This window comes from Enterococcus sp. AZ126 (assembly GCF_051714545.1).
GTDB lineage: Bacteria > Bacillota > Bacilli > Lactobacillales > Enterococcaceae > Enterococcus_L.
Genome location: NZ_JBIOSB010000001.1, coordinates 922,741 through 980,411 on the forward strand (window position 1 = coordinate 922,741; position 57,671 = coordinate 980,411).

Below are 57,671 nucleotides of genomic sequence, written 5' to 3' on the forward strand. Positions count from 1 at the left end.
ACACAAGCTCGTCCAGTCTTGACAGAAAAACAGGAAGTAAGTCACTAGTTGTAACATTACTTCCCCTTTTCAACATTTATAATTATAAATAATCACAAACGTTACTTAGCATTTGATTCTGCAATTTTTACAATGACATCTGTTGCTTTTTCCATTGATTGTAATGAAACAAATTCAAAACGCCCATGCATATTTTCGCCACCAGCAAAAATATTAGGTGTTGGAATACCTAGATAAGAAATCTTAGAACCATCTGTCCCGCCACGTACAGGTTCAATCACTGGTTCAATTTCAAGCTCAATCATTGCATTCTTTGCTAATTCAATAATGCTCATATCTTTTTCAATGACTTCACCCATATTGTAGTATTGATCAAATAAATCGATTTGCACACGTTCTTGGTCAAATGGTTGATTGATGATTTCTTGAATTTTGAGAATCAGTGCTTTTCTAGCTTCAAATCGTTCATGATCGTGATCACGAATAATATAAGTCATATGAGCCTCTTCTGGTGTTCCGCTCATTTGAGCTAAATGGAAAAATCCTTCATACCCATCTGTCTTCTCTGGTACTTCATCTTGTGGCAGTTGATTATGAAAATCGTTTGCCAATTGTACAGCATTGATCATTGTGTTTTTCGCTGTTCCAGGATGTACATTTTTCCCTTGGATCGTCACTTCTGCCTGTGCTGCGTTAAACGTCTCATATTGTAATTCACCTACTGGACCGCCATCCATCGTGTAAGCAAAATCAACGTTGAATTGTTCTACGTCAAATTTATCCGCACCAACACCGATTTCTTCGTCAGGACCAAAAGCGACACGAATCGTACCATGTTTGATAGATGGCGTTTTGATCAAAATTTCCATAGCTGTCATGATTTCAGCAATTCCGGATTTATCATCTGCACCTAAAAGCGTTGTACCATCTGTCGTGATCAACGTTTGATCGGCATAGTTTTTCAGATTAGGAAAATCTGTTGTATTTAGGGTGAATTTGCCTTCTTTATCTAATTTGATTGTTGATTCACCATCATAGTTTTCGATAATTTGCGGATTGACATTCACTGCATTGAAATCAGCTGTATCCATATGAGCGATAAATCCGATCGAGCGAACCTCTTTATCTACGTTACTTGGCAAAGTAGCGATAACAAAACCATTTGTTTCATTATAGATTACATCACTCATGCCAATTTCTTCCAACTCTTTTTTCAATGTTTGTGCAAACGCAACCTGTGTTTGCGTTGAAGGTGTCGTTTCACTTTTAGGATTTGAGCGTGTTTCTGTTTTTACGTAACGTAAAAAACGTGGCAATAAATTTTCATACATCATTAAATTCCTTCTTTCTGCTTTATCTGAATTTAAATGGATTCGTATTTACCTCTGATTCGATAAATTCTATAGTCCAATTATAATCTTTTTTCCATTGATTGAATAGCTCGACCAACTTGGGTTTACATAATTGTTCGATATAATGCCCTGGATCGATCACTGGTAAGCCTTCTGTCAGCATATCATGTCCGGTATGATAATAGACATCCCCTGTGATATAAACATCTGCTTGTGCTTTGATGGCATCACGGAAAAATTTTTCGCCACTACCGCCACAGATTGCAACGCGTTGAATCGGTTTTGTCTCGTCTGCGGCTACGATTCGCAAACCATCCAAATCAAATGTTTCTTTGATTTGAGACACAAAATCGTTTAAAGGAAGTGCTTTATTTAAGTGACCAACCCTTCCCAAACCATATTCTTTCGTGATATTTTCTATTCGATAGACATCATAGGCTGGTTCTTCATAAGGATGTGCTGAAAGCATTGCTTGAATGACTTTTTCTTGGATTGTTTCTGGAAAAATCACTTCGATTTTTGCTTCTTGGACAACTTCTTCTTTACCAATGGTCCCTATTGTAGGATCAGCATTCGCTCCTGGAGTAAATCTGCCTGTCCCAATCAATGAATAACTTGTATTCGTATAATCTCCTTGGTGGCCTGCGCCTGCTTGTCCAAGTACTTTGCGCATAGTTGCTGCATCATCTACAGGGACAAAAACAGCTAGTTTCTTATAAGTAATCGTATGCGTTTTTGTCAGATAAGTTGTATCTTGAATCCCTAACAGTTCACAAAACCAATCGTTTAGACCATTCTCAATAATATCCATGTTGGTATGGGCTGCAAAAACGGCGATATCATGCTTTAATAAATCAGCGTACATTTTTGTTTGTAAATCATCCGTGTCTAAGCGTCTCAATGGTCGAAAAATTGGTGGATGTTTGGCAATAATCAAGTCAACTTGCTTTTCGATTGCTTCTGCCACAACTTCTGGACGGACATCTAATGTTACTAACACTCTATTTAACTTTTTATTCAATGTACCGACATGTAACCCTACAGGGTCCCCTTCTTCAGCTAACCACTGAGGACAATAAGCTTCAAAGCGTTCAATAAATACGTTGCCGTCAAGACTCATTTGACAAGACCTCCTTGATTTCAGTGATTTCTTTTTCGATTTGTTGGATTCTACCTTGTTGATCACCAGTAGCTTTGGCTAATTGAGCTAAAATAGTTTCACGTTGTTTCAATTCGCCTTGCCATTTTTCACGAAAAATCGGTGATTGTTGTTTCATTAGAATTGGACCGAAAAGCCTTTCTTTTTCTGAATAAGCAATTCGACTTTCAATCCTTGAAGCTACAATGATTTCATAAATTTTATTATTTTCTTCTAAAATATCTTCTTCAACAATAGTATAACCATGAACGGTCAACCAATCACGCAATGGTTTTTCACCAATATTTGGTTGTAAAACTAAGCGTTCATTACCTTGAAGACGCTGATTGTTCCATCCAGCATCTAAAATATCACGTATCAAGACACCACCCATCCCACAAATCGTGATGGCCGTGATCTTATCTGTTTCTTCTACGGCATCTAAGCCATCCGCCAAACGGACAATGATTTGATCCGTCAAACCATTTTTTTTCACTTGTTTTTTTGCTGCTTCATAAGGACCCTTTACGACTTCTCCTGCTATCGCAAAATCAAGTTTCTTTTGTAAAACTAATGCTACAGGTAAATAGGCATGGTCAGAACCGATATCCGCTAAACGGCTTTGTTCAGGGACTAATTCTCCCACGCGTGCTAGACGTTTTGATAATTGAGTTTCATTCATTCGACATATTCCTCCATCATTATTATACCATTGAAAAATCGGGATGAACACTTTGAAAGAATGAATTTTTTTCTATTTATAAAATGATAATAGCGAACTAAAAACAAATAGTCTGTCTTTTACAGGAAAAATGATTGCCTGTTAGTAATCCACTATACAAAATTTCCCTTTAAAAGTTAGCTTTTCATTCTGACTCTAATAGAATGAGGCTGGTACAGAAGCGTTTAAGCTTGAAAATAAGCAGAAAAATTGCTTTTGTTTCGCACCCATATACATGACTATTCGATAAAAAAAGGGTATGCTCATCAAAACTACTCAACTCTTATTCTATGACTTTTCTTTAGCTTGTCTTTCTTGACTTTCTTTTTTCAATTTCTTATGCGCTTTTTTGATCCTCGTTCAAGATCACGATTTCTTTTACGGTCATGATAGTCTTCAAATAAAGAATTCAGATCATAATTTGGCGGATATAGCTCAGTTGCACTACGTTCTAGTTTTATTTGACGTTTATGAACGGTTATTTTTTCTTTTTCGACATAGATCACTACATCGTCGGTCATTTCCATCGTTTCATAGATTAAGCCAGTTTTCTTTTTCTCCGTCCAAAAGACTCGATCCCCTTTTTCATAATTTGGAAAAATGATTTGCTCTTTTTGTTTTTTGACTTTGTGAAGAGAAGTTTCTTTTTTAGTTGAATAGTTGCGCTCGTGTAAATAGTTTTGGGCCTGTTTAACGACATGCTGGTCTAAGTTCATTTTGTTTGCAATCCAAAAGGCATTACTTTCGCCAGTTTCACCTAATATTAGTTGATATTTTGGTGATAAATTTACGGTATCAAATGCCATTGCTGCGGTCAGAAAGTCTTCATGTTCCTCAGAAAAACGTTTGATTTCTCCATAATGAGTCGTTGTCATAATGATGCTGCCCTTTTTATAGAAAGCTTCCATAATCGCGATTGCTAATGCTGCTCCTTCATTTGGTTCTGTTCCACTGCCGATTTCATCGAGTAAAATCAAACTGTTTTGTTTCGTTTTAGCAAGAATCTCAGAAATATTATGCATGTGGCCTGAAAAGGTACTTAGCGCATTCTCAATACTTTGCTGATCCCCAATATCAACAAAAATCTGGTCAAAAATGGCAATGTTTGTGCCTTGATCAGCAATGATTTGGACTCCGATCATCGTTTGCAACGAAATCAGGGCAACGGTTTTTAGCACAACCGTTTTTCCTCCCGCATTTGGTCCAGTGATGGTCAAACCACGGTAATCTTTTCCTAATGATAGATTCAATGGAATAGCCGACTCACCTAACAAAGTATGTTTCACATTGACAAATTCAACGATTCCTTCTTGATTGATTCCTGGTTCGATCCCATTGATTTCTCGACTAAATTTCGCTTTAGCAACTATCATATCGTATTGTGCAATGACTTCCACATTTGAGTGGATCGAAGTCATTTGTTCTGAAATCAAACCAGTCAATGTCGCTAAAATCTGATAAACTTCTGTCGCTTCTTCCATTCTCAGCTGATATAATTTATCATTCAATTTCGTAACTGTTGTGGGTTCAACAAAAACAGTCGTTCCTTTTGATGAAGTATCTATGATCATTCCTGCAATTTGATTTTTATACGCTGCTTTGATCGGTATTGTATAACGATCATTTTTCTTAACAACCATTGCTTCTTGAATTTTTGGTTTATTTTGTCCATTTCTAAGAAATGCGTTCAATTTCAATTCAATTTCTTTTTCGCACTCTTGAATAGCCCGACGAATTTTGCGAAGTTCACGGCTGGCATCATTTTCTACTTGATTATTGCGAATGACATGATAGATTTCGTCTTCAATAGTGGAAAATATTTGTAATGAATCACTGTATCTAGCTAAAAGTGGGGCAATAAATTGATTTTTTTGCATAAATGACTGAATCAGACGGCTACTTCTTAGGAAATCAGCATAGCTGACTAACTCATTTGGCTCTAAAATAAATCCTTTTTCTACTTGTTTTGTCAGATGCTCGATAGCATTCAAGCCCATAAAGGGGACATGTAAGTTCGCTTGGAGCAGCGCTTTTGCTTCTGAGGTTTCTTGTAAACGTTTCTTGACCACTTCTAGTTGGCTACTTGGCTGTAATGCTTTGATTCGCTCTTTTCCATAGTAACTGATCGCGTAAGTCATCAGTTTTTCTTTGATAGTATTAAATTGCGTTTTATTATATGTTTCTTGATTCATTAGTATCTCCTTCTCTTTTAAGAGATACCTATCTTTTTTGAATAGGCCAAAGAATTTCCTTTTAACTGAATATAGTTTTATCGATTAAATGAACACAAAAAAGGGATGAAGCATCCCTTCATCCCTCAATAATCAATCAATAAAGATAGATATACTACAGTCTATCAGGTGATTTTATATGAGTTAAGATAGGTATCAACATAGGTACGCTAAAGAAGCCATCGAAAAATGGTTGTTTATTCTTCAGCTATTCATTTCCTTTAGTTAGATACTTACACTCACAAAAACACCTCTATGGCTTTCTTTGGCTATTCATTTCTCGTTAAGAGTATACTTCATTTTTTTTAATCGGTCAATAAATGCAGTTACAATCGTACCAACTCTTGATATAGATGCAAGTATAACTGACTTGATTTTTCCCAGCTAAAATCCTGTGTCATGGCGGTTTTCATCAAATGCTCCCAGGTTTTAGGTTCCTTAAAATATAGATCGATCGCCATATTAGTACTATAGAGTAAATAATATGAACTAAACTCAGAAAAACCAAAGCCCGTTCCTTCTTTTGTGACTGGGTTGAATGGCGTTACAGTATCTTTGAGTCCACCAATTTCATGGACGATCGGCAACGTCCCATAACGCATCGCAATCATTTGTGACAATCCACATGGTTCGGTTGCAGACGGCATCAGGAACAAATCTGAGCCGGCATAAATCAATTGCGCCAAATCAACGTCAAACGTAATATTCGCTTTAAATTTAGTCTCGTACTGTTGAGAAAAATGGTTGAAGGAATTCTCGATTCCAGGATCACCAGTTCCAAGTAATACTAATTGAACATCTTTTTCCAGTAATTTAGCTAATTCTTCTAGCATCAGAGGAAATCCTTTTTGAACCGTCAAACGACTAACGACTCCTATCAACGGTACATCTTCACGAATTGGCAAGCCCATTTTTTCTTGCAAGACCTGTTTGTTTTTCTTTTTTCCTGATAGCTCATTTATCGAAAAATTGACTGGAATCGATTGATCTGTCTCCGGATTATTCATATCGTAATCAATTCCATTTATAATCCCACTTAATTTATCTTGCTCAGTTCGTAAAATAGCATCTAGACCAAAACCAAAATCGGGTGTTTTTATTTCTTCAGAGTAGGATGGACTAACTGTATTTACCCGATCAGCATACAAGATACCCATCTTTAAATAATTGAGATCCTCTCTAAAATAAGCAGCACTATAATTATCCAAAGCTATTCCAAAATAATCTGGCAACAATTCTCGACTATATATCCCTTGAAATTCAATATTATGAATGGTCAAAACCGTATTGATCGTTTGGTATGCTTCAATCCACTGGTATTTTTCCTTCAATAAAAACGGAATCATCGCTGTATGAAAATCATTGATATGGATAAGATCAGGTATATAGTTTATCTTCTCTAACATTTCAACGATCGCACTTGAAAAAAAGGCAAAACGTTCTCCGTCGTCATCATATCCATATAGATTTTCACGATCAAAATAATACGAATTCTCAATAAAATAATACGTTAGATCATTCATAACGAAACGTTTGATACCACAATATTGCTGTCTCCACCCAACTGCTACATAAAAGTCAGTCAGGTCTTCACACTGTATTTTAAACGCTTCAGGCATTTTAGTGAAATATGGAAGAACAACAGACATTTTTGTTCCTTTTTTAGCTAACTCTTTGGGTAATGCACCCGCTACATCACCTAAACCACCTGTTTTAAAAAAAGGCGCACATTCTGCGGCTGCATATAATACATTCATCATTCATGTCCTCCAATAACATCTACTTCCACTACATGATTTTTACTTATTACGATAGGATTTAGAGCTGTACCAGAAATTTTCACACCCGCTTTAACTGTGACATTTTTGTCCAATATAGCGTATTCAATCACGGCATCTTCTTCAATATGTGCATTTGACATGATAATCGCTTGTTTAACTTTAGCACCACGTTTGATTGTCGTTCTCCTTGAGACTAAACTGTTGTCCAAACTGCCTTCTATGATACACCCCGTTGCACATTGACTATTTTTCACACTGGAACTTTCTGAATAATAGGTTGGCACTTCGTTTTTACGTTTTGTGTAAATCTTTTGTTTTGTATGCATCAACGCATTGAAGTTTTTTTCATCTAGCATATCCATATTCGCCTGATAATAAGAAACAACATCATTAATGCTACTTGAATATCCTTTATATTCATACGCCGTCGTTTGAGTATGCGTTATTTTTTCTCCCATAAATTCAATTAGACTTGTTGGACTGTTATTTATCTGACCAATCGTTAATTGCTCGATCAGCCATTCCGTTTGAACAATAAAGATATCCATAGAAAGATTTAATCGGTCCTCTTTTTCTATAACCTCATCAAAGGTTTGAACTTTTTCGACATTGCCTGCTTGGTTGACTTGAATGATCCGATTTTTTCCTAATAATTTTTCGGATTCCATCTGTTTGTACACCACAGTCATATTGTTTTGTTGTTTTTGATGCGTTTTTAAAACAGCTCGAAGGTCAATAGAACAGAGCATATTACTGCCCATAAAAACCGTATACTCAGATTCTGATTTCTCAAGATAATCGATGATCGCAGCGTAATAAGGCAATCCTTGTGCTTTTTTCTTTAAAAAATCTTGATAGAAATAGACAAAATAACTATTTTGCAGAGAATCTAAATTCCACTCTTTCCCTCCAGCGATATGATCAAAGACAGATCGCGTTTCTCCTTCGTTAAACACCATAAAAATTGAATTGATATTGGCATTAGCAATACTTGAAAGAGGAAAATCGATCAACCGATATTTACAATCAAAAGGTAAAGTGTCTAATGGTCGCTCTTCTGTCAACGGTATCAATCCTTTAAACTTTGAGACGTTGCCTAAAATAGCACACATTTTTTTAGTCATCATCGCTTTTTCCTCCTATCACTTCAGAATAACCGATTACTTCAATATCATTTTCTTTATAGACTACTGTATTATCCCCAATGATCGCATTCTCACCGATAATCGCATTTTTGATTTTGACATTTTTTCCAATCGTAGCTCCCGGCATGATCACACTACTTTCAATCGTTGAGCCTTTCTTTACTTGAACACCAGTTGAAAGAATACTGTTTTTAACTGTTCCTGCTACATAACAGCCATCAACCACCAATGAATGACTAACAGATGCTGTTTCAGTAATAAAATGTGGCGGTGAAATAGTGTTTTTTGAAAATATACGCCATCTTTTATCCCGCATATGCAACTCATTTTCCAGACTAATAAATTCCATGCTCGCTTCCCATAACGAATCAATCGTACCAACATCTTTCCAATAACCATTAAAGCGATAGGTATACACATTTTCGCCTGCTTCCAAATAAGATGGAATCACATGTTTTCCAAAATCAAGCATTTGACCATCCTTTGAATAATTGTTTAGCAATACGCTTCGTAACCGCCCCCAATTAAATATATAAATCCCCATTGATGCTAAGTTGCTCTTGGGTTCTGCGGGTTTTTCATCAAACTCAATAATACGATCATGTTCGTCAGTGTTCATAATACCAAAACGTGAGGCTTCTTTAAGCGGGACTTCAAGAACGGCTACGGTCAATGAAGCATTATTGGCAATATGTTCTTCAAGCATTGCTTCATAATTCATTTTATAAACATGATCACCAGATAAAATCAGTACATATTGTGGATCCATCTGATCGATATAAGAAATATTTTGATAAATCGCATGAGCAGTTCCTTCAAACCATTTTTCCCCATCCGAACTGGAATATGGTTGTAAAATCGTCACACCAGAATCAATACCATCTAATCCCCAGCTTGATCCATTTCCAATGTGATTATTCAACGAAAGTGGTTGATATTGTGTGACGACACCGACTTTTTTGATACCAGAGTTAATACAATTACTCAGTGTAAAATCAATAATTCGATATCTACCACCAAAAGGTACCGCAGGTTTAGCGATATTCTTCGTTAGCTTTCCTAGACGTGTTCCTTGTCCTCCAGCTAAAATCATTGCAAGCATTTCTGTTCCCATCTATTACGGGTGAAAATCCACCCTGCCCCCTTTCAAGAAGCCTATTTTTTTCCTTTAAAATCAAGGATTTTATCTATTTATCTCGTTACTTTTTTACTCGTGTATTGACTTGTTTTGGTTTCAAAATGATCGCTCCAAGAGACGGTACGATCGTCTGTATTTGATACCCAAATTGTTTAAACGATTTATTACTTGTTTTACTTACTTGATTTGGTTCGATCCAAGTTCCGCCAAATTCTTTCATCTCCGTGTTCAACACTTCTTCATACGTTCCTGGAAAAGGCACACCTATCGTAAAATTCTTTCTTTCCACTGGTGAAAAATTCAAAATAATGATCAGAAAATCTTTTTTAACTTTCCCTTTACGAATAAAACTTAAAACTGTTTCCTCCTTATTATCAGCGTCAATGATTTCAATTGTTTCTGCAAGGTGATCAAATTCCCACAATGCTTTTTCATTTTTATAGAACCTATTGAGCGTTTTTGTAAAATGTTGCATCGCACAATTCATTTCATCTTCAAGATCAATCCATTCTAAACTGTCCCCAGACTTCCACTCCAAAAATTGCCCCCATTCACTCCCCATAAATAAGAGTTTTTTTCCAGGATGTGTCATCAAGTAAATGTACAGATTGCGAAGTTGGGCAAATTGTTTATACCGATCTCCCCACATTTTATGCATTAAACTTCTCTTTCCATGGACGACCTCATCATGAGAGAGTGGCAAAATGTAATTTTCATTCATCATATACATAAATGAAAATGTAAGGAGGTGAAAGTTGTATTTTCGAAAGGCCGCATCCATTTCATAAAAACGAAGGGTATCATTCATCCAACCTAAATTCCATTTGTAGTCGAACCCTAGACTACTACTTTCAATACTTCCAGTTATTTTAATCTCTGAGGAACTTTCTTCTGCGATCATGATTACATAAGGATGTACATTTTTAATAACAGCATTTAATTTTTGTAGAAAGTAAAACCCTTCCCAATCACGATTTTCTCCTTCTTGGTTAAGTAGCGAAGGTCCTTCATCATAATCAAGATAAAGGATATTCGAAACAGCATCAACTCGAATACCATCGATATGAAATACATCGATCCAATAGAATGCACTGGAAATCAAGAAACTTTGAACTTGTGGTTTACTTAAATCAAAATTAAGCGCTCCCCAACGAACATTTTTTGCTCGAATCGGGTCATCATATTCAAATTGCGGTGTTCCATCATAATAAGCTAAGGCGTCATCATTGATACAAAAATGACCTGGCACCCAATCAATCAAAACACCGATATCATTTAAATGACACGCTTCCACAAAATCTTGAAATTCAACTGGCGTTCCATAATACGAGCATAGTGCAAAATAACCGATCAATTGATAGCCCCAAGATTCGCCTAAAGGATGTTCCATCAAAGGCATAAATTCAATATGGGAAAACCCCATTTCTTTAACATATGGAATCAGTACATCTTTCAATTTTTTAAAGGTGAAAGGTGTTCCATTCTCTTCAAATTTCCAAGAACTTGCATGGACCTCGTATATATTGAGTGGTTTTTTAAAATGATCCTGTCGTTTCCTCTGACCTAGCCATTGCCCATCACGCCATTTTTTCTCAGGTACAGTGTAGAGTATAGATGCATTATTAGGTCGTTTTTCGAAAAAAACTGCGAACGGATCGATTTTAAAAATTTCTCTACCATCTGACTGTTTCACCAAATATCTATACAGATCACCTTCTTTTGGTACTGTTGTAACTACTTCCCAGACACCAAATTCATCATCCTTTTTCATAGGTATCGAACGATCCCAGTGATTAAAATCACCCACTAGCCAAATTTTTTCGGCGTTTGGCGCCCATACTCGAAAAATAATGCCTTCTTGATTCTCCCAAACTGTCTGGTGAGAGCCAAAATAATGGTGGCTATAGAAATTTTCACCTGTTTGAAACAGTTTCACCGGGCTTTTTTCAGTAGACATTCATCTAGCCTCACTCTCTTAACCTCAACGACTTTTTTATTAATGATGATTAATAATAATAATAAATTTATTTTATAATAAGCAAAAAAGTTACAGAAAATAGTTTTCCTTTCTGAGTATTGCAAAAGAAAATACAGTAAAATTCCTGAAACTATAACTAATTTTAAGCTTTTAATAAAATAAATATCCTCTATTACTTCCGTGTACTAAAATTTTTCTCCATTATTCCGTTCTAAAAAAACTATATTATTAAATAAGGATGAGTGTTTCTTTCTTAAATCTAACAACAAAATAAAAAAAAAGAAAGAAATAGACCTTTAAAACGAAAAAAAATAGGTAGGAAGCAAAAGTAAAACCTACTTTTGCTTCCTACCTTAAATCCGAAATTGCCGTAACCTCAGAAGATGTAAAGACTGGTGTTACAAAATCTCTACCTGATTTTCAGGATTAAACGTATCAGTCTAACTTCATTTTTACTTATTGTGCCAACCAGTTAGCGACTTCATTCAAAGCATCGCTGATACCAGCTGGATTTTTACCGCCAGCTTGTGCCATATCTGGACGGCCACCACCGCCTCCGCCTACTTTTGGTGCAATTGTTTTGATCAAGTCGCCTGCTTTCAGACCTTTCTCATTTGCTGCTTTAGACATTGCTGCTAATAAGCTGACTTTTTCGTCTTGAGCTGTTGCTAACACTAAAACATCTGATAATTCTTTTTGTTTCCATTGATCTGCTAACTGACGTAATTGATTCATATCTTTTACATTTACCTGTGCAGCAATGTATGTTGTGCCATTGATTTCTTTAATGTCTTTGAAAATGTCTCCAGCTTGTTGATTAGCTAATTTTCCTGCAAGTTGTTCATTTTCCTTTTGTAAATCGCGTAATTGTTGTTGCAATTGTTCTGTTTTTGACACAACTTCTTTTAGTTGAGGTGATTTAACAATACTTGCAATCATTTTTAATTGTTTTTCTTCTTCGTTCATTAGCTCATACGCTTCTTTACTCGTAACAGCTTCAATCCGACGTACACCTGCACCGATCCCGGATTCGGACACGATTTTGAAAATACCAATATCTTCTGTATTTGTTACGTGCGTTCCACCACATAGTTCGATCGAGTAGCCGCCGATATTCACGACGCGAACTTCTTTGCCGTATTTTTCACCAAATAAAGCCATAGCGCCCATATTTTTTGCTGTATCGATATCTGTTTCGACTGTTTCAACTGGAATAGCTTCCCAAATTTTTTCATTGACGATTGCTTCCATTTGAACTAATTCTTCTGGTGTGACTTGACCAAAATGAGTGAAGTCAAAACGTAAGTGACCTGGAGCGACTAATGAACCAGCTTGATTGGCATGATCACCTAAAATATCTTTCAGCGCACGATGTAATAAATGAGTCGCAGTATGATTTTTCAAGATACGATTACGCATTTTTTCATCGACATGAAGTTCATACGTTGCACCTTCTACTAATTTTCCAGTCACTTGAGCCGTGTGTAAAAATTGACCGTTTGGTGCTTTTAACACATTTTCTACATGAGCTACGATCGTACCATTTTCATCTTTGATTGTTCCATGGTCCGCTACTTGTCCGCCCATTTCAGCATAGAAAGGTGTTTCAGCGAAAATCAATTGTGCTGTACCTTCTGAAAGTTCATTAAGGATTTCTTCGTCTTTTAAAATGATCAAAAGTTTACTTGTAGCGTCTAACTTGCTATAACCGACAAATTTACTGTCAACTTTAATATCCGTCAAAACAGCTGATTGAACGCCCATTGAGGTAGCTTTACTTCTAGCTGAACGAGCACGTTCCCTTTGCGCGTCCATTTCTTTTTCAAATCCAGCATGATCAACTTTTAAGCCAGAATCTTCTGCCACTTCTTCAGTTAATTCAACTGGGAAGCCATACGTATCATATAATTTGAAAATATCTTTACCATTTAAAGTAGCTTCATTAGCTGCTTTTACTTTCGTGATCAACTCATTTAAAATATCTAATCCTTCATTGATCGTTTCGTGGAAACGCTCTTCTTCTGTCCGAACCACTTTTTCTATAAATTCTTTTTGTTGCAATACTTCTGGGTAATAGCTGACCATCACATCACCAACTACTGGAACTAATTTGTATAAGAAGGCTTCGTTGATTCCTAATTTTTTCCCATGCATAACCGCACGACGTAATAAACGGCGCAATACGTAGCCACGGCCTTCATTTGAAGGCAATGCTCCATCTCCGATTGCAAATGATAATGCGCGAATATGGTCTGCAATGACTTTAAATGAAATATCGGTTTGTGGTGATTGACCATATGTTACTTGTCCGCTTAATTTTTCTACTGCATGAATGATCGGCATAAATAAATCTGTTTCAAAGTTCGTTGGAGCATTTTGAACGATAGAAACCATACGCTCCAAGCCCATGCCCGTATCAATATTTTTATGAGGCAGTGGCTCATACGTATTATCCGCTTGGTGGTTAAACTCAGAAAATACTAAATTCCAAATTTCCAAATAACGTTCATTTTCTCCACCAGGATAGTTTTCTGGATCATCTTCTGCAACGTCGTTGAATGACTCACCACGGTCATAAAAAATTTCTGAGTCTGGACCACATGGACCCGCACCAATATCCCAGAAGTTGTCTTCAATATCAATGATATGATCCATTGATAGACCAACCTCTTCATGCCAAATACGTTTTGCTTCTGTATCTTTTGGGTAAACTGTTACATATAATTTTTCAGGATCAAATGCCATCCATTCAGGAGAAGTTAGAAACTCCCACGCCCAGTGGATTGCTTCATTTTTAAAATAATCACCGATCGAAAAGTTCCCTAACATTTCAAACATTGTATGGTGACGTGCCGTTTTTCCAACATTTTCGATATCATTTGTACGAATCGATTTTTGTGCATTTGTGATTCTTGGATTTTCAGGAACAACTGACCCATCAAAATATTTTTTCAATGTGGCAACACCTGAATTGATCCACAGTAAGGTTGGGTCATTGACAGGCACTAGAGAAGCACTTGGCTCTACAGAATGCCCTTTTGATTTGAAAAAGTCTAAATACATTTGACGAACTTGACTACTTGATAATTGTTTCATTGTTTCATTCCTACTTTCTAAAAATAAGTGATGAGTTTTCGATTTTGTGCAACAAAAAAGCGGCATTCATTGCAACACAAGGACGACAAATCGCGGTACCACCTTGTTTGCAATGAAGTCGCTTGACATACATTCATTACCTCTTAACCTCCATAACGCAGAGTCGCGTTGATATTTCTACCAAAATTTATTTAAAGGGAGCAATTACGTTGTTGTGTTATTCTTCTTTCAACAATGAAGAACTTTCTGTAAACACTCTAAACCGAATCATATCCTTTAGTTTCCCTACAAATTATAAGGAAAGATTGAAAAAAAGTCAATGCTTTCAATTAACTTTCAATTTTAATGACTTTTCGATAGAGATACTCTTTTGGACTTAGTTTTTGATCTGCTGAAATCATATGCCTTGGATGGAAATAGGTGGATAGCGGCAGCATCTTCTCGATTATCGTTTCTTTTTCTACTAGTTGATTGATCAATTTACTTTTTGCCAAATCATCCGTCAGCTCAAAATGTTTTTGTTCGGTGTCGATCACTAGACCAAACATGTTCGCACCATCCATTTTGCTTTTAATTTGACGGCCAGATTCATTATCTTGAATCAGCAATTCATTTCCCCAGCGAAATAAACGACGGGTTCCCCCACCTACAGCAAACTCCCACTGATTTTGTGACAGCAAATCAAACCCTTGCCTTTTGACCGCAAGCTTTAATTCTTCGTGCGTGAAATCATTATGGCTATAGACAAAATAATAATCTGATTCAGGTAAGAACTCTAAATAACATTCATTTTTTACCAATAAAGATTTGGGGAATGACCAGGTGAAACTTTCTTCAGCAGATAGTTTAGGAAAAAGTTGCGCACAAATGATCTCTTCATATGGAAAAAATTGTTCTACTTCCCCTTCAAAGCTTCCTGTTACCGTGTCAAATATTCCTAAAAATTCAGTTCCAGCTGGTAATGCATATTTTTGAACAAACATGGCCGGAATCGCAACTTTTCTTAAATTCGTCGTATACTCATTTATGTAATCAGAAATTCCCTCTAACGATGTTAAATCATATTGAGGCTCTTCTTCTAACCATTCAGATACAGGTGAAATTTCTTCATTTGTTAAGGTCGTTTTGAATGTGTTTTTTTCCAAATCCTCTACATCAAATCCTAATAGCTCATGTGAACGTAGTCCCTCTGCGCCTAAATCCCAACCAAGAATCGCCTCGCTATTTCCAGGAATGAACACAAATAATTCACCATCAAACTCTAATTCAAACGTGCGACATTTAATGCCATACAGTTCAAAATTTACTAATTGAATCGTATTAATTTCAACAGTTGGTGGCACAAAATACATCAACAATTGCTGTAAAAGCCCTTCTTTTTCTGGATCTTTCAAATTTTTCCAATTTGCCCATTCAACTTGTTCAAATAAATCCACACTATTCCCTCCTCGTGCATTTCAAAAATATCTGTTATGCTTAAGTATACCATTGAATGATTCTTTCATTAAGAAAATTATCTGGAGGTTCAAAATGCACATACATTTTGGGAATGAACGATGGAATCAGGCAGCAGCTTTTGCCTTACGTTATGAGGTTTTTGTATTGGAACAAGAGATCTCATTGCACGATGAATTTGATAAATTAGATACTATAGATCGTTATTGCTTTGTGGCCTATGAAGGGACACTAGCAATTGCAACGATTCGTTATCAAAATAAAGACAACCGAACGATCCAACCTGATCGCTTCTGTGTTCGAAAAGACTATCGCAATAGAGGGATCGGAAAGAAATTACTTTTGTTATTAGAAGATCAAGCACGAAACGACGGGTATAAATGTAGTATGCTCTCTGCAGAAAAAACAGCTTTACCTTTTTACAAATCATTACATTACTCCGTAAACTCTGAAGAGTACTTGGAAGATGGCATCGTTTGTGTCGAGATGATCAAAAAATTAAGCAGCTAAGACGAGTTGATCCATCTTGCTGCTTCATTTTATTTATAACTATTCTTTTTAGATTTCTTAGCTGTCCGAGTTTGTTGACGACGTTCGACTTTACGTTTTTGCTTGTTACTAGCTGAAATCGCCCATTCGATTTTCTTTTTGTAGCCTGGTTTGATTTTTTTCTTTTTCTTTTTAACTAACCCAATCAGCGTTGGATCTTCTAACGCATCTTTTGATTTTTCACGCTTGGTTCGGCGATTACGGTCATACGTATCAATCAACTCACCATTTTTGATTTCTTTGGGATGAAACTCGATTCCTAATTGTTCCACTTCAGAGATTGCTTCTTCGTCTGCTGGTGAATACAAAGTGATTGCTGTTCCATCTAGCCCATTTCTTCCTGTTCTACCTACTCGGTGAATAAAGAAGTCAAGATCACTTGGCACTTCTGCATTGATCACATGTGAAACTCCTTCAATATCAATACCGCGAGCAGCTAAATCGGTGGCAACAACATACTGAAATTCAAGATCTTGCACTTGGCGCATGACACGTTTACGTTCTCTAGGAGAAATATCCCCATGAATTTTCGCAACTTTCAAGCCTTGGTCTTTTAAATAATCAGTAATTTCATCGACACGTTGTTTCGTATTAGCGAATACAATGACAAGGTAAGGATGTCCTATCGTCAATAATTGATAAATTAGACGATTCTTATCTTTTCCTTTAGTAGAAATCAACCAATTATCGATTGTTTCTGAGATGATATTCTTCGGTTGGATATGCTCTATTACAGGATTTTCCATATATTTTTTTAAGAACGGTTTTAGCTTTTCAGGAATCGTCGCTGAGAAAACAAGCATCTGTAATTTATCAGGCAGACGTCCGGCGATTTGATCAACTTCTTCTAAAAAGCCCATGTCTAAGGTCATATCTGCTTCATCCACCACAAAAGCAAATGCAGTATGAGCTTTTAATGCTTGTTCATTCATCAAATCTAAAATACGTCCCGGTGTTCCAATAACCACGTGCGGTTGCTGATGTTTTAATTTCGCAATTTGACGTTGTTTATCTGTCCCACCGACAAAATTTGTCACACGAATTTCCGGCTGACTGAATTTTGCGATTTGAACTGCTTCTTGGTAAATTTGATTTGCTAACTCTCGACTGGGTGCCGTGATCAAAATTTGCACTTCATCCAATTGAGGATTTACTTTATTCATCAATGGTAATAAAAATGTGTGGGTCTTTCCACTTCCTGTTTGAGATTGACCGATCACACTTTTGCCTTTTTTAATGACAGGAATCAATTTTTCTTGTACTTCTGTTGGTTGTTCAAAACCTTTATCTGCTAGTGCTTCCATGATAAAATCGTTGAACTGAAATTGTTTAAATGAACTCATTTACCTCACCTCTTTCAAACTTGTTGTGTAAGTCCTCATGCATTATACCACAAAAACCACAAATCCTTATTGATTTTCTGTATTTTTCTCTCTTTTTATCGTGCTGATCGTATAGGTATGACTTGCTTTTTCATAAAATAGCCGACGTTTTTTTCTGATAAGTACATAAAACACATTGATGAAAAACAGGAGTAGTAAGAATGAACAAAATAGAAACAACATAAAACTCACAAGCTGCAACATACGATTATTCGAATTCAGTAAATCGGCTGAACTTGTCATGTAGGAACTGATCAGACCATAAACAAAATACAAATACCCATATCGAATAAATAGCGCTCTAAAACGAATTTTTTCATGCCCTTCTTCCACTACTTGAATACGCACGATTTTCTTGCCTATCGTTTCTCCATTCGTAAGTTTTGGCAATAGCATAAACACTAAAAAGACCATAACGAAAAACCAAACTCGTCCTTCTAATGCAGGATATCCTGCAAACCATTCTCTATACTGAGGAATTAAGTTTAGAAGCAACATCACAATTGTTTGAACGATCGAAATCACAAACCAATCGATCAGAAAAGCCACAAATCGTCTAAACAAACTGACCGACTGTCCCTTTTCATACGCCGCCTCATCCAACTCATCTCTTGTTGGAAACAAAAAGGTCAACATCGGTGTGATCCCATAACCAACAATTCCACCAAACGTATTATTGATCAAATCATTCACATCCGCTAAACGGTAAGGTCTAGGATAGATAAAGTACAAACCGCTCAACTGCGTCAATTCAAAAAAGAGCGACAAGAGAAAACTAGCTAAAACAACTTTTTTAAATGAGCACTTAAAATAATAACGCAAGTAAACACCAAACGGGACTAAAAGCAAAACATTGAATACAGGTTCTAACACAACTCCTTGTCTAAGAGCTGGAACAAAGGTACTTGGATCATGGATATTCAATACCGTATCGTGTAAAAAACGACTAACAAAATAAAATGGTCGTAATTCAAAATACTGACTAGTATATTGCGCTACTTCCGCACGAGGTGGCAATGGTAAAATAATTAAAAAATACGCACATAATAAATAAAATACAAACGAATATAGTATCAGTGCCCGCCTAAATAAAAAGGTGCCATATTTTCGATATTCTCGAATAACAAGTACAAACGAAATCGCAAACGCTAAAAAAGGAAACACGATTATCGCCGTTTTGATTGGCACAGTGTATGCTGACATCTAGAAATCACTCCTTTTCTCCAGTGTAGTAGAAAATAACTATTTTGTCATTTCTAAAAACGAAAGTTTTAACAAAAAAATATATTATGCAAATTGAAAAAATTGCAGTATGATTGTTTTATAAGGATTTAGATTACAATATGGGAACAAATTTTAGTATTCAATTCTTACATACGGAGGTCTTTTTATGTTAAATCCATACTTTGCTTTTGGCGTACCTATCTTTCTACTTTTTTTATATATTGTATTTGCTATTATTAGAAAAAAAAGCAAACTGCATTACATTGGCTTTGTCCTTCTACTGATTGCCACCTTTATGATGGCGTTTAGTTTTCAGGTATTACAAGGATTATGGACTTTGGAAGATAGTCATTCCATCGAGCAACTAAATAATTTAAATTACTCGCCAGAACTATTGTGGATCCCACTTATTTTAGGGGGCGTTTTAGCTCTTATTAATCTTTGGCGTGGTGTGAAGCGAGTGCAATCATTTCGGGAAGATTCGGACTAGATACAAAAATAGAATATAAAATGCATCCTATATATTTCACAGAGAAGTTTCAAATTGTACCAAGCTTTTGTATGAATTTCTAGATATGATTGCTATTTTCGGTCGATTTACGAAACTTCTTTCCCATTGGAAACAATATTGACAGCTTTAAACTGCTTATGTCGTTTTTTTGGATGGTTTCACAAATTATTTTGTTTGAATGAAAGAAAAATATTTTATGGAAATACCGTTATTATTATTGAATACTTTTTTCAATGACCAAATTATATCTGGTAACAAAAAGAAAATCATTCGTAAATATCATACTTGTGGGAATATTTATCACAGCTATTAAGGAAATAGAAGACATGCTGGAAATTTTAGATAAACAGATTTGTTCCTTACTGAGAAACAGTTGATTTCCATACGGAAAAATTATGACAAAAAGACGGAATAAACATACTTTTTTTAATGCTTATTATGGTACAATAAGAAAACAGAGAAGTTATGACGGTGGCTACTTCTGAAAGGTGGTGGTGCTTATGAATGTAAGTGCTGAAATCTTTAGAAAGGAGAATGCCTTTGTCCGCATTGGAAACAATTCAGCTGATTTTAAGCTTTGGTCTGTTCACCATCGCTTTGATCAAACTGATTGTGGAATTGCTTAAAGACAAAAAATAACCGTCAGCTTTAGCCTGGCTACGGTTATTCTTAAAAAATAATCTAATCTAGTTACCGTCTTAAACGGCTCTGTCGAAGAGGATATGTTAGCGCATATCCTCTTTACGGGTTCATTATAGCATAGAAATCAATAAGTTTATAGTTAGATTATCTCTATTTTTTATTCTCTTACAATATCAAGAACAGATAGTGAATGACTTATTATTTGCAATTTGATACTATTCATTTTTTGCGTTAAACATTTTTACCGTTAATCCATTATTCATAAATTTGTATGCAATATAATTCTTCTTATCTTCTTCATGTGTTGACAAAAAGATTTGCTTTTCAGTAATTTTTTTCTAAGTACATTTATCAAGGAAGAATCTCCCAATAATCTAAAAAATAGAAGACTTGAAATCATTTTTATGATTTTCGGTCTTCTATTCTATGGTTCTTGGGACATGTCCCAAGCTCGTTAAGATTAATAATATAAAACAACTATTTTAGCTTTAATTCTTCTTCACAAACTCTGATTTAAGCTTCATTGGACCAAATCCATCCACTTTACAATCAATATTATGACCATCAGCTGCATCAACCACTAAACGAATACCTTTAACTTTCGTTCCTTGTTTGATTGCACCACTTGCTCCTTTGACCTTCAAATCTTTGATAACTGTCACGTTATCTCCATCCGCCAAAATATTTCCATTGGAATCTTTAATAACAGCTGCTGTATCTTCAGCTGTATCGGTTGGTGACCATTCATGTCCACACTCTGGACAAATAATCATGCCGCGATCCTCATAAGTATATGTTGAACCACATTCAGGGCAACTTGGTAAATTTTCCATCTAAATTCTCCTCTTCTCTTTATAGATTCAGCGCCCCTTACTGCTTAAAGTAACGGGTCTTCTCTTTTTAATAGCTCCTGATAGTTATTATTTTAATGAAAAAATCTCATAAAAATAACAGCTATCCATCAAAATGTTGTCAATTCATTCTATCGTATTTCCAGATGAAAGGGAAGACCCATTTACAAGAGAAATTTACAAGAAAACATTTATTTGCCTTTTCGATATAAGGAAGATTAGTCATACTCTCAATCATTTATTTTCCATCATCATAACTTATTTTTGACACACTAGCATTCTTCAATCTACCATCGGGTAAGTCTTCATCTATGCCAAAATTATATTCTCTTAGGCGTTTGTCTTTCGTCATTTCTTTTATTCGTTTTTCTTGACCATGATTTTTATTCACTGAAAAAGCAAAACCCAACTACACCAAATGATATTATTTGGCACAATTAGGTTTAGCTTGTCTTAAAAAATCACTATCCACTATTTAACTGACTTTAGAATAGCAGAAGTCTTGCTAATTATTTTTTATATTCTTTACATAATTTTTGAATCGCTTCATAAATAGCCTTTATTTCTTTTTGATCCTTAGCATTCGCTCCACTGGCTAGAGGATGTCCGCCACCATGATGTTTTTTGGCCAATTCATTGATCACAGGACCTTTTGAGCGTAGACGTACTCGGTAATACCCTTGTGGTTGTTCCACAAAGATTCCCCATGCCAAAACTTCATCGATCACACCAGGTAAAGATACGATTGCGGCTGTGTCTGAATCTACAATACCATATTCATCAAGTAACGATTGGGGCAGAATAACTTTAGCTGCCCCTTGTTCATCCACTTCAATATTTTGGTACACATATCCAGCTAATTTAGCCACATTCATTGGAATTTGTTCTAATTCACGATTTAGCTCTGCAGGATTAAAATCAAACGACATCAATTCGGCGGCTACTTCTAATGTATGAGGCGTCGTTGATGGATATAAAAACCTGCCAGTATCTCCGATAATTCCAGCATATAACAAGCGAGCTGCATTGCTATTTAGGACCAATTCATCTTGATTAAGATGATAGAAATCCGCAATAATCTCACTACAACTACTCGCCTTCGTATTGACCCAAACCAAATCACCATATGGATCATCGTTCGGATGGTGATCTATTTTAATCAATTCCGCCCCTAAATCATAACGTTCATCACTGATTCTAGGAGAATTAGCCGTATCAGTCACGATAACTAATGCATTTTTATATGTTTCATCAGACACTTCATTCATTTGCGCTAAAAACTCTAAGCCCTCAACAGGACCGCCTACTTGATAAATATTTTTCTCTGGAAAGCTTTCTCGTAAAATTTCTGCTAAACCAGCTTGTGAACCGATCGCATCTGGATCAGGTCGTTGATGGCGATGAATAATAATTGTTTGATACATTTTTATTTTTGTTAAAATTTCTTTGACAACATCCATATTATACTTCCTCCTAGGTACGCTCCATTACTTGGCAAACAACGATTGCTTTCGCGACAAGTGCATTCTCCAAATAAACTTCAATGTCCAATTTCGCTGACCGTCGCCCAATTTCTAAAACTCTTGGACGAATAGTAAGTTCACTTTCTAATTGAATCAAACGCAGATAATGCAAACTCATTTGTTCAATCAAAACATTTCTTCTTTGATTAGTGATCATCGTGCGCTGTGTCACATTTGAGATGATTTCACTTAAGACACCAAATGAAATCGTCCCAACACTGTTGACCATTTGGGGTGTGACGGAAAATTTGAACTGAGGCTCATCTGCTTTTCCGTTCTCGTCAATAGGCATGACTTCACCAGAGATTTGATCTGAAATCGTATCAGCAATTTGGGGTTGTCTTTGAACGAGCTGCATTGCTTTCATTACATCTTGTCTAGAAACGAAACCAACTAATGATAGATCGTCTTCAACAACCGGCATGACTTCTAATCCATCCCAAATCATTTGATGGCTGACACTAGCAACACTCATCATTTTTTTCACTACGATCGGATCTTTGGTCATGACTTTATCCATTGCCAATGTTTCTGTTTTGCCTAAAACATCTTTAGCTGTAACGATTCCAACCAATCGCAGGCTTTTATTTACTACAGGAAAACGTGAATGATGGGTTTTTTCAGAAAGCTTTTGATAATCTGCAATGGTATTCGTGGAATATAAGTAATTCGTTTTTTCTAATGTCGTATAAATGTCACTGACCAACATAATATCTTTTTTGATCAATTGATCGCTCAATGCACGGTTGATCATGGTAGCCACAGTAAACGTATCATACGTTGTTCTTAGGACCGGCATTTCTAATTCATCCGCCAACTCAGCAATTTCGACTTCTGTGTCAAATCCACCAGTGATCAAAACAGCCGCCCCATTTTCCAGAGCTAATTTTTGAACCCCTTGACGATTCCCAACAATCATCAGTGATCCAGGCGTAATGTATCGCGTCATCGCCTTTTCAGTCATCGCACCGATCACAAACTTATTTAAGACCTTATCTAAACCAGCTGTTCCCCCTAGAACGTCACCCTCAATAATACGAACCACTTCACCAAATGTTAATTTTTCGATATGTTTTTTTAATTTACGTTCAATTCGAATTGTTCCCACACGCTGGATCGTCGAGACTAATCCAATGTTTTCAGCATCTTTAATAGCCCGATACGCAGTGCCCTCACTCACACCAAGATTTTTAGCAATGCTTCTAACAGAAATACGATCACCAATCGGCAATCCTTCAATATACTTTAATATTTGATCATGTTTCGTCGCCATAATGTCCTCCTTATCTTAAAAGTGTAGTGGGTTCGTTCAGCTTTGGCTGGAAAGTCATTCATTTTTGCAAAATTTTCTTCGGACTGAACAATCAAAAACTTATTCTCTTAAGACTTTATATTTTTGTTTTTTCTTTCACTTTTCATACATCATCAGCATTTTTTATGTTAAGTGGTTCGTCTGTTTTAATTCGTTATAAGACGTTTTGAAACAGATATACCTTCCACAATGATTGACTTCACTTAAAAAGTATAACAAAAAAAACGATATTTTAGTACAGTTATTCTCTTTTTATTGTAACAGAAGTCAAAAATAAACAAATACAAATTTTTTATTTTATATGATTACTCTCGTAAAATCCCCGAAATTTATTTATTGATGTAATTGTTGAAAAAAATAATTTTTTCCGACAGTTTCCATCATTTTTTCACTAACATTTTCTTAAAAAAAGGAGTATCATAAGAACGGAATGTGACACTTTTTTAAGGAGATGAGTCTATGGAGTCAGTTAATAGTTTTCAAGAAAATAAAGAAGTACAAAAAAATCGCTGGTGGATCTTAGTCTCGGTGGCCATGTTTACTTTCATGTCCACTTTAGATGCTAGTATCGTCAATATAGCGTTACCGACCATTTCAAAAGATATGAAGGTACCAATGAATCAATCAGAATGGATTGTTTCAATTTATTTGATGATTGTCTGTTCGTGTCTCTTACTTTTTGGAAAAATCGGAGATAGTTTTGGTAAGATCAAAGTTTACCGTATCGGAACCGTGATTTTTACAATAGGCTCGTTATTATGCGGATTTAATCATTCGTTAGAATTTCTTTTATTTGCACGGATCGTTCAAGGAATTGGTTCAAGTATGACGATGGCCGCAAATTCGGGGATTGTCACAGAAGTATTTCCTTTTAAAGAACGTGGTCGAGCATTAGGTTCGATTGGTGCTTTTGTTTCTCTGGGGTCAATTGCTGGACCTGGAATCGGCGGATTGATTCTTTCTCATTTTTCATGGTCTTATATTTTCTGGATTAATGTGCCTGTTGGAATCATCACAATCTTGATTGGCGAGAAATTTTTACCAAAAGATATCACTAAAAGTGGCAAAAAAGTTGATATACTTGGATTTAGTTTGTTTGCTGCCTTTATTATGACATTCTTTGGAGGTATCTTTATTGGTCAGGAAATCGGCTTTGACGCTACTTTGTCTGTTGTATTATTTGCTTTTGCAGTACTTTCATTTATCATTTTTATAAGAGTAGAAAAACGTGTCCGTCAACCTTTGATCACTTTTTCGATTTTTAAAAACAAGGTCTTTACAATGAGCTTGATCACGGCTGTTTTGATTTTTTCATCTAACTTCTTTGTCAACGTTGTGATCCCGTTTTACTTACAAAATGCCCGTGGTTTACCAGCCAGTAAAGCAGGACTATTGATGATGGTTTTTCCTTTATTAATGGTCGTTGGTTCTCCTATTAGCGGTTTTTTAACGGATAAAATCGGCACAAAGATATTAACTTTATCTGGATTGATTTTGTTATCGATCACGTCTTTAATGTATATGTTTTTAAATCAAGGCACACCGCTTTGGTATTATATTGTGGCGACTGGTATTATGGGTTTAGGAAATGCACTTTTCCAATCACCGAACAATACGACTGTCATGAGTAGTGTTTCCAAAGAGGATTTAGGCGTTGCTGGGAGTATGAACTCATTCGCTCGTAATTTAGGCATGGTCTTGGGAATTGCATTGGCTACGACAATTTTGTATAACGCAATGAGCGTTGCTTATGGTCAACGTGTGACGACATACATCAGCGCAAGACCTGATATCTTTATTTTTGGAATGAGGATCACGTTCTTAGGTTCTTTTATTTTATGTTTAACGGCTTTAGGTCTAACTTTATTCCGTTCATTAAACACTAAAAAAAGATAAGTATACTAAAAAATGAAACTGCGACAGAAAATCTCTGCGTTCAGTTTCATTTTTTTAATAGATAATAAAATGACTTGTACTAGTCATCTTCATTGCCATTTTTAATGCTCTTGATGAACTCTTCAAATAATTCAGTTCCAATGCCCATTTTTTTATAATTTTCAAAGATTGACTTTAACTCCATCAGCAGATAGCCAACATATAAAACATAGATCAGCCCTACCCCAGCTCCACCTGGAATCAATGGCGCTAAGGGAATAAAAAACATGAGCAATACCATGCTAGCTACCTTTCTCAATATTCCATTGATCCCTACTTTACTTAAAAAATCAATTTTGGGGTTGATTTTTGCAGCTAAACTACCGCTTAAAAAATCGATGATCATCGCGATACAAATCAATGCTAACACGTAAATTGCTTTATGATCTGCATCGACTAAAAAACGATCTAAATACTCAAACATTTTCATAATTACCACCTTTTTTCATTATTTACTTAATTAGCTTATTATTTTTGAATCATTACGATAGTTTGCTTTAAATGCTTTTCTTTTTTTTGAACACTTTTTAACTATCGTATAGGAATACTTTACTTGATTATTGTCTAGTTAAACTACCAAATTTCTCCCATAATAGTGTCATTTTTCTATTAACAGTTTTCCACTTTCATATGACTCAGCAAAATGTATCATCGCATTGTCTAATTCCCGATAAAACTTACTTTCACTCATATGATGTTTCATATATATCGCGATATTTGTTGTAAAATTTCGGTCCATAAATTTGTCATATAATAATTGCCTATCGTACGCATCCAACTGATTCATAGCATCTGTGATCTTTTCTAATTCAACTTCTGCAAGATATTTTCGATCAACCACTTTATCCGGTTTGCGAGAAAATTCTTTATCAATATTTTTCATTTCAAATGTATATGCCGTTGTTACTTTCGGCGAACATTTCTCTCCAGCGATTCTTACTAAAGAACGATACGTTTTTAGTAAATTATCAACTTTTTTTTTCGTTTTCTTTCGATCGATTTCAGGGAATAAAAGCATTTTTATCCTCTCCTTTATTTAGTGAATTAGCTAATTTATATTAAAATCATTGACTAACATTAGCATTTACGCTATTATGTAAGTATAGTTAAATAAGCTTTATTCTGCTTCCGCTGCCTTCGCTATAGATGCTGACTGCTAGAATAGCTTTGTCTAACTACTTACTGACAAATTAGTTTATAAGAGTATTATAATAGCTTAAAAGCTAATTGTCAATTAAAAATAGCTTAAAAGCTAATATTTTTCATTTAAGCTTATGAAAGGTTGAAAAACATGCGTTTAACTTTCAGGATCAAAGAACTCGCAGACAAGAAAAAAGTTACTTTTGCTGAAATCGAACGAAATACAGGTATTTCTAATGGACAAATTCGTCGTTGGGATACTTCTTCTCCAAAAATAGAGAATATCCAAAAAGTAGCTGATTATTTTAATGTTTCTACTGACTATTTATTGGGACGTTCTGAAGTATCTTCCATTAAAGAAGCTGACCAAGAGGACAAACTCTCTTCTCAGATCATGTTTCGGATGAATACAGAAGGCTTATCTGAAAATGAAGTAGATGAACTGAAAGATGAAGTGGATCGTTTTCTTCGTTTTAGACGAGCTGAAATCGAACGTGAAAGAGAACTAAAACAAGACGACAAGGCGTGATTGGATGACAGAGCAAATTGATGAATATCTTAGTTTTTCGGATAAAATAAACGATTATATCTCAGCGTTGATGGTCGCAAATAATATCGGTTATGAAAATTACGACTGTTCCTATCTTTGGGACTACGTAAAATCTAAGGGAGTTTCAATGCGCAGTTTTCCATTCGATGGCGTAGCAAGAGATCGTATTTCCGGTATGATCGTTAAAGACTCTTTAGAGACAACGATTGGCTATAATCAAAACATGAGTGAAAAAAGAAAGAATTTTACGATCAGTCATGAGATTACGCATTATTTATTTCATATGACTGAAAATGATCTGATTTTTACCGATACAGAAAGTAGCTTGCACTATTCTTATAACGAAGTACTTCATGAGTTTCAAGCAAATATCGGCGCTTCCGCAATACTTGTACCTGATGTTGTATTCTTCCGCTTTTTAAAAGAAGGCTGGAATTTGTCTCAGCTATCGAATCATTTTGGAATATCGGAAAGCGCCCTTTATATCCGTTTGATCCATACGATGCAGGCTAATTTTGGCGTTTCTTATATCGCAGCTAAAACAAATGCAGATGCTATTCGATATAAATTTAGCGGTAAAGGGCAAAGTGCAGCTGTTGAATTGGGGACGAATTTGGAAACACGTTTGTTTCGAACGAATCGGTTTATTGAAGCGTTGTGAAAAATAATGTCACACTCAATACAAACCTAGCTATTTAGTTTTTATTGTAATTGAACTCTTTTAAATATAAGTTTGTTCTAAATACTATAAAACTACCGCGTAAAATAATTTCTACTCCCCCTTTTATTTTTAGAGGGGTGAATATTGAATGTAAGATTGCATGATTGTGTCGTAAAAAGGAGCATATTATGCAAATCAAAAATATGATTGGAGTAGTCAAGATGAGCGAACAACAGAAGAAACCGCAATTATACTAAAAGAACTTGAAAATGAAAATGCAGTTAATTGTAATAACAATTATATAGGTGAGATACACAATGACGATAAAATTGCTGAAGTAAAAGCAACTAACAAAGCTGGATTATTCCACAATGGAGTTCATTGTCCTCGCTGCAGAAGTTTAGATGTGCAGTTCATGCAAAACAACCGGAAAGGCTTTTCAATGGGAAAAGCAGTCGGAGGTGCGCTACTAACTGGTGGCATAGGTACTTTGGCTGGTTTTGCAGGTAAAAAAGGCAAAAAGAACCAGTGGAGATGTAACGATTGCGGCTACACTTTTAGTAGTAAAAAATAAAATCGTTTATGCTTGTTTTGAGTATGGATATTAAAAGAAAGATTTCGACATTGGATAAGAGTAAATAAAAAAATAAGCCTACCTCATGATTGAGATAAGCTTTCAGCCAATAACAGCTATTTTATTATGACTTTATTCATATCAAGCTTATTTCCATGCCCTTCAATACGTGCTTGAATTTCGGGGCCGCTTAACATAGTATCTCCTATTTTATCAAATGTCTCTTTCTCATTTGCTGCTTGTTTTTCAATTTCCTCTACTTTGGTCGAAGAATCAACGATATCCTCTACAACACTCCTAGTTTGCTTATCTAAGTTCATCGGGGCATTTTCTAATGGAAAATTACTAGGCGTTTCCCCTCCAGGTAGAATAGCTAATTCTCCATCTAGAACAAAAGTTAGAAAAACGTAGGTTTTTCCCTCCTCGGGGATAATATCATCCTCTATTAGTGTTAAGAATTTCCCTTTTTCTTGCCCATCGCCGTTTCCGAAATAGTCTCTTGAGGCTTGAATTGTTTCACCTGTTGGAAGGTCCCCCCTTAAGTTATCTATCACATGCAATTTAAAATTAGTTTTTGGTGTATTGCTAATTAATTTTCCGTTCTCGTCATATACTGGATTGGGATATGTTGTTTCCATTTCTTCTACAGTCGCGACAAAAATATTATCCGCTTCCAGTGTTTTTCCTTCAAGTGTGGACGCTCCCATATAAGAACTTTCTAAAACAAAGATGGAGAGTGGTGTTTTCCATGTGTCTACATCATTTTGGTTTTTTAATCCTAGTGATGCTAAAACATCCTTTGTTTGTGAAATCGATGTGCTTACACTTTCTTTTTTATCACTTTTTTTATCTTCATTTTTACACGCAATAAGTGAAACAAGAGTTACACTTAACAGTAAAATTAATCTAAATTTTTTTATTTTCATTCTTTTCTCCTTTTACCATCTTCTTTTAGATGCAAGTAACCCAGCTCTGTCGTCCGCTGTAGGAAGATTATTTACAATACCTGGACCAAAACTAGCATACATTACATTCTTAGAACCTGGAGCATGCCATAATCCTAAAGCATGACCAAATTCATGCGTTGCAATCATGAAACTAAATTCTTCTTTATAGGGATGGTTATTCCTAACCATATAGTAATCATTAAATTCAATCGTTCCGTTTCCTGATGATGTGACTCCACCCACTTTATTTGCACCTTTATTGACATCATATAACCGCACATTAGCTGCCCTATCCATCCGTTGGATTGTTCCTGGTGATTGTTTGTTCCAGTGAATATCTGCATGTGCTACTTGTAAACTATGTTTAGTTCCTGGCTGATTGTATCTCAGAATCTTATTAGATCCACCTAACCAATGATTCCACAGTACGTAAGCATCTGCTTTGACTGGTACCAGAAAAACTCCTAATAAAATAACAATCCCCAACAATATCTTTCCCGTCTTCATTTGAAACCCCCTTTTATATAAAAAGCAATTATATCACTCTTTCTGTTAAAATTAAATGTTTTTTTAACTTATATTTTTGTTTTTTAGACACGAAAACTGTAATTCTTTTTATTTAGCGTACTTTTTCAATATGTACATACCCTCCGAGGAGGGTATTTTACTACTTCGAAACTAACTTAATCTCAACAGCCTCAATGCCTTTACCTTGTCCAATGATACCAGCTTGTCGACCATCACTCACCCACTCGCTCCATCCGATACTTGATTGGTGGACACGATAGACTAAATTGTACTGATCTTTTAATACGCCATTTAGAGTCATTTTTAGAGCTTCTATCCGAATTCCTTTTCCAGTTGATCCGCCTTCTCCTCTTTTGGCTTTATCCCATCCAGACCCAGCTTTGTGAGCCTCAATGTTTACCCAATCTTTTGAGCCATTGATTAATACGTTAATTGCTTCTATCGTGTTTCCTTTTCCGATCGATCCGGCCAGTTGCCCCGATTCCATAAGCGGTCCCCACCCATATCTTGTTAAATGGACCATATAGGATAATCCGTTTGTTGGTTTAACATGACCACTTTGTTCTGGTCGCACTGTGTTGTACTGGTTATGCTTACGTTTAACTATTTTGGATGCCGGTTTTTCTGGCGTTTGATAAACAGGCTGATTCAACTTAGCTTTAAAAGCTACCCAACGACTCCAATTGCCGTCTAGATTAAATTGAGCAGGACAGTTTTTCCGTGATGCGTCATAATACCGTACTACTCGATCACTAGATAAACCATACTTGGCCATTAAGTACTGTACAAGCTCCAGTGTATTTTGTTCTGTCTTAGATACCTATACTCATTTATTAAAGAATAAAGAAGAAGAAACGGCTGATATGTTTGAGAATATTCTTAATAGCCTTTAATTTTTTTTACTAATTCTGTGGTAAAACTGTGGTAAATTATTTTTATTAATGTTTCAATCATTTTTTAAAATAACTACAAACTGTACATAAACCCCTTTAAAAAAGGGATAAGAACAATTAAAAAAACCACCACGACCGTCGTCTATGGTGGAAATGAAGGTTGTTATTTACTCTTGGTAGGAGTAAGTATGAAAAACCAATTCGGGATAATTGGCATGAAGACATATTAGCATCTGAATTTAAAATAAAAATGAACACCTATTTTGTATTTCATAAAAAAACCATGAGGAATTACTCATAGAAGAGGTTTTTATATTTTTCTTTTGTTTCTATCCTAATGAACCATATTAGTTCCAACATTTTTCTGCCTGTGCTACACTTTTATTAGTACCAAAGAAATGTTACCGATGTATTCTTTAGCTATACAAATCACTCCTTATGAAATTTCGTAAATTGTCAATGAAACAAAATACTGTTTGCATACTAATTTCTTTAGGATCAAATGATTTGTCAAGCTTTTAAATTTAGGAGGAATGTATTATGTTAGATCAAGAAAAAGACAACTTATCTGTTCTATTCTCTGACGAAGTTCAAGGTCCCTTTGTAACATTTATCTTAAATACTCATGTCGCTCACCAAGATGTTGAAAAAGATTCTTTGGCTCTCAAAAATTTCGCGAAAGCTGCAAAAGTCCGCTTCGAGAAGAAGTATGTCGAACACTCTTTTGCCCCTTTTCAAGAAAAAATCGATGCCTTACTTGCTGATTCATCCTTTTGGCGTAATGCTACAAAAAGTGTATCCATCATTATTAGTGAAAATGATATCTTTATCCATCGACTCCATGTTCCTGTCGATAATCAATATTATGTTGATGACCGACCTTATCTTTTAGGAATCATTAAAAATAATCAATTCAATTATCGTTACTATTTAATGGCTTTAAATCGTGATTCCATGGCACTTTATTTAGTTGAAAACAATCAAGTAAAATCGGTCGATCTACCTGCAGATGCACCAACCGATTTAGTTGGCACTTTAGGTGATGAGCTGACTGGCGGCAGTATGAATTACTCCATTCAAGGCGGAGCTGGATACAATGGTTCTTCTAAAGAAGGTGTTGCCTATCATGGTGTGAATACTAAAGATGAAGAAGTAAAAATCGACTGGACTAACTACTATCAAGCAATCGATAATTACTTGAAAGATACCTTTGTAAATTCTGATAACTTACCAATTCGTCTGTATGCCTTACCGGAAAACCAAACACTCTTTAAAAAAATCGCAAAAAATCCTTATCTGGTAAGCGATGCCTGTGTTTCTTCTTCTCCTGCCCAGGTTTCTTTTAAAGATATTGAAAAAGGTGCACAAAAAATCAATCAAGAATTAGAAACAATAGAGACAAAAGCGTACAATCAGTTATTAGACAAAAAATTTGTCGATCAATTGGACGATATCGTTCCTGCATCAGATGAAGGAAAAATATCTCATTTCTTCATTTCTACTGCTAATTTCGTTAATGAAACAACTGAAATGTCGACAGAAGAATTTGATCGTCGAAAGGTTTTGAATAAGGTAACAGATACTGTTCTTAGAACAGGTGGAAAAGTCTTTGTCTTAGATCAAACAGCGTCACCTGATGAAAAAACATTATTGGCTGTTTTACGCTATTAACATTTTTTTCTACTAAATGGACAAGAGCCACTCAACAGAATCGTTGAGTGGCTCTTTAATTAAGTTGATTAAATATTTTGTTAGCTATAAAACCATGTAAAAACTATCTATTAGTAAGGATAACCTTATTCTCATCTAAACAATCTGAACCCTTCCTACTTTCAAATCTATGCAGCTCCAAGGCTGCGCCTTCGGAATAGATTTCTACGATATAACTCTATCATTACTTTCATATTTAACGCTCAATACTTCTATACTATAACAGAAATAAGTTTTTTTTGACAATTAATCTTTATTTCTTAACAAATTTTTATTTAATTGAGAGATATTACTGGTCAAACGCCTCTAAATATGCTATATTAAGAGTGTAGTTTTTGTTCGGTAATATATGTGTAGCTGTTTCAAATAAACATCTTCCACATTTTCACCTTTCAAGTAATTGCAAAATATGTATATATCATTAGGAGGATTTTTATTATGGAAACAGGTACAGTAAAATGGTTTAACTCAGACAAAGGTTTTGGATTTATCACTGCAGAAAACGGTAACGATGTATTCGTACATTTCTCAGCTATCCAAGGCGACGGATTCAAAACTTTAGAAGAAGGTCAAGCAGTGACTTTCGACGTTGAAGATGGCCAACGTGGTCCTCAAGCTACTAACGTTAACAAAGCATAATTAACTTAACTTTAGTAAATTCAAAACCTGACGAATATTCGTCAGGTTTTTTTATGTATTAAAAACGGGTAGAACAGAAGCGTTTATTGCCCAAAGGCTTGCTTCTGCTCTCACCGTTTATTCGGATTCCTTAAAGCTAGGATATAACTCGTAGAGTTAACTCCTAACCTCATCTTATTCCTTGGTCTAAATACTTTTACCATTATGTTTCACTGTGTTTAATCAGCCTTACTAATTCTTCTCCAAAACCAGAACAACTTAGCAAAGTTGCCCCTTCCATCTGCTCTGCAAAGTCTTTTGTGACAGTTTTATTCACTAAAGCTTCTTCAATACTTTTCGTGATCAATTGACTCGCTTCATTCCAACCTAAATAATCAAACATCAATACACCAGATAAAAGTAATGAGGATGGATTTAATTGATTTAAACCAGCAAATTCTGGAGCGGTTCCATGTGTTGCTTCAAAGATACCATGCCCTGTTTCCAAATTTAGATTTGCTCCTGGTGCAATTCCGATTCCACCAACTTGCGCCGCCAATGCATCTGAAATGTAGTCTCCATTTAAATTCAGTGTTGCTATAACATCATAATTTTCAGGATGTAACAAGATTTCTTGTAAAAAAATATCAGCAATACGATCTTTTATAATTAATTTTCCTGTTTTTTCTGCTTCTTCAAGCTTTTGATCCGCTGCTGACTTTCCTTCTTTATTTTTGATTGCTAAATAGTTTTCCCAAGTAAAAATCTTATCACCAAATTCTTTTTCAGCTAACGCATACCCCCATTTTTTAAAACCACCCTCAGTAAATTTCATGATATTCCCTTTATGAACCAACGTTACAGATCGTCGATCATTTTTTAAAGCATGTTCAATGGCTCCACGAACCAAGCGCTCCGTTCCTTCCTTAGAAACTGGCTTGATCCCAATGGCTGACGATTCTGGGAAACGAATCTTATTGACACCAAATGCTGTTTTTAAATAAGCAATCAGTTTTTTTGCTTCTTGACTTTCAGCTGCAAATTCAATTCCAGCATAAATATCTTCGGTGTTCTCTCTGAAAATCATCATGTCGGTCTTTTCTGGCTGTTTTAATGGTGACGGAACTCCTTCAAAATATCGAACTGGCCGATAACAGATATATAAATCTAATTCTTGTCTTAACGCCACATTCAATGAACGAAACCCACCGCCAATAGGTGTAGTCAGCGGTCCTTTGATAGCTACAAGATGGTTTTTGATCGTTTCCAATGTTTCATCTGGTAACCAACTTCCTGTTTTGTTGAAAGCTTTTTCCCCTGCCAGCACTTCTTGCCAAATAACTTTCCGTGTCCCTTTATATGCCTTATCAATTGCTGTGTCAAATACATCCTTAGCGGCTTGCCAAATTTCTGGTCCGATTCCGTCTCCTTCAATAAAAGGAATGATTGGATAGTCTGGAACAATTAATTTTCCATTTTTAAAACCAACTTTTTGCCCATTTATCATGCTTCCATTCCTCCTGATTGCATTCTGTTATTCAACTCACTATATTTTAACTGTTTAGGGCCAATATAATGAGACCGTGGCCGAATCAAACAATCTTCTTTTTTCTGTTCATTAATATGACCTAACCAGCCAGAAACACGACTCATTGCAAAAATCAACGTGAACAAATCACTATCGATATCCATGCAATGATATACCGTAGCCGAGTAAAAATCGACGTTTGGAATCAAGCCTTTCGTCTCTTTTAAATAACGCTCAACCTGGCAAGATAGAAAATACCACTGTTCTTTTTGCGTAATGGTCGTTAGTTCTTTTGCTAGTTTTTTCAGATGCTTTTTCCTTGGGTCTTCTGTCTTATATACGCGATGGCCAAAGCCCATGACTTTTTCTTTACGATCCAATTTCTGATTTAAATAGTCTTCTACATTGAGATTTTCTGAATCAATTTCTTTTAACATGTCAAAAACTTTTTCATTGGCTCCCCCATGCAGTGGCCCTTTCAAAGAACCAACTGCACCTGTAATACATGAATAAACATCAGATAATGTGGATGCGCACACCCTTGCAGTGAAAGTACTCGCATTTAAATCATGATCTGCATGTAAAACTAAAGCCTGATTCATCGCCTCTACACGTATATCTTCAGCAAGTTCTCCCGTCAACATATACAGAAAATTTGCTGCAATCGATAAATCATTTCTTGGAGGAATTGGGTCCAAGCCTTTTCTTAATCTTGCATACGCCGCAATAATCGTCGGCATTTTAGCTTGTAGTGCAATACTTTGCAGATAGGTTGAACGTTCATCTGTCGCTTCTGCATTTGGATCAAACACTCCTAAAAGTGAAATCGTTGACCGCAACACACTCATAGGATGAAGGTTCTGGCGTGTTTGGATTTTTAAACACGTAATGATCGTATCGGATATTGCCATTTGTGAAGATAGCTCTTGTCTAAATTTTTTCAACTCTTGATTTGTAGGTATTCTTAAATACCACAATAAAAAAATCACTTCTTCAAACTGAACTCTTTCAGCTACTAGATCATCGATATTAAATCCTGCGAATAATAGTTGATTCTCTACAATCGAACTGATTTTTGTTTCAGAAACAACAACACCTTCTAAGCCTTTGTGAATCTTCATCCAAGTCCCTCTCTTCCATATATGAATAACAACCTTCAAAGCTATTTATTCGCATACATTTTAAATTACTCTTAAAGCTTTTTACGAATCACCATCGGTAAAATTCCCCCATGCTGATAATACGTAATATCAACAGCTGAATCAAATCGAAGAATCGTTTCAAATTGAATTATTTCTCCATTTGATTTATTTGCAGTAACAGCTACAGTGTCTAAAATACCTTTTGTTTCATCGATATCAATGTCAAATAACTCAGTTCCTGTTAAACCTAAGCTATCAGCATCTTCACCTGGTTTGAACTGTAGTGGTAAAACACCCATCATCACTAGATTTGAACGATGAATTCGTTCGTAACTTTTGGCAATTACAGCTTCCACTCCAAGTAATTGTACTCCTTTAGCCGCCCAGTCTCTTGATGAGCCCATACCATAATCGTCCCCTGCTAAAATCACTAGTTTCGTCCCTTGTTTCTGATAGTTCATTGCGGCATCATAGATGGCCATTTTTTCTTGTGTAGGTGCAAAAATCGTATAGCCGCCTTCGACATCCGGCACTAATTGATTACGAATACGAATATTGGCTAAAGTTCCTCTCATCATCACTTCATGGTGACCACGTCTGGCCCCATAAGAGTTAAATTCACGGACCCCAACACCTCTATCAATCAAATACTGGCCTGCAGGACTATTTTTTTGAATACTTCCAGCTGGTGAAATATGGTCAGTCGTAACTGAATCACCAAATTTAGCTAAGACAGCTAGTTGTTTTAATGGCTTTCTTGATTCTCTTTCTTTTGTCATTTCTGTAAAATATGGCGGATTCGCAATGTAAGTTGATTCTTCCCAAGAGTATAATGGTTCAGCGTTTGTTTCAATACTATTCCATTCTTCGTTATCACTAAACACTCGAGCATATTCTTCTTGGTAAAGTTCTGGTGTAACACATTCATCGATCAATGCCTGAATTTCATCTCTAGACGGCCATAAATCATTAAAATAAATTGGTATATTGTTTTCACCAATGCCAATTGGTTCGTTAAATACGTCGATATCGACCGTCCCAGCCAGTGCGTATAAAACAACAAGTGGCGGTGAAGCAAGATAATTTGCTTTAACTAAGGGATGGATACGCCCTTCAAAATTACGATTTCCACTCAACACACCTGCAGTCAATAAATCATTTTCTTTAATCACTTCTTCGACTTCAGGTTTTAATGCCCCAGAGTTACCAATACAAGTTGTACAGCCATATCCAACGAGATGAAAACCTAATTGTTCTAAATAAGGCAATAAACCTGCTTTTTTCAGATAAGCTGTCACCACTTTTGAGCCTGGTGCTAATGAGGTTTTGACGTAATTCGGTACGTTTAAACCAAGTAATGCAGCTTTTTTAGCTACTAATCCCGCACTTAACATGACAAATGGATTTGATGTATTCGTACATGAAGTGATTGCTGCAATCGCTACAGCTCCAGGTTTTAATTGATGTTGCACACCTTCTAAATTTAATGTAACGCTTTCTGTTTGTTGTTTCTCAGAAAGTCCAAACCCTTGTAAGCCAGCTGGCGCTTTAATAGCGTTCTCAAATGCTGTTTTCATTTCCGATAAAGGGACTAAATCTTGTGGTCGTTTTGGTCCTGCAAGGTTGGCTTGTATTTGACTTAGATCGATTTCTACGACTGTTGTATAATGAGGTTCATGATCGTTTATCGGATCGTAGAATAATTGATTTTCTTTCAAATAATGTTCCGTGATGACGACTGCTTCTTCTTCCCTTCCTGTTAGTCGCAGATACCGAATCGTTTCGTTATCTACAGGAAAAAATCCGCATGTCGCGCCATATTCAGGTGCCATATTTGCCACCGTTGCTCGATCAGCTAAACTTAATTTAACTAAACCTGGACCAAAGAATTCAACAAATTTACCGACAACTTTGTGTTCTCTTAACACTTGAGTTACTTTTAATGCTAAATCCGTTGCTGTTGCCCCTTGGGATAATTCATTAACAAAGCGAACACCAACAACCTCTGGAATTGGAAAATAAGATGGCTCACCAAGCATACTAGCTTCAGCTTCGATTCCGCCAACACCCCAGCCCAAAACACCTAATGCATTGACCATTGTCGTATGAGAATCGGTCCCAACTAACGTGTCAGGATATAGTAAAATAGTACCATCCTTTTGTTTCTTTTGTGTCACAACTGAAGCTAAATATTCAATGTTGACTTGATGAACAATTCCCGTTGCCGGGGGTACCACTCGATAATTATCAAACACTTTTTGCGCCCAACTTAAGAAGCGATAGCGTTCTTGGTTTCGTTGAAATTCCATTTTCATATTTAGCTGCAAGGCTTGTTTTACTCCGGCAACATCCACTTGGACAGAATGATCGACGACTAAGTCGACAGGAACTTCCGGATTGATAGTCGTTGGATCGCCGCCAAAATCAGCAATTGTTTTTCTTAAAGAAGCGAGGTCAACAACAGCTGGAACACCAGTAAAATCTTGGAGAATCACGCGAGCTGGTTTGAATGGGACCTCCCCCTTGTTGGCATGTTCTGAAGACCAATTAGCCAGATGCTTGATATGCTCTTGTGTAATCCCCGTTCCATTTTCTTGCCGCAGCAAAGATTCCAATAAAACACGAATACTAAAGGGCAATGTTGCAACAAATTGATTTGACTCCGTTTCTAGTGAAGCTAATGAATAATATTGATACTTCTGATTCTTCATTTCAAAAAAAGTTTCCGACGATTGTTTATACGTAATCAAAAACACCCCTCCTAAATTTAAAAGCTGAGCTGGCTCATTTAGACTAGACTGAAAAATAGGAGTGTAGTATTACTACTGCAACTTTACTTCTATTTATCTCCAGTCATTCACTCCATATGACCAAATATCCCAAACTCTACCTTCATACCTATGTACAACGTTATAAATAACTTGATTTTAGCTATTATAACGGCATTATAAACAAATGTAAACCTTTAGAACAATGAGAAAAGTTACATTAATTAACCTATCCATGTCACATTTGTGTCATATATTCAAATCTCTAAATATAATGACTAAATCCGTCATAAACCGATTTTTTACTAACCAAAATTAGCTCATACTCATTCATTACACATATTATTCTAATTTTAATGACATAATAAAAAAACTAAAATGCAGCCTACTACAACTAACATTTACAGAGTCATATTTTGTCTATTTCGAACTAGTTTTACCGCTTTCATGTTAGACGATTTTTTTTTATAAACAAGTAAAAAAAGGAGGCTAGAAGATAACTCTACGAGTTATATCCTAACCTCTCTTTTAGTTAAATATCTAATGTAACGTTTACTTCTTGCAACGGAATATCGTAAAATCGGTCTTCTCTTCTACCTAAGAAGTCTTTTCCTTGTTGCAGGAACATTGCATACATTAATACATCTTCCGTTGATTTTGCATATTCTCCAATTTCTTTTTTATATTGTGGAAGTTCTGGTGTTAATAAATCTGCAGGTCTAACTGTGATCACGTCATCTTCACCAATAATCAATTTTGTCATTTCTTCTGAAATTGAAACAGGTGGTTTTCCATACAATCCTTTAACATAATCCTTGATTTCTTTTGGAATCATTTTGTATCGCTCACCACTGATAACGTTCATTACAGCTTGCGTTCCTACCATTTGTGATAAAGGGGTCACAAGCGGTGGATAGCCTAAATCAGCACGAACTTTTGGTACTTCACGTAAAACGTCTTCGTATTTATCCGCTAACCCTTGTTCTGTCAATTGACTCAACAAATTTGACAACATCCCACCAGGTACTTTATAAATCAAGGTTTTTGGTTCGGTGTCTTTTACTTTAGGATTCAATAAGCCATCTTCTCTAAACTTATCACGTATAGGATTAAAATAGTCCGCTGCTTCTGCTACTTTCTTCATATTTAAATGAGTATCGTACCCTAAATTCTCTAAGGCTAACGCCATTGATTCTGTGGCTGGTTGACTTGTTCCACCAGAAAAAGAAGAAATCGCTGTATCGATAATATCAACACCTGCTTCAACAGCTTTTAAATACGTCATTTCAGAAATTCCGCTAGTTGCATGCGTATGAACCTCTAGAGGTACTTGGATTTTATTTTTGATCTCTGTAACTAAGCGATACGCATCATCTGGTGTCAAAATTCCTGCCATATCTTTAATGCAAATTGAATCAGCACCCATTTTTTCTAATTCCGTAGTTAAACCGACAAAATAATCAATCGTATGAAACTCACTAGTCGTGTATGAAATTGCTGGTTGACAATGACCGCCAAACTTCTTCGTTGCTTCAATCGATGTTTGCAAATTTCTTGTATCGTTTAGCGCATCGAAAACACGAATAATATCGATCCCATTTTCGATGGATTTTTGAACAAATGCTTCTACGACATCGTCCGCATAATTTTTATACCCAAGTAGATTTTGTCCTCTTAAAAGCATTTGTAATTTCGTATTTTTGACTGCTTTTCGAATCGTTCTTAGACGTTCCCATGGATCTTCATTCAAAAAACGAATACAGGCATCAAATGTTGCACCGCCCCACATCTCCAAAGCATGATAGCCTGCTTCGTCCAATGTTTGAATGATCGGCAACATATCGCTTGTCGGCATTCGTGTAGCGATTTGACTCTGTTGACCATCACGCAGAACAGTTTCTGTAAAAAGGATTTTTTTTGTCATTTCATCCTTCCTTTCTTAATAAATTACTGATTGTTTTTTGCATTTCTTCTACACTATGGTGTCTTTGTCTACCACAGATTTTTGCTTCTTTCTCGCAGATAAAACAGATTCTTGGTTTGTAATTTAATTCGGTACGACTAATTGAAGATAGACTGTGATCTTTTAAATAAAGTACATCTAAGTCCATTAAACGACCGTACTGGTGTGTTTCTTCAACTTTAATCAGTTTTCTTTTCAGTTCTTTAGGTGTTTCATCAAGGACTAGATAATATTCAGAACCTGTTTTCAATTCTCGGTGTTTACAAGCAATTAGTTGTTCAGGAGGAAAAAGAGCATTGATTTCTTTGATGACAGTCAAAAAGGCTTGTCTTAACTGCTTATTTGTTTTTATAGGTCCTGGAATATTCATCGTAGCGCTTAATAAGGCACCTGTTGGATACTTTTGTAAAAGTTCTTGCTGGATCGTTACTCGTCTTTCTCTGGTATCTAGCATTTCTACTAAAGTAATCATTTCACCCGTTAGATAGGCTTTAGACATTTCTGACCACATCAATAATTGAACCATCACGGTATTCGATCAATGCAACTACTTTATCTCCGTACTCAATCGCATCTGGTCTATCAACGATACTGTAGGCCTTTTTTTGTAGTTCTTTCATTGTTAATTGCGGAACATCTAGTTCTTTAAAATACTCGATTAGATCTTGGCGTTCCGGATTGATAGCTATGCCGATTTCTGTCACCACGACATCAATACTGCTTCCTGGCGTTACAATGGTATTGACTTCTTCAACAATCGTTGGAATTCGACCTCTGATCAACGGTGCGATCACTAAACTCATCTTGCACGCGGCACTCGTATCTGAATGTCCACCAGATGCCCCACGAATGACACCATCTGATCCTGTAATAACATTCACATTGAAATTTGTGTCAATTTCGAGTGCAGAAAGTATCGCTGTATCTAATTGGTTGATCACAGAACCCTTACTAAATGGGGATGCGTACATATTTGCATCGATTTCATAGTGATTATTATTTTTATCTAAAGATACGGCCGATGGATGATCAAAATCTTGGACGTCTATGATTTTTTCCACTAGTCCTTCTTCTAATAATTCAACCATTGCATTCGTGATTCCTCCTAGAGCAAAGCTAGCTGTGATACCGTCTTTGAGCATTGCTTCTTTCAAAAATCTGGAAACAGCCAATGCCGCTCCACCTGTTCCTGTTTGGAATGAAAAACCATTTTTATAATACGGTGAGTGCGTGATTACCTTTGCTGCATATTCTGCAATCAATAACTCTTTCGGATTTTTAGTAAAACGGGTGGCACCTTTGGCTATCCCTTCAGGATCACCAATCGCATCGACTTCTACGACAAAGTCCACATCCGTTTGTGGAATGCTGATTGGCGTATTGGGATAAGGCATCAAGCTATCCGTAATAATCACGACTTGATCTGCATATTTTGCATCGATCATAGCATAGCCTAACGAGCCGCAGGTTGCTTTGCCTTTTGTTCCATTTACATTTCCATAAGCATCTGAGCTGGGTGCCCCGAGAAACGCTACATCAATATGGATATCACCCGTTGCAATCGCTCTTGCACGACCACCATGAGATCTTATCACAACAGGATTTTCCATGATTCCTTCAGAAATTGCAGCGCCGACTTTATCACGTAAACCGCTTGAGGTAATATTTGTCACAATACCATTTTTGATATGATCGATCAAAGATTCGTGAACATTGGCAATTGAGCTGGGAGCAATCGATAAGTTTTTGATTCCCATCGCTTCGATTTCCTTTAAAACCATGTTCATCACAAAGTCACCTTCACGAAAATGATGATGAAAAGAAATCGTCATACCATCTTTTAAACCTGTTTTTTCAATCGCTTCTCTTAAACTTCCTAATAGTTTTGTGTCTCTTGGTCTAACAGGATTGATTGTGCGACTTGCTTCTTTGTATTCATGAATCGTTGCTAACTCACCTTTAAATAAACCAAATTGCTCAGCATAATTATCTGGAATTTCTTTGCCTACAATATTTTTCATTTTAGACTTCCTCCTCAGAAATTAATTTTGCTGCAATAGCTAGCGCAATCACTCGCTCCGCTCGTTCAACGATCGGCTTATCTACCATTTTCCCATTGACTGAGATCACACCAGAGCCTTTAGCTTCTGCTTCACGAATGCCCCAGATTACTTCTTTGGCATTTTGGATTTCTTTTTCTGTTGGCACATACACGCTATTGACCAAAGGAATTTGGCGTGGATTGATAACGGATTTACCATCGAATCCTAGTTGCTTTATCAATTCAACTTCTGCTAAAAAGCCTGCTGTATTATCGACATCTGAATACACGGTATCAATAGCCGCAATTCCTGCAGCTCTAGCTGAATGTAGGATAAAACTGCGCGCAAAAAACAGTTCTTGTCCATCAGGATAGCGATGCGTTTTCATGTTGGTCACATAATCTTCTGCACCAAGGGCGATTCCGATCAAACGATCACTAGCTTTCGCAATTTCTCGAGCATTCAAGACACCTTCAGCTGATTCGATTGCTGCCATCATTTTCGTTGTCCCAACTCTAATTCCATATTTCGTTTCCATTTCGGACATCACAGCGGCTACATCAATAATATCTTGAGCCGTTTCTGTTTTTGGTAAACGAATCACATCAATACCTGCTAAAACCATCGCTTCAATATCTTGATGTCCAACCGTGTCTAATCCGTTGATTCGAACAACGGTTTCAACAGTAGAGTAGTCAAACGTCCGTAAGGCCTTATAAACAAGTAAACGGGCACTATCTTTTTCTTTTAAAGAAACAGCATCCTCTAAATCAAACATCAATGAATCCGCACCATATAAAGTCGCATCTCTAAGCATTGAAGCATTGGCCCCTGGTACAAACATCATGGTTCTTCTTAGTCGTTCCATGATTGAATCACCTGCCAATCAATCGTTTCTTTACCAGCTGCACGATAAACGGCTGCAACAGTTCGAGCTTCGATCGTGCAATCCAATGCCCCTTTATCCACTGCCTGTACCTTAACATTTGTTACCGCTAATTTTTCTAATGTTTCTTGAATTTTTGCTCGGATCTGACGGCCAAATTGTTTTTCAACACTACTGTCTAACTCAATTTGAATCTCATTTACCTCATTTTGAGTAAGTGTGATTAAAATATCACTTGATTCAGTTGTACCTGCGGATGCGTTTTGCTTCATTTCCAAAATGTACACCTCTTATTCTTTAGTTTGATTCATAATTTCTTTGAAGGTATTCATTGGGACAAGCTTTTTGACTTCTTCATAGGCTTGTTCTTCCATCAATGCTCGTACTCTTGAAGCACTGATGATTTCTCCATCCTTCATTTTTCTAGGTAAAATGATCAGACGCAAGGAAGAAGAAAATACATTCTTCATTGCTTCATTATAAATATTGGTCACAGGTGACAATGGTTCTTCTCCAACAAATCTTGTTGTGATCTCTAAAATAGGCGCAATTTTTTCTTTAAACAGAGTGGCGTCCAGTTTAGCTTGAACTTTCGCAACACTAGCTTTTGCTTGGTCTTTTAAAAAATAAGAAGGAAATGTTGCACTTGAAACCATGTATTGTCTAGTCGGCAAAACGACAACATTTTTTAAATGCTTGACTCCTTCTTGAACTAAACGAAAACGTGTAGCTGTATCAAAGAGTGAACCTTCTTGTGACAAAACGAAAACATAAACCGTTTCAGTTTGTTTGGCAGCTTCTGTAATCAAATATAAATGTCCATTTGTAAACGGATTTGCATTCATCACGATGCCAGTATTTTTTTTAGTTGGCCGTTTAAATTTACTTATTTCTTTTAGATAATCTGTAAAATTTGGTCCTCCTTGTTCCATAAAAACCAATTCTTCTGTTGCGATGATTTCTACAAATCCTAAAGAGTGGAATAATTGGCTGACTGCAGGTTTCGTATATAAAAAATAATGTGTAAAACCTGAATCAGTCAACTTTCCCCTTAGATTTTCAACAATTTTGGTCAATAAATTTTCATTTTGATAATTTGGATCGATTGCGACACATTTTAAAATACTTTGATAAATCGAACCCGTTGCAATCAATGTTTCTCCTTCATAAATCCCAACTGTATAATCTACTTGAGTATCTGGTCCCAATTCAGAATCTTGCAACAACTGAGCCCACTGATCATAAGCTTGACGATCTCGATCCAACCACAATCTTTTTATTATCATTGCCTGTCACTTCCTATTTATTTTGCAGGGAATAGTTTAAGTAGTAATTTAGAAATCAAAAAGAGTAAAAACAAGACTAAAAATACGCCACCCATTCCAAAAATCATCAATTCTCCAGCAATTTTCAACGCTTCCATATCCATATTGATTACGGCTCCTTTCCTTTTTGTTCAGTCGATTTTCCATCTTACTTATTAAGAGAAGAACGCCAATAACAAGCCACCGGCAATAACTGAAGCGATTTGTCCAGAAACATTGGCGCCAACTGCGTACATCAAGACAAAATTTTGTGGATCTTCGTCTGTCGCCATTTTTTGAATCACACGGCTAGACATTGGAAAAGCAGAAATACCGGCTGCACCGATCATCGGATTGATTTTTTCTTTTCTAAATAGATTCAACAATTTTGCAAATAACACGCCACCCACTGAATCCATGATGAATGCCACTAAACCAAAGGCAATGATCATCAATGTTTGGACATTTAAGAATAAATCTGCTTGCATTTTAATTGAGATCGTTAAACCTAGTAAAATCGAAACGATATTCACTAATTCATTTTGCGCAGTATTTGATAGACGATCTAAAACACCACATTCTCTTAGTAGATTACCAAACATCAAGAAACCAACTAATGGTAAAGAAATCGGTGCAATAAATCCTGCTACGATTGTGATCGCGATTGGGAAAATAATTTTTGTCATTTTTGAAACACTATCTGCTTTATAGGTCATGCGGATTCTTCGTTCTTTTTTCGTTGTAACAGCTTTGATCGCAATTGGTTGAATGATCGGCACAAGCGCCATGTAAGAGTATGCTGCAACAGTGATCGGGCCAAGTAAATTAGGCGCTAATTGATTCGACACAAAAATCGATGTCGGGCCATCTGCGGCGCCAATGATTCCAATGGATGCAGCTTCTTCAATATTGAAGCCAAACATCACGGCTACAATGACGGTGAAGAAAATCCCAAATTGAGCAGCCGCACCAAATAATAGCATGAAAGGATTTTGCAATAACGGACCGAAATCAATCATTGCGCCAATTCCAATAAAAATCAGTAATGGAAATAACTCTGTCGCAATCCCCGCATTAAATAATACATCTAAAACCCCTTCTGCCTCAGAACCATTGACCATTTGAGTTAATACACCTGTCCCTGGAAAATTGACCAAGACAGTCCCTAATCCCATCGGTACTAATAACGTTGGTTCATATTCTTTTTTGATTCCCAAATACATTAACAGACAGCCAATCGCCATCATAAAAATTTGTCCAAATGTTATTGACGTGATTCCTTGAATTAATGTTTCCACGATTTCACTTCCTCCAAAAAATTTCTAGTTTAATCTATTGTAATCAATGCATCTCCAGCGTTGACAACTTGTCCTAATGTGACATGAAGGCCCGTTACTTTGCCGTCAGTTGTCGCAACAACTTCATTTTCCATTTTCATTGCTTCTAAAATCAATAATGGCTGATTTTCTTTTACTTCATCTCCAACATTTACTAAAATTTTTAAGATCGTGCCTGGCATTGGTGATGTCATCGCATCATTACCAGCAGGTACAATAGATTTGGGAGCCGCTGGTTGTTCTACTGACGTAGGCGTTAGTGCAGCGTCCGCTACAGTTTTTTCTGGTGCAACTGTAGGCGCGATCGGTGCTTGTGGCACACCGCCAATTTCTTCCATTTCAACTAAATACTCTTTTCCATCAATTGAGATTTTGAACTTACGTAACATTTTTCTTCCTCCTAAATTTTAACGTGTAATGCGCTCGTTTGACTAAATAAGGTAAAAACTAAATAAGCTTCTTTTCCTTGATCGACTGAATAACAAACTGACTCTCTGGCCGATTAGCAGATGCAATGCTTGTGGTAATTACAGAGATTAACTGTACTTCAGGATTCCTTTTTGAAATACGTCTAACAACGAACTTACTTTCCGGTTGATCACCAGCAGCAATGGCTGTTGCAATCAATGATATTGTTTGATATTCCGACTTTTCTGCTGGAACGTACCCAACCATTTCTTGCCATTCATGTTCTCCTGTAGCGGGAGAACACTTTGGTTTATCCATTTTGACTTCTATTTTTTCTTTACTAAACAGCCGTTCAAATAGACCCATGAACTCACATCCTTTCTGTTTATGAATTCATTATAGATAAAAACGATTGCAATAAAATGAAATCATCAAGCTTAAATTGTTCTTTCACTGTTCCTCTTTCTCCCACTTCTTTTAAAACACTTAAAAACGTTGCTATATCAACATTTACAAGCATTTAACAATTTATTAACATCTCTTTAATATCTCTTTAAGAAAACGCTATCATCTTTGTTTTTTTAGTGTTCTTTTTCCTCATTTTATCTATTTATCTAAACTTTCTTGGATTAAACTTAGCCTTGTTAAACGAAATAAGAAAGGGTTTTCTTTTTGGCTTATTGTTATTTTTCTATTGCTCCAATCCCTTAAAAGAGACACCTGATTGTTTTGGAAAACGAATTTAATGTTGAAGGAGAGAAGAAAATGTTATTAACTGTTTTATCTTATGTAATGATTATTGTTTTTATGTTTGTCATTATGAAAAAGAAAATGTCACCATTTACAGCTTTGGTTTTGATTCCACTGATTTTTGCCTTGATTGCAATGTTTGCGGGGGTTTCTAAAAAAGGGTCTATTGGAGACTTTGTAATGGAAGGAATCAAAACAACCTCTACCACGGGTATTATGTTGTTGTTTGCCATTCTTTATTTTTCAATTATGTTGGATGCTGGGTTATTTGACCCCATCACGAAAAAAATGATTCATATTGCAAAAGGCGATCCAATGAAAGTCTTGATTGCTACAGCAGTCGTTGCAGCGGCCGTTTCTCTTAATGGAGATGGTACAACAACCACATTGATCTGTTGTTCTGCTTTTATTCCTATTTATAAAAAACTAGATATGAAATTGATGAACTTAGCTGTTATCGTTATTTTACAAAATACAATCATGAATCTCCTTCCTTGGGGTGGGCCAACAGCCCGGGCGATGAGCGTATTAAATGTGGGCGCTGAAATTTTAGCTTATCTGATGCCTGGTATGATCATTGCTTTACTTTATGTGATTTTCATCGTTGCACCTTCTATGGGTAGAAAAGAACGCGCTCGTCTAGGGATCAAGCAACTGACAGATGAAGAAATTGATGCAATGACAACTGTTACAGATGAAGAAACATTAGCAATCCGTCGCCCTAAAATTTGGTTATTCAATGCTATTCTAACGATTATTTTGATTGCGTTATTAGTAACAGATTCATTTGTTGGCCTTGGTTTACCTCCATTATTTCTATTTTTAACTGGTACGGTGATTGCTTTAATGGTCAACTACCCTGTTTTAAAAGATCAATCTTCTCGTATCGGTGCGAATGGCGGTGATGCTGTGCAGGTGGTTATCTTGGTTTTTGCAGCTGGCGTCTTTATGGGCCTTTTCCAAGGGACTGGTATGGCTGAAGCGTTGGCTCAAAGCTTTACAAAAATCATTCCAAATCAATTAGCTGGTTTTTGGGGCCTAGTTATCGCGGTAATTTCTGCTCCAGGTACTTTCTTTATCTCAAATGATGGTTTTTACTTTGGCGTCTTGCCGGTACTAGCTGAAGCTGGACGTGCTTACGGATTCACTGATATGCAAATGGCTTTGGCTTCCTTGATGGGACAAGCATTCCATTTGTTAAGTCCATTAGTTGCCTTTATTTATCTATTACTTCGTTTAACCGGTTTAGACATGGGACAATGGCAAAAAGAATCGGCGAAATGGGCACTCGGTATTTTCATTATCTTTGTTGTCACAATCGTCTTGACTGGTCATATGCCACTTTATATTCCACAATAATTAGTTAAATTGACTGAGATAAGATGAGACAAAATAATTAGATCACTTTCTAAAGCAGAACGATTTTAGGGAACGCAAGTCATACATTCGACAATAAACTAAAATTATCGGAAGACACAATACACGTAATAGATTCAGCTTACGCAATACCTACTTGTTTTTCGGAGCTAACTGTTTTCGTCTCACTCTTTTTCTTATCTTTTTTAGCAGTATACAATAAAAACATTCATTTATTTTTCCTATTATTAATAAGCAGAGGAGTAATCAGATGAGTACGATATCAGAAGCCGTAGGGAAAAATTTAGATTTAAGCCTAAATGAACCGCTTAAAGAACTTGTCTATAAAGCATTTAGAAAAACAATTATTCTTGGTGAAATTCCAGCAGGTCAACGAATCAATGAAAAAGAATTTTCCGAGAAAATGAATATCAGCCGTACACCGATCCGCTATGCCTTACAAAAGTTGCTTGAAGAAGGGTTGGTTGATCATGTTCGAGGCGTGGGAAATATTGTTCGTGGAATATCGCTGAGTGATGCCAATGAAATTTATGCCATTAGAAAATCTTTGGATGTTTTAGCAACGACCACAGCAATGAAAGAAATGTCTTCTGAAGATTTTGATGAACTGAAAATGTTGCTGGCAGAAACTGAGCGTTTAAATGAGGAAAATGAAATTGATGAGGTATTACAAAATTTTTCTAATTTTAATGAATTCATTTATGAAAAAAGTAAAATGCTGCGTTTAAAATCGATCGTTATGAAATTACGTGAATACCTCGTCTACTTTCGAGATATTTCGATTCGTTCTAAAGATCGTCGAGATAAGGCCTTAAATGAACATTGGCTAATTTATAAATGTATGCTGAATCAGGAAGAAGAACAGCTAAAGCTATTGATCACAGAGCATTTGGATTATTCTCAAACATTTATTCTTAAAGAAATGGAAAAACATTTAAATGAAACAGCTAAATAAAAAAAACACCTCTCAATTGATTGGCGAATTTGCACTACAAGCTTTATTATATGAAGCAGCTCTTTACCCTAAACCAGGTCTAGTCGATCCTAAAAGCTGCGGCGCACATACAGATATGAATTATTTTACTTTTATTGATAGTAGTGTCGCTCTTGCTCCTTTTCTTACGGAATATGCACAGTTAGGTTTCACTCATGATGGAACACCATTAGACTTATTTGAAAAGGTACGGACACTTGGTAAGAAAGCAGAAACCGCGATGCTGAAACAAACAAATGGCGTCAATACCCATAAAGGAGCCAATTTTTCGTTCGCCTTACTTTTAAGCGCTACAGGGAAAGTAATGAATGCGCAAAAATTCGAACTCCCTTTATCCCAACAAAACACATCCGCTATTTTCAATTATATACGTCTTATGACAAAAGGATTACTTTCAAATGATTTTGCTGATTTAACTCAAAAACAACAATTGAGCTATGGAGAAAAACTTTATTTAGAATATGGTATCGTTGGGATTCGAGGTGAAGCAGAATTAGGTTATCCTACGCTTAAAAATAGTGCGCTCCCCTTTTTAAGGCAGCATTGTAAGAGTGAGCTACGAACACTATTTCTACTATTACTACTCCATTTAATGGCTACAACTGAAGATTCTAATTTGATTAATCGCGGTGGGATTTCGGCTTGGCAAAAAGTCAAAGAACAAGCCTGTGAACTATCACAAACTTTTTCCATAGATCATTCAAAAAAAGAACTAGAAGATGCTTTATTTCTTTTTGATCAGCAATTGATCAAAAAAAATCTCAGCCCTGGTGGGTCAGCTGATTTAGTCGCTTTGAGTTTCTTTTCAGGAAAATTGGAAGGTTTATTTTAAGGTTTACATAAATAAAAAACAGGTGATGACTCGATTGATCACCACCTGTTTTATAATTATAGCTATTAAACACCCGCTTTGGCCTCTCCTTCCGGATTGAACAGATAGCCAATTCCCCAAACCGTCTGTAAATATTTTGGTTTTTTGGGGTCATCTTCGATTTTATTTCTTAGATAATTAATATACACAGTGATTAGATTCTTATCCATATCTCCATTACTCCAGACATTCGCATAAATCTGTTCTTTACTAAATACTTGATACGGATTCTCCATAAAAAACAAAATCATCATGATCTCCTTTGACGTCATGCTCACAATTTCACCATTTTTGCTAAACTGATATTGGTTTTTATCAAATGAAAAAATCCCTTCTCTCAACATCGTTTCTTCACGTTGTTGACTCAAGGTCAATAGCTGCTCTGTTCGATTCAATGTACTAATAACTTGCGCTCGTAAAACATTTGGCGCAAACGGTTTAGGCAGATAAACATCCCCACCAGATTCTAAACCACTAATAATATCATACTCACTCTTTTTTCCACTAACAAATATGATCGGTGTCAACGGTTGACGTTCTCGAATCAATTGAGCCAAATGATATCCGTCATTTTCATGTTCTAAACTAACATCCAATAAAAATAATTGAAATGTCACTCGATCCATAATATCTAAGGTTTGTTCAATTGTATCACTTTGATACACCAATAATCCCGTTGATTGAAGCGATTTCCAAATTAATCGGCGAATTGCAGGATCATCATCTACTACTAAAATTTTTTCATTCCGCAACGTATACACCTCAACATTCTTTTTACGTTACCTATACAATAGCGGAATTATCTTTAAATTTCAACATGAACTTGTTATGATATGAACAGACTTTTAAAAGGAGCTAGACCAATGAAACGAACAAATAGAATTGTGAACATCATGATCGCAGCAATGATCGTTTTTATTGTTGCATCCGTTTTCTTTGCAGTTCGTGGTTTTTCCGTTATTCGCAAAACAACTACTGCCAGTGGACAAGACTTTTTATTACAGTCGACAGAATATGTTGGAAAAGTGATTCAGCTTTCCATGAAAAATCGACACCAAGCACTTAATTATCTAGCTATCGATGGCAATTTAAAAAATAGTGATGATCCAGAAACTTACTTAAAAAACAGTTCTTCTTCTCTCAATACATTTTTTGAATCACTAAATAATGAAGCAGACGCACTTTTTTATATGAAATCTGACGGTACCCCCTTATACGCTTTTCATTGGAATTCTAAGAAAAAACAAGTAGTCATTGCAGATATCAAGACCATTCATCCATTCATTAGCCATGATTTGTCTTTAAAACAGCTTTTAGCCGAACCGACCGTTCAAAATGGTGATTCGTATTTTATCGACAAAAAAGCCTATGTCAATTTTTACCAAGAAATTAAAACTGCTTCTGGTACTATCGATGGTTATCTGATTTTACCGCTAAATTTGGACGTTTTCTATAGGAATTTTCTGCAAGATTTTGAAGTCGACTATAAAGGCTATCCCATGATTAAAGACCAGTCAATGACTGTCATTATGCATCCTGTAAAAAAGCAAGTTGGTTTAGACATTATCAACGGCCGAGAAAAACTTTATCCGAACTTTGATTATTCTGATTTAAAACGATTGGAAAAATATCAGCTAAACCATTCATCTGGAAAATTGACCTACAACTCTTATTGGTGGGATGAAGATACGCCGACAGAAGTCTTAAAAATCAGTGCCTTTGAATGGATCGATGTCGGACTTGCCCATTGGGTTGTTGCAATAAATGCCGATTATAATGAACGGAATGATGCCATTATTAATTTTGTGATCGTCTTGTCTTTTCTACTCGTTTTATTACTACTATTGATCATTATCTGCTCGCTCTTTATTCATAATTTCAGAAAAAAAGAAACGATCGAAGCAGAAAATCGTCAATTGATCGAAAAGCAAAAACAACAAAAAATGCAGCATCAACTTGAATTAGAACTTTACCAGCGCAATAAAATGGAAACAGTCGGTTTATTAACCACTTCGATCGTTCATGACATGAACAATTTTTTAACCCCCATTATAGGCAACACACAATTATTATTGGAGGAACACGGAGACGATCCTTTATTGAAAGCAGATTTAGAAGAGATTTTACATTCTGCCCAAAAAGGAAAACAGCTCTCTTCAAATGTATTGCACTTTTCTAAACCTCAAAAAAGTGTTCAAGAATGGATGGACATTTCAGCTACGATTGGTGTAGCCGCTCATTTGATTGGGGAAATCATTCCTAAGAAAGTTCAACTAAAGCTATCCATTCAAGATAATTTGGGAACGACTAAATTAGAAGAAACTGATTTACAAAATTTGATCTATAACTTAATCACCAATGCCTATCAAGCAACAAAAAACAATAAAGACAATATACAAAAAATTCAAGTAACTGTCGGACCTGCCTCAAAAGAGACAACTGATTTTCTGAGAACAAACACCCATCGGATAAATCATATTGACAGTTTTGTTACATTGGAAATCTCTGACAATGGTCCCGGCATCCCCATAGCATTACAAGAAAAAATATTTGAACCCTTCTTCACGACGAAATCAGCTGATGAAGGGACTGGTCTTGGTTTGTTTGCAGTAAACTCAATAGTTGCGAAGTATGAATGGTTCCTTTCATTAGAGTCAATAGAAGGTTTTGGAACAAGTTTTTTCATCACATTTCCCGTTCGTTCATGTGAATAATTAAAAAATAAGCATTCTTTTGTTCTATTGGTTTGAAGAATGCTTATTTTCATACAAGTATTTTTAAGTCGTCTAAAAACAAACGTTAGAGTATTTTTTTTCTTTCTTTTTCGTTATACTAAGATTGAAATCATTTATTGAAGGAGTTCTATTATGGGGAATTATTTTAGTATTATTATTGGCATTGTTTATCTTATTGGTGTATTTTGGATCCCAAAGTGGCGCAAAAAAAAGGTGAATCAAGATTGGAAATTTTATGAAGTACTTTGGTTCTCAATTTGTTTTATCGTGTATGTCATTTACCTAGAAATTCAGCTTCACACCTACTATTTCTTATTACCATCAAGCTTTCTACTGCTTTTTCTTTTTAGTTATTTTAAAGAAAAACGTAGATTAACAAATGGGTTATTATTTAACTTATTTCTAATTGTTGGTATGACTTATTTGGGGTCTTTGCTTTATAGAACACTCAATCCATTATTGATTGTTTTAGCAGGAATTACGCTCGTTGTTTTGTTCCTACTTATATTGATCGGACTTTATGCCTTGGTTGTATTTTTGTATTGGAATGCAATCGTCGTTATGCGCAAAGAAGGACATTCATTAGCGAACTTATTAACACTACTTTTAGCAGTTGGTCTAACGGTCTTTCTTATTTTTAATCATTATTCAAGTCGAATTTTGCCTGAGTGGGCCTCTCTATTATTTGGTATCTTACCACTCTTAATGCTCTACTTTTCTTTTGTTTTCTATAATTTTTTGACGATTTCAGTCATTTATCAATTTAATCAGCCTAAATATGCTCAAGATTTTATCATCGTTTTAGGCTCTGGATTGATCGATGGAAAAACAGTCCCGCCACTTTTAGGCAAACGAATCGAAAAGGCCATTCAATTTTATAAAGCCCAAGCCAATGCTACATTAAGTCCGCCCAAAATTCTTATGTCTGGTGGTAAAGGGGATGACGAGCATGTTGCTGAAAGTATTGCAATGAAAGATTACGCCATCGAAAAAGGAATTCCAGAAGAAGATATTTTAGTTGAATCAAATTCAAAAAACACCTTAGAAAACATGAGATTTTCAAAAGAAATCATGGAAACAGTTTTTGGTGGAACAGATTTTCATGCACTATTTACAACCAACAATTTCCATCTGTTTCGTGCAGGTCTTTTTGCGAAAATGGCGAATCTAAACGCAGATGGACTTGGAGCAAAAACAGCCTTTTACTTTCTACCAAATGCCTTTTTAAGAGAGTTTATTGCCATTGTAATGATGCACAAACGCCGTCATTTGATTATATGCGGACTGATTGCATTCGTGATGATTTTCTTAGCATTCGTTCAATTCTTTTTTATCTCTCGTCATTAAACTTAAAACAAAATTGGAACAGAAGCGTTTATTCTGATTCCTTAAGGCTTGGATATGACTCGTAGAGTTATGTCTAAGCCTTATTTTTTTTATGAAATTGGATATGGCGGATCTCATCATAGCCAATCTTATGCCCATCTACATAAATCCCTAATGCATCATGTCCTTGAATCCTTCCTATAACGTCTGCACCGTAGTTTCCATCACAATCCAATTCTTCTTTTTGAATCCTCACTTCAGCTTGACTTTGAAAAGCCTGAGCTAAAACTTCATCGATTTCCGTCCAACTCATTTGAATTTTTTTTTCAGCTGGCTGTCTTTTTTTCTCTTGTTCAATGATTGCTGTATGTTCAGATAAATAAAAACCTGCCCACTTTTTCATTTTTCGATCTTGATACTGTTCAAAATAATAATCCCGCTCTTTGCTCATTGTAAGCCCTCCATTCCTCCAGCATGCCCACCGACTAATGATGCTCTTGAAATTGCTGTGCCACCTGATGATACTGAACTCGCATGAACTAAAGAAACATAGCCAAACCGCTGCCGGATATCATCAATCAGCTGATCTAACTCTAATTCTTTGATCTGTTCATCAGGTTCATGAAATAAATCTAGTTGTACATAAGTATTATAATTCAATTTGGTATAAGTAATCCCAATATGTCGTACTTCTTCTCCATGCCAATGTTGTCTGAATATTGTTAAACAATACTCAATCAACAGCTTACTACTATTTGTTAAAGGAACTTTCATTTGTCTTGAAAATCCTGATCCTAAAGACTTATCAGTCCTTGAAAAACCAATGGATAAATGCACACATTCTGTCTGACAATGTGCCTTTCTAAGTCTGGCCGCCACTTGTTCCGCCATTTCACGGATCACAACTTCGATTTCTTCTTGTCGTAAGTAATCTCGCATCAAAATTTGAGAATTATTATACGAGCGTTCTTCTGGTATATATTTTTCCGATAGACGGCTGCGGTCGATACCATGTGCGTGAGCATAAAGCTGTTCACCGATGATTCCTAAAGTTCTTTTCAGACCATTCAAATCAGCATGTGCCAAATCATAAACGGATCGAATCCCTAAATTATTTAAGCGTTTCTCCAACCGATGCCCAATTCCCCACATATCGGTCATCGTTTTGATTGTCCAAACTTTTTCAGATACATCCTCATAATGCCATTGGGCTAAACGTTCCTGATTATGCTTAGCTTCAATATCCATCGCTAATTTTGCTAATAAGGGATTATCCCCTATTCCAACTGTGATCGCTAATCCTGTTTCATTTTTGATTCTTTGTTGGATGATCTGTGCGAGTTCTACCGGTGTTCGTCCAAATAATTTCCAGCTAGCGGTCACATCTAAAAACGATTCATCAATCGAATAAATATGTAGATCTTCATCTGCTACATAGCTCTTATATATCTCATTGATTTTCATATTTTCCTTGATATACTCATTCATTCGCGGTGGGACGATTACCAATTCTGGATGGTTTGGAACATCATATTTTCGTGTCACATTGGTGATTCCCAGTACTTCTTTCGCTTTTGGAGAAGAAGCTAAAACCAAACCACCCGTATTTTCTGCATGACTCATGACTACCAACATTTTTTCAATTGGATCGAAACCTCTAGCGACACATTCTACTGACGCGTAAAATGATTTTACATCAATGCAAAAAATCACTCTTCTTGGTTCTTTTTCATAATCAAAAAACATAGCATTCCTCTCCTTGTTTTATTTCAAAACCAATTATACGAACATACGTTCATTTTGTAAAGGGGAACACCTTTTTAAATTTGAGCCTGAGTAAAAATAATTCTTTTTTTAGAATTATAGATAGAACTACTATCTAAAAATGTAAAAAAGCATTATAGTTATATAAGATATTACAAACAACGAATCATAGTTTAAAGGAGTGAAGTCTGTGTCGGTTTATGAAAAATTTATTCAAAACGAACGATTAAGACGTTTTTTTGTTTTGGGTGTTGTTATTTTTATTTTATTTTTAGCTAGAAGTATGATCACAATGATTTTATTAACATTTATTTTTACGTTTTTAGCTCTTCATTTCGTGAAATTTGTTCAGCGCTTTTTAAAAATCCCATCGCTCATACTAGTTTTAGCAACCTATTCTTTAATTGTTTTTTTAGTCTATCTGGCTATTACAAAGTATGTACCAGTTGTTATCCATCAAACAGTTCAGATGTATAACTCGGTGATCCATTTTTATAAAAATCCAGGAGATAATCATAACCAACTATTGATGATCATAGATGACTATCTAGAGAAATCAAATTTAATGTCACAAATCCAAAATGGAGCGAGTACCATTTTACGTTATGTTCAAGACATTGGTTCGATCGGTATTTCCTTTGTCCTTTCATTTGTTTTGAGTTTCTTTTTTATGATCGAGAAAAAACAAATGACTGAGTTTTCTAAGTTGTTTTTAAAAAGTGATTTTGACTGGTTTTTTCAAGACATCTATTACTTTGCTGATAAGTTTGTAAATACATTTGGTGTCGTAATGGAGGCTCAATTCTTTATTGCTGTTGTTAATACTAGTATTACAACGATTTGTTTGGCTTTGATTGGATTTCATCAATTGCCAAGTTTAGCAATCATGAT

At 35.8% G+C, this 57,671-nt stretch carries 51 protein-coding genes and 1 pseudogene (1 of these 52 running past the window's edge); 15 read left to right on the plus strand and 37 right to left on the minus strand.

Annotated elements, in window-relative coordinates; translation table 11 throughout:
- Positions 1 to 101 precede the first annotated feature (101 nt).
- The 10 genes and pseudogenes from pepT to IGI43_RS04605 form a co-directional block, all read right to left on the minus strand.
- A complete protein-coding gene (gene pepT, locus IGI43_RS04560) occupies positions 102 to 1,331 on the minus strand; it encodes a peptidase T (RefSeq protein ID WP_438758811.1) in 1,230 nt (409 codons plus the stop codon).
- 22 nt (positions 1,332 to 1,353) lie between these two features.
- Positions 1,354 to 2,472: a Nif3-like dinuclear metal center hexameric protein gene (locus IGI43_RS04565; protein ID WP_438756647.1), complete on the minus strand. Its 1,119-nt coding sequence runs from the start codon at positions 2,470 to 2,472 to the stop codon at positions 1,354 to 1,356.
- Complete coding sequence (locus tag IGI43_RS04570; RefSeq protein WP_438756648.1) at positions 2,462 to 3,172, minus strand: tRNA (adenine(22)-N(1))-methyltransferase; 711 nt, start codon at positions 3,170 to 3,172, stop codon at positions 2,462 to 2,464. The genes IGI43_RS04565 and IGI43_RS04570 overlap by 11 nt, the downstream gene beginning before the upstream one ends.
- A 327-nt stretch (positions 3,173 to 3,499) precedes the next feature.
- Positions 3,500 to 5,403 (minus strand): annotated as a pseudogene (locus tag IGI43_RS04575) (endonuclease MutS2).
- A 365-nt stretch (positions 5,404 to 5,768) separates the two neighbouring features.
- On the minus strand, positions 5,769 to 7,199 hold the full coding sequence (gene glgA, locus IGI43_RS04580) for a glycogen synthase GlgA (protein WP_438758812.1): 1,431 nt from the start codon (positions 7,197 to 7,199) through the stop codon (positions 5,769 to 5,771).
- A complete protein-coding gene (gene glgD / locus IGI43_RS04585; protein ID WP_438756649.1) occupies positions 7,199 to 8,350 on the minus strand; it encodes a glucose-1-phosphate adenylyltransferase subunit GlgD in 1,152 nt (383 codons plus the stop codon). The genes glgA and glgD overlap by 1 nt, the downstream gene beginning before the upstream one ends.
- Positions 8,340 to 9,482 carry a glucose-1-phosphate adenylyltransferase gene (locus IGI43_RS04590; protein ID WP_438756650.1) on the minus strand — a complete coding sequence of 381 codons (1,143 nt, stop codon included), beginning with the start codon at positions 9,480 to 9,482 and terminating at the stop codon, positions 8,340 to 8,342. The genes glgD and IGI43_RS04590 overlap by 11 nt, the downstream gene beginning before the upstream one ends.
- Before the next feature lie 85 nt (positions 9,483 to 9,567).
- A complete protein-coding gene (glgB, locus tag IGI43_RS04595; protein ID WP_438756651.1) occupies positions 9,568 to 11,463 on the minus strand; it encodes a 1,4-alpha-glucan branching protein GlgB in 1,896 nt (631 codons plus the stop codon).
- A gap of 477 nt (positions 11,464 to 11,940) precedes the next feature.
- Complete coding sequence (gene alaS / locus IGI43_RS04600) at positions 11,941 to 14,580, minus strand: alanine--tRNA ligase (RefSeq protein WP_438756652.1); 2,640 nt, start codon at positions 14,578 to 14,580, stop codon at positions 11,941 to 11,943.
- Between the two features lie 329 nt (positions 14,581 to 14,909).
- A complete protein-coding gene (locus tag IGI43_RS04605) occupies positions 14,910 to 16,016 on the minus strand; it encodes a DUF7278 family profilin-like fold-containing protein (protein ID WP_438756653.1) in 1,107 nt (368 codons plus the stop codon).
- A gap of 94 nt (positions 16,017 to 16,110) precedes the next feature.
- Between IGI43_RS04605 and IGI43_RS04610 the strand changes: the two genes are divergently transcribed.
- The gene (locus tag IGI43_RS04610) at positions 16,111 to 16,545 is read left to right on the plus strand and encodes a GNAT family N-acetyltransferase (RefSeq protein WP_438756654.1); all 435 of its coding nucleotides are present in this window, start codon (positions 16,111 to 16,113) and stop codon (positions 16,543 to 16,545) included.
- A gap of 29 nt (positions 16,546 to 16,574) precedes the next feature.
- On the opposite strand, the gene IGI43_RS04615 is transcribed toward IGI43_RS04610, so the two are convergent.
- The gene (locus IGI43_RS04615; protein WP_438756655.1) at positions 16,575 to 17,927 is read right to left on the minus strand and encodes a DEAD/DEAH box helicase; all 1,353 of its coding nucleotides are present in this window, start codon (positions 17,925 to 17,927) and stop codon (positions 16,575 to 16,577) included.
- Between the two features lie 66 nt (positions 17,928 to 17,993).
- A complete protein-coding gene (locus tag IGI43_RS04620; protein WP_438756656.1) occupies positions 17,994 to 19,169 on the minus strand; it encodes a VanZ family protein in 1,176 nt (391 codons plus the stop codon).
- Positions 19,170 to 19,356: 187 nt separating this feature from the next.
- On the opposite strand from IGI43_RS04620, the gene IGI43_RS04625 reads away from it, so the two are divergent.
- Positions 19,357 to 19,680, plus strand: coding sequence for a hypothetical protein (locus IGI43_RS04625; RefSeq protein WP_438756657.1), 324 nt, complete (start codon positions 19,357 to 19,359; stop codon positions 19,678 to 19,680).
- 555 nt (positions 19,681 to 20,235) lie between these two features.
- Positions 20,236 to 20,340: a putative holin-like toxin gene (locus tag IGI43_RS04630; RefSeq protein WP_438756658.1), complete on the plus strand. Its 105-nt coding sequence runs from the start codon at positions 20,236 to 20,238 to the stop codon at positions 20,338 to 20,340.
- Positions 20,341 to 20,831: 491 nt separating this feature from the next.
- On the opposite strand, the gene IGI43_RS04635 is transcribed toward IGI43_RS04630, so the two are convergent.
- The 4 genes from IGI43_RS04635 to IGI43_RS04650 form a co-directional block, all read right to left on the minus strand.
- Entirely contained in the window at positions 20,832 to 21,176 is a 345-nt protein-coding gene (locus tag IGI43_RS04635; RefSeq protein WP_438756659.1) for a zinc ribbon domain-containing protein YjdM, read from the minus strand.
- A 256-nt stretch (positions 21,177 to 21,432) separates the two neighbouring features.
- Positions 21,433 to 21,603 carry a hypothetical protein gene (locus IGI43_RS04640; protein WP_438756660.1) on the minus strand — a complete coding sequence of 57 codons (171 nt, stop codon included), beginning with the start codon at positions 21,601 to 21,603 and terminating at the stop codon, positions 21,433 to 21,435.
- 100 nt (positions 21,604 to 21,703) lie between these two features.
- Positions 21,704 to 22,654 (minus strand): DHH family phosphoesterase, encoded by a 951-nt coding sequence (locus IGI43_RS04645; RefSeq protein ID WP_438756661.1) that lies wholly within the window; start codon positions 22,652 to 22,654, stop codon positions 21,704 to 21,706.
- 13 nt (positions 22,655 to 22,667) lie between these two features.
- Positions 22,668 to 23,990 (minus strand): DRTGG domain-containing protein, encoded by a 1,323-nt coding sequence (locus tag IGI43_RS04650; RefSeq protein ID WP_438756662.1) that lies wholly within the window; start codon positions 23,988 to 23,990, stop codon positions 22,668 to 22,670.
- A 498-nt stretch (positions 23,991 to 24,488) separates the two neighbouring features.
- On the opposite strand from IGI43_RS04650, the gene IGI43_RS04655 reads away from it, so the two are divergent.
- Complete coding sequence (locus tag IGI43_RS04655; RefSeq protein ID WP_438756663.1) at positions 24,489 to 25,925, plus strand: MFS transporter; 1,437 nt, start codon at positions 24,489 to 24,491, stop codon at positions 25,923 to 25,925.
- Between the two features lie 79 nt (positions 25,926 to 26,004).
- Here IGI43_RS04655 and IGI43_RS04660 read toward each other — a convergent pair whose 3' ends face one another.
- On the minus strand, positions 26,005 to 26,388 hold the full coding sequence (locus tag IGI43_RS04660) for a phage holin family protein (RefSeq protein WP_438758813.1): 384 nt from the start codon (positions 26,386 to 26,388) through the stop codon (positions 26,005 to 26,007).
- 174 nt (positions 26,389 to 26,562) lie between these two features.
- Positions 26,563 to 26,982 (minus strand): ArpU family phage packaging/lysis transcriptional regulator, encoded by a 420-nt coding sequence (locus tag IGI43_RS04665; protein WP_438756664.1) that lies wholly within the window; start codon positions 26,980 to 26,982, stop codon positions 26,563 to 26,565.
- 273 nt (positions 26,983 to 27,255) lie between these two features.
- Between IGI43_RS04665 and IGI43_RS04670 the strand changes: the two genes are divergently transcribed.
- The 3 genes from IGI43_RS04670 (at position 27,256) to IGI43_RS04680 (ending at position 28,889) form a co-directional block, all read left to right on the plus strand.
- Positions 27,256 to 27,633, plus strand: coding sequence for a helix-turn-helix domain-containing protein (locus IGI43_RS04670; RefSeq protein ID WP_438756665.1), 378 nt, complete (start codon positions 27,256 to 27,258; stop codon positions 27,631 to 27,633).
- A 4-nt stretch (positions 27,634 to 27,637) separates the two neighbouring features.
- The gene (locus IGI43_RS04675) at positions 27,638 to 28,315 is read left to right on the plus strand and encodes an ImmA/IrrE family metallo-endopeptidase (protein ID WP_438756666.1); all 678 of its coding nucleotides are present in this window, start codon (positions 27,638 to 27,640) and stop codon (positions 28,313 to 28,315) included.
- Between the two features lie 415 nt (positions 28,316 to 28,730).
- Positions 28,731 to 28,889 (plus strand): hypothetical protein, encoded by a 159-nt coding sequence (locus IGI43_RS04680; RefSeq protein ID WP_438756667.1) that lies wholly within the window; start codon positions 28,731 to 28,733, stop codon positions 28,887 to 28,889.
- 116 nt (positions 28,890 to 29,005) lie between these two features.
- Here the strand turns inward: IGI43_RS04680 and IGI43_RS04685 are convergent, their stop codons facing one another.
- The 3 genes from IGI43_RS04685 to IGI43_RS04695 form a co-directional block, all read right to left on the minus strand.
- Complete coding sequence (locus tag IGI43_RS04685; RefSeq protein ID WP_438756668.1) at positions 29,006 to 29,815, minus strand: hypothetical protein; 810 nt, start codon at positions 29,813 to 29,815, stop codon at positions 29,006 to 29,008.
- A 12-nt stretch (positions 29,816 to 29,827) separates the two neighbouring features.
- Positions 29,828 to 30,343: a matrixin family metalloprotease gene (locus IGI43_RS04690; RefSeq protein WP_438756669.1), complete on the minus strand. Its 516-nt coding sequence runs from the start codon at positions 30,341 to 30,343 to the stop codon at positions 29,828 to 29,830.
- A 160-nt stretch (positions 30,344 to 30,503) separates the two neighbouring features.
- Entirely contained in the window at positions 30,504 to 31,139 is a 636-nt protein-coding gene (locus tag IGI43_RS04695) for a hypothetical protein (protein WP_438756670.1), read from the minus strand.
- Between the two features lie 658 nt (positions 31,140 to 31,797).
- On the opposite strand from IGI43_RS04695, the gene IGI43_RS04700 reads away from it, so the two are divergent.
- Both IGI43_RS04700 and IGI43_RS04705 read left to right on the plus strand, forming a co-directional pair.
- Positions 31,798 to 32,928, plus strand: coding sequence for a baeRF6 domain-containing protein (locus tag IGI43_RS04700; RefSeq protein WP_438756671.1), 1,131 nt, complete (start codon positions 31,798 to 31,800; stop codon positions 32,926 to 32,928).
- A 477-nt stretch (positions 32,929 to 33,405) separates the two neighbouring features.
- Entirely contained in the window at positions 33,406 to 33,606 is a 201-nt protein-coding gene (locus IGI43_RS04705) for a cold-shock protein (RefSeq protein ID WP_069698145.1), read from the plus strand.
- Between the two features lie 202 nt (positions 33,607 to 33,808).
- Here IGI43_RS04705 and icd read toward each other — a convergent pair whose 3' ends face one another.
- From icd to IGI43_RS04770, 13 genes are all read right to left on the minus strand, one after another.
- Positions 33,809 to 35,092: an NADP-dependent isocitrate dehydrogenase gene (gene icd, locus IGI43_RS04710; RefSeq protein WP_438756672.1), complete on the minus strand. Its 1,284-nt coding sequence runs from the start codon at positions 35,090 to 35,092 to the stop codon at positions 33,809 to 33,811.
- Entirely contained in the window at positions 35,089 to 36,234 is a 1,146-nt protein-coding gene (locus IGI43_RS04715) for a citrate synthase (RefSeq protein ID WP_438756673.1), read from the minus strand. Before IGI43_RS04715 ends, icd begins: the two co-directional genes overlap by 4 nt.
- 71 nt (positions 36,235 to 36,305) lie before the next feature.
- Positions 36,306 to 39,002: an aconitate hydratase AcnA gene (acnA, locus tag IGI43_RS04720; protein WP_438758814.1), complete on the minus strand. Its 2,697-nt coding sequence runs from the start codon at positions 39,000 to 39,002 to the stop codon at positions 36,306 to 36,308.
- Between the two features lie 553 nt (positions 39,003 to 39,555).
- Entirely contained in the window at positions 39,556 to 40,947 is a 1,392-nt protein-coding gene (locus IGI43_RS04725; protein ID WP_438756674.1) for an oxaloacetate decarboxylase subunit alpha, read from the minus strand.
- A 1-nt stretch (position 40,948) separates the two neighbouring features.
- Positions 40,949 to 41,485 (minus strand): citrate lyase holo-[acyl-carrier protein] synthase, encoded by a 537-nt coding sequence (citX, locus tag IGI43_RS04730; RefSeq protein ID WP_438756675.1) that lies wholly within the window; start codon positions 41,483 to 41,485, stop codon positions 40,949 to 40,951.
- Positions 41,478 to 43,007 carry a citrate lyase subunit alpha gene (gene citF, locus IGI43_RS04735; protein WP_438756676.1) on the minus strand — a complete coding sequence of 510 codons (1,530 nt, stop codon included), beginning with the start codon at positions 43,005 to 43,007 and terminating at the stop codon, positions 41,478 to 41,480. The genes citX and citF overlap by 8 nt, the downstream gene beginning before the upstream one ends.
- Position 43,008: 1 nt before the next feature.
- On the minus strand, positions 43,009 to 43,896 hold the full coding sequence (citE, locus tag IGI43_RS04740; RefSeq protein ID WP_438756677.1) for a citrate (pro-3S)-lyase subunit beta: 888 nt from the start codon (positions 43,894 to 43,896) through the stop codon (positions 43,009 to 43,011).
- Positions 43,884 to 44,192 carry a citrate lyase acyl carrier protein gene (gene citD / locus IGI43_RS04745; RefSeq protein ID WP_438756678.1) on the minus strand — a complete coding sequence of 103 codons (309 nt, stop codon included), beginning with the start codon at positions 44,190 to 44,192 and terminating at the stop codon, positions 43,884 to 43,886. The genes citE and citD overlap by 13 nt, the downstream gene beginning before the upstream one ends.
- A 12-nt stretch (positions 44,193 to 44,204) precedes the next feature.
- On the minus strand, positions 44,205 to 45,200 hold the full coding sequence (gene citC / locus IGI43_RS04750) for a [citrate (pro-3S)-lyase] ligase (RefSeq protein ID WP_438756679.1): 996 nt from the start codon (positions 45,198 to 45,200) through the stop codon (positions 44,205 to 44,207).
- A gap of 17 nt (positions 45,201 to 45,217) precedes the next feature.
- Positions 45,218 to 45,343 (minus strand): OadG-related small transporter subunit, encoded by a 126-nt coding sequence (locus IGI43_RS04755; protein WP_438756680.1) that lies wholly within the window; start codon positions 45,341 to 45,343, stop codon positions 45,218 to 45,220.
- Positions 45,344 to 45,394: 51 nt separating this feature from the next.
- A complete protein-coding gene (locus tag IGI43_RS04760) occupies positions 45,395 to 46,516 on the minus strand; it encodes a sodium ion-translocating decarboxylase subunit beta (protein WP_438756681.1) in 1,122 nt (373 codons plus the stop codon).
- A 29-nt stretch (positions 46,517 to 46,545) separates the two neighbouring features.
- Positions 46,546 to 46,944 carry an acetyl-CoA carboxylase biotin carboxyl carrier protein subunit gene (locus tag IGI43_RS04765; RefSeq protein ID WP_438756682.1) on the minus strand — a complete coding sequence of 133 codons (399 nt, stop codon included), beginning with the start codon at positions 46,942 to 46,944 and terminating at the stop codon, positions 46,546 to 46,548.
- Positions 46,945 to 47,002: 58 nt separating this feature from the next.
- Positions 47,003 to 47,329 carry a hypothetical protein gene (locus IGI43_RS04770; RefSeq protein WP_438756683.1) on the minus strand — a complete coding sequence of 109 codons (327 nt, stop codon included), beginning with the start codon at positions 47,327 to 47,329 and terminating at the stop codon, positions 47,003 to 47,005.
- 399 nt (positions 47,330 to 47,728) lie between these two features.
- Here IGI43_RS04770 and IGI43_RS04775 point away from each other — a divergent pair, with 399 nt between their 5' ends.
- From IGI43_RS04775 to citG, 3 genes are all read left to right on the plus strand, one after another.
- Positions 47,729 to 49,072 carry a CitMHS family transporter gene (locus IGI43_RS04775; protein WP_438756684.1) on the plus strand — a complete coding sequence of 448 codons (1,344 nt, stop codon included), beginning with the start codon at positions 47,729 to 47,731 and terminating at the stop codon, positions 49,070 to 49,072.
- Between the two features lie 268 nt (positions 49,073 to 49,340).
- Positions 49,341 to 50,045: a GntR family transcriptional regulator gene (locus IGI43_RS04780; protein WP_438756685.1), complete on the plus strand. Its 705-nt coding sequence runs from the start codon at positions 49,341 to 49,343 to the stop codon at positions 50,043 to 50,045.
- Positions 50,029 to 50,916, plus strand: coding sequence for a triphosphoribosyl-dephospho-CoA synthase CitG (citG, locus tag IGI43_RS04785; RefSeq protein ID WP_438756686.1), 888 nt, complete (start codon positions 50,029 to 50,031; stop codon positions 50,914 to 50,916). Before IGI43_RS04780 ends, citG begins: the two co-directional genes overlap by 17 nt.
- A gap of 65 nt (positions 50,917 to 50,981) precedes the next feature.
- Here citG and IGI43_RS04790 read toward each other — a convergent pair whose 3' ends face one another.
- Positions 50,982 to 51,707, minus strand: a complete 726-nt coding sequence (locus IGI43_RS04790; protein WP_438756687.1) for a response regulator transcription factor — start codon at positions 51,705 to 51,707, stop codon at positions 50,982 to 50,984.
- Positions 51,708 to 51,818: 111 nt separating this feature from the next.
- Here IGI43_RS04790 and IGI43_RS04795 point away from each other — a divergent pair, with 111 nt between their 5' ends.
- Positions 51,819 to 53,669 carry an ATP-binding protein gene (locus tag IGI43_RS04795; RefSeq protein ID WP_438756688.1) on the plus strand — a complete coding sequence of 617 codons (1,851 nt, stop codon included), beginning with the start codon at positions 51,819 to 51,821 and terminating at the stop codon, positions 53,667 to 53,669.
- A gap of 153 nt (positions 53,670 to 53,822) precedes the next feature.
- A complete protein-coding gene (locus IGI43_RS04800; protein ID WP_438756689.1) occupies positions 53,823 to 55,037 on the plus strand; it encodes a YdcF family protein in 1,215 nt (404 codons plus the stop codon).
- 73 nt (positions 55,038 to 55,110) lie between these two features.
- On the opposite strand, the gene IGI43_RS04805 is transcribed toward IGI43_RS04800, so the two are convergent.
- Both IGI43_RS04805 and IGI43_RS04810 read right to left on the minus strand, forming a co-directional pair.
- Positions 55,111 to 55,467, minus strand: a complete 357-nt coding sequence (locus IGI43_RS04805) for a hypothetical protein (RefSeq protein ID WP_438756690.1) — start codon at positions 55,465 to 55,467, stop codon at positions 55,111 to 55,113.
- Complete coding sequence (locus IGI43_RS04810; RefSeq protein WP_438756691.1) at positions 55,464 to 56,762, minus strand: Y-family DNA polymerase; 1,299 nt, start codon at positions 56,760 to 56,762, stop codon at positions 55,464 to 55,466. Before IGI43_RS04810 ends, IGI43_RS04805 begins: the two co-directional genes overlap by 4 nt.
- Before the next feature lie 208 nt (positions 56,763 to 56,970).
- Between IGI43_RS04810 and IGI43_RS04815 the strand changes: the two genes are divergently transcribed.
- A protein-coding gene (locus IGI43_RS04815; protein ID WP_438756692.1) for an AI-2E family transporter crosses the window boundary here: on the plus strand, positions 56,971 to 57,671 show its 5' portion. 355 nt of this gene lie beyond the right edge of the window; only the first 701 of its 1,056 coding nucleotides appear in the window; its start codon is at positions 56,971 to 56,973; the stop codon falls past the right edge of the window.

What these genes read in the sequence shown, in the direction of transcription:
- pepT (WP_438758811.1), bottom strand. Translation starts at nt 1,331, where the DNA reads ATGTATGAAAATTTATTGCCACGTTTTTTACGTTACGTAAAAACAGAA.
- IGI43_RS04565 (WP_438756647.1), bottom strand. Translation starts at nt 2,472, where the DNA reads ATGAGTCTTGACGGCAACGTATTTATTGAACGCTTTGAAGCTTATTGT.
- IGI43_RS04570 (WP_438756648.1), bottom strand. Translation starts at nt 3,172, where the DNA reads ATGAATGAAACTCAATTATCAAAACGTCTAGCACGCGTGGGAGAATTA.
- glgA (WP_438758812.1), bottom strand. Translation starts at nt 7,199, where the DNA reads ATGAATGTATTATATGCAGCCGCAGAATGTGCGCCTTTTTTTAAAACA.
- glgD (WP_438756649.1), bottom strand. Translation starts at nt 8,350, where the DNA reads ATGATGACTAAAAAAATGTGTGCTATTTTAGGCAACGTCTCAAAGTTT.
- IGI43_RS04590 (WP_438756650.1), bottom strand. Translation starts at nt 9,482, where the DNA reads ATGGGAACAGAAATGCTTGCAATGATTTTAGCTGGAGGACAAGGAACA.
- glgB (WP_438756651.1), bottom strand. Translation starts at nt 11,463, where the DNA reads ATGTCTACTGAAAAAAGCCCGGTGAAACTGTTTCAAACAGGTGAAAAT.
- alaS (WP_438756652.1), bottom strand. Translation starts at nt 14,580, where the DNA reads ATGAAACAATTATCAAGTAGTCAAGTTCGTCAAATGTATTTAGACTTT.
- IGI43_RS04610 (WP_438756654.1), top strand. Translation starts at nt 16,111, where the DNA reads ATGCACATACATTTTGGGAATGAACGATGGAATCAGGCAGCAGCTTTT.
- IGI43_RS04615 (WP_438756655.1), bottom strand. Translation starts at nt 17,927, where the DNA reads ATGAGTTCATTTAAACAATTTCAGTTCAACGATTTTATCATGGAAGCA.
- IGI43_RS04620 (WP_438756656.1), bottom strand. Translation starts at nt 19,169, where the DNA reads ATGTCAGCATACACTGTGCCAATCAAAACGGCGATAATCGTGTTTCCT.
- IGI43_RS04625 (WP_438756657.1), top strand. Translation starts at nt 19,357, where the DNA reads ATGTTAAATCCATACTTTGCTTTTGGCGTACCTATCTTTCTACTTTTT.
- IGI43_RS04630 (WP_438756658.1), top strand. Translation starts at nt 20,236, where the DNA reads ATGCCTTTGTCCGCATTGGAAACAATTCAGCTGATTTTAAGCTTTGGT.
- IGI43_RS04635 (WP_438756659.1), bottom strand. Translation starts at nt 21,176, where the DNA reads ATGGAAAATTTACCAAGTTGCCCTGAATGTGGTTCAACATATACTTAT.
- IGI43_RS04645 (WP_438756661.1), bottom strand. Translation starts at nt 22,654, where the DNA reads ATGGATGTTGTCAAAGAAATTTTAACAAAAATAAAAATGTATCAAACA.
- IGI43_RS04650 (WP_438756662.1), bottom strand. Translation starts at nt 23,990, where the DNA reads ATGGCGACGAAACATGATCAAATATTAAAGTATATTGAAGGATTGCCG.
- IGI43_RS04655 (WP_438756663.1), top strand. Translation starts at nt 24,489, where the DNA reads ATGGAGTCAGTTAATAGTTTTCAAGAAAATAAAGAAGTACAAAAAAAT.
- IGI43_RS04660 (WP_438758813.1), bottom strand. Translation starts at nt 26,388, where the DNA reads ATGTTTGAGTATTTAGATCGTTTTTTAGTCGATGCAGATCATAAAGCA.
- IGI43_RS04665 (WP_438756664.1), bottom strand. Translation starts at nt 26,982, where the DNA reads ATGCTTTTATTCCCTGAAATCGATCGAAAGAAAACGAAAAAAAAAGTT.
- IGI43_RS04670 (WP_438756665.1), top strand. Translation starts at nt 27,256, where the DNA reads ATGCGTTTAACTTTCAGGATCAAAGAACTCGCAGACAAGAAAAAAGTT.
- IGI43_RS04675 (WP_438756666.1), top strand. Translation starts at nt 27,638, where the DNA reads ATGACAGAGCAAATTGATGAATATCTTAGTTTTTCGGATAAAATAAAC.
- IGI43_RS04680 (WP_438756667.1), top strand. Translation starts at nt 28,731, where the DNA reads ATGCAAAACAACCGGAAAGGCTTTTCAATGGGAAAAGCAGTCGGAGGT.
- IGI43_RS04685 (WP_438756668.1), bottom strand. Translation starts at nt 29,815, where the DNA reads ATGAAAATAAAAAAATTTAGATTAATTTTACTGTTAAGTGTAACTCTT.
- IGI43_RS04690 (WP_438756669.1), bottom strand. Translation starts at nt 30,343, where the DNA reads ATGAAGACGGGAAAGATATTGTTGGGGATTGTTATTTTATTAGGAGTT.
- IGI43_RS04695 (WP_438756670.1), bottom strand. Translation starts at nt 31,139, where the DNA reads ATGGCCAAGTATGGTTTATCTAGTGATCGAGTAGTACGGTATTATGAC.
- IGI43_RS04700 (WP_438756671.1), top strand. Translation starts at nt 31,798, where the DNA reads ATGTTAGATCAAGAAAAAGACAACTTATCTGTTCTATTCTCTGACGAA.
- IGI43_RS04705 (WP_069698145.1), top strand. Translation starts at nt 33,406, where the DNA reads ATGGAAACAGGTACAGTAAAATGGTTTAACTCAGACAAAGGTTTTGGA.
- icd (WP_438756672.1), bottom strand. Translation starts at nt 35,092, where the DNA reads ATGATAAATGGGCAAAAAGTTGGTTTTAAAAATGGAAAATTAATTGTT.
- IGI43_RS04715 (WP_438756673.1), bottom strand. Translation starts at nt 36,234, where the DNA reads ATGAAGATTCACAAAGGCTTAGAAGGTGTTGTTGTTTCTGAAACAAAA.
- IGI43_RS04725 (WP_438756674.1), bottom strand. Translation starts at nt 40,947, where the DNA reads ATGACAAAAAAAATCCTTTTTACAGAAACTGTTCTGCGTGATGGTCAA.
- citX (WP_438756675.1), bottom strand. Translation starts at nt 41,485, where the DNA reads ATGTCTAAAGCCTATCTAACGGGTGAAATGATTACTTTAGTAGAAATG.
- citF (WP_438756676.1), bottom strand. Translation starts at nt 43,007, where the DNA reads ATGAAAAATATTGTAGGCAAAGAAATTCCAGATAATTATGCTGAGCAA.
- citE (WP_438756677.1), bottom strand. Translation starts at nt 43,896, where the DNA reads ATGGAACGACTAAGAAGAACCATGATGTTTGTACCAGGGGCCAATGCT.
- citC (WP_438756679.1), bottom strand. Translation starts at nt 45,200, where the DNA reads ATGATAATAAAAAGATTGTGGTTGGATCGAGATCGTCAAGCTTATGAT.
- IGI43_RS04755 (WP_438756680.1), bottom strand. Translation starts at nt 45,343, where the DNA reads ATGGATATGGAAGCGTTGAAAATTGCTGGAGAATTGATGATTTTTGGA.
- IGI43_RS04765 (WP_438756682.1), bottom strand. Translation starts at nt 46,944, where the DNA reads ATGTTACGTAAGTTCAAAATCTCAATTGATGGAAAAGAGTATTTAGTT.
- IGI43_RS04770 (WP_438756683.1), bottom strand. Translation starts at nt 47,329, where the DNA reads ATGGGTCTATTTGAACGGCTGTTTAGTAAAGAAAAAATAGAAGTCAAA.
- IGI43_RS04775 (WP_438756684.1), top strand. Translation starts at nt 47,729, where the DNA reads ATGTTATTAACTGTTTTATCTTATGTAATGATTATTGTTTTTATGTTT.
- IGI43_RS04780 (WP_438756685.1), top strand. Translation starts at nt 49,341, where the DNA reads ATGAGTACGATATCAGAAGCCGTAGGGAAAAATTTAGATTTAAGCCTA.
- citG (WP_438756686.1), top strand. Translation starts at nt 50,029, where the DNA reads ATGAAACAGCTAAATAAAAAAAACACCTCTCAATTGATTGGCGAATTT.
- IGI43_RS04795 (WP_438756688.1), top strand. Translation starts at nt 51,819, where the DNA reads ATGAAACGAACAAATAGAATTGTGAACATCATGATCGCAGCAATGATC.
- IGI43_RS04800 (WP_438756689.1), top strand. Translation starts at nt 53,823, where the DNA reads ATGGGGAATTATTTTAGTATTATTATTGGCATTGTTTATCTTATTGGT.
- IGI43_RS04805 (WP_438756690.1), bottom strand. Translation starts at nt 55,467, where the DNA reads ATGAGCAAAGAGCGGGATTATTATTTTGAACAGTATCAAGATCGAAAA.
- IGI43_RS04810 (WP_438756691.1), bottom strand. Translation starts at nt 56,762, where the DNA reads ATGTTTTTTGATTATGAAAAAGAACCAAGAAGAGTGATTTTTTGCATT.